37 protein-coding genes and 2 pseudogenes are annotated in these 44,388 nt (G+C 63.7%); 14 read left to right on the top strand and 25 right to left on the bottom strand.

What is annotated here, in order from left to right; genetic code table 11:
- Window positions 1-82: 82 nt before the first annotated feature.
- From IE243_RS15265 to IE243_RS15275, 3 genes are all read left to right on the top strand, one after another.
- Window positions 83-943 (top strand): DMT family transporter, encoded by an 861-nt coding sequence (locus IE243_RS15265; protein WP_191320256.1) that lies wholly within the window; start codon window positions 83-85, stop codon window positions 941-943.
- A 485-nt stretch (window positions 944-1,428) separates the two neighbouring features.
- Window positions 1,429-1,935: a hypothetical protein gene (locus IE243_RS15270; protein ID WP_191320257.1), complete on the top strand. Its 507-nt coding sequence runs from the start codon at window positions 1,429-1,431 to the stop codon at window positions 1,933-1,935.
- 157 nt (window positions 1,936-2,092) lie between these two features.
- Window positions 2,093-3,172: a patatin-like phospholipase family protein gene (locus IE243_RS15275; RefSeq protein WP_191320258.1), complete on the top strand. Its 1,080-nt coding sequence runs from the start codon at window positions 2,093-2,095 to the stop codon at window positions 3,170-3,172.
- 165 nt (window positions 3,173-3,337) lie between these two features.
- Here the strand turns inward: IE243_RS15275 and IE243_RS15280 are convergent, their stop codons facing one another.
- Complete coding sequence (locus IE243_RS15280; RefSeq protein ID WP_191320259.1) at window positions 3,338-4,291, bottom strand: quinone oxidoreductase family protein; 954 nt, start codon at window positions 4,289-4,291, stop codon at window positions 3,338-3,340.
- A 58-nt stretch (window positions 4,292-4,349) separates the two neighbouring features.
- Between IE243_RS15280 and IE243_RS15285 the strand changes: the two genes are divergently transcribed.
- Both IE243_RS15285 and IE243_RS15290 read left to right on the top strand, forming a co-directional pair.
- Complete coding sequence (locus IE243_RS15285; RefSeq protein WP_191320260.1) at window positions 4,350-4,886, top strand: MarR family winged helix-turn-helix transcriptional regulator; 537 nt, start codon at window positions 4,350-4,352, stop codon at window positions 4,884-4,886.
- A gap of 233 nt (window positions 4,887-5,119) precedes the next feature.
- Window positions 5,120-5,581 carry an ion channel gene (locus tag IE243_RS15290; RefSeq protein WP_191320261.1) on the top strand — a complete coding sequence of 154 codons (462 nt, stop codon included), beginning with the start codon at window positions 5,120-5,122 and terminating at the stop codon, window positions 5,579-5,581.
- A 204-nt stretch (window positions 5,582-5,785) separates the two neighbouring features.
- On the opposite strand, the gene IE243_RS15295 is transcribed toward IE243_RS15290, so the two are convergent.
- The 4 genes from IE243_RS15295 to IE243_RS15310 all read right to left on the bottom strand — a co-directional run bounded on the left by IE243_RS15295 (window position 5,786) and on the right by IE243_RS15310 (window position 9,308).
- Entirely contained in the window at window positions 5,786-6,133 is a 348-nt protein-coding gene (locus IE243_RS15295; RefSeq protein WP_191320262.1) for a DUF779 domain-containing protein, read from the bottom strand.
- 61 nt (window positions 6,134-6,194) lie between these two features.
- Complete coding sequence (adhP, locus tag IE243_RS15300) at window positions 6,195-7,229, bottom strand: alcohol dehydrogenase AdhP (RefSeq protein WP_191320263.1); 1,035 nt, start codon at window positions 7,227-7,229, stop codon at window positions 6,195-6,197.
- Window positions 7,230-7,351: 122 nt separating this feature from the next.
- On the bottom strand, window positions 7,352-8,869 hold the full coding sequence (gene adh, locus IE243_RS15305) for an aldehyde dehydrogenase (protein WP_191320264.1): 1,518 nt from the start codon (window positions 8,867-8,869) through the stop codon (window positions 7,352-7,354).
- 301 nt (window positions 8,870-9,170) lie between these two features.
- Window positions 9,171-9,308 carry a hypothetical protein gene (locus IE243_RS15310; protein ID WP_191320265.1) on the bottom strand — a complete coding sequence of 46 codons (138 nt, stop codon included), beginning with the start codon at window positions 9,306-9,308 and terminating at the stop codon, window positions 9,171-9,173.
- An 88-nt stretch (window positions 9,309-9,396) separates the two neighbouring features.
- Between IE243_RS15310 and IE243_RS15315 the strand changes: the two genes are divergently transcribed.
- The gene (locus IE243_RS15315) at window positions 9,397-10,017 is read left to right on the top strand and encodes a hypothetical protein (protein ID WP_191320266.1); all 621 of its coding nucleotides are present in this window, start codon (window positions 9,397-9,399) and stop codon (window positions 10,015-10,017) included.
- A 408-nt stretch (window positions 10,018-10,425) separates the two neighbouring features.
- Here IE243_RS15315 and IE243_RS15320 read toward each other — a convergent pair whose 3' ends face one another.
- Window positions 10,426-11,688 (bottom strand): SulP family inorganic anion transporter, encoded by a 1,263-nt coding sequence (locus tag IE243_RS15320; protein ID WP_191320267.1) that lies wholly within the window; start codon window positions 11,686-11,688, stop codon window positions 10,426-10,428.
- Window positions 11,689-12,207: 519 nt separating this feature from the next.
- Here IE243_RS15320 and IE243_RS15325 point away from each other — a divergent pair.
- On the top strand, window positions 12,208-12,486 hold the full coding sequence (locus IE243_RS15325; protein WP_191320268.1) for a metal/formaldehyde-sensitive transcriptional repressor: 279 nt from the start codon (window positions 12,208-12,210) through the stop codon (window positions 12,484-12,486).
- Window positions 12,487-12,499: 13 nt separating this feature from the next.
- A pseudogene (locus IE243_RS15330) lies at window positions 12,500-13,600 on the top strand (nickel/cobalt efflux transporter); the annotation flags it as partial.
- A gap of 170 nt (window positions 13,601-13,770) precedes the next feature.
- Here IE243_RS15330 and IE243_RS15335 read toward each other — a convergent pair.
- Window positions 13,771-14,628, bottom strand: a complete 858-nt coding sequence (locus tag IE243_RS15335) for a LysR family transcriptional regulator (protein ID WP_191320270.1) — start codon at window positions 14,626-14,628, stop codon at window positions 13,771-13,773.
- Window positions 14,629-14,790: 162 nt separating this feature from the next.
- Between IE243_RS15335 and IE243_RS15340 the strand changes: the two genes are divergently transcribed.
- From IE243_RS15340 to IE243_RS15360, 5 genes are all read left to right on the top strand, one after another.
- Window positions 14,791-16,704 (top strand): assimilatory sulfite reductase (NADPH) flavoprotein subunit, encoded by a 1,914-nt coding sequence (locus tag IE243_RS15340; RefSeq protein ID WP_191320271.1) that lies wholly within the window; start codon window positions 14,791-14,793, stop codon window positions 16,702-16,704.
- A gap of 10 nt (window positions 16,705-16,714) precedes the next feature.
- Window positions 16,715-18,478 (top strand): NADPH-dependent assimilatory sulfite reductase hemoprotein subunit, encoded by a 1,764-nt coding sequence (locus tag IE243_RS15345; RefSeq protein ID WP_191320272.1) that lies wholly within the window; start codon window positions 16,715-16,717, stop codon window positions 18,476-18,478.
- Window positions 18,479-18,753: 275 nt separating this feature from the next.
- Window positions 18,754-19,389, top strand: a complete 636-nt coding sequence (locus IE243_RS15350; protein WP_191320273.1) for a peroxiredoxin — start codon at window positions 18,754-18,756, stop codon at window positions 19,387-19,389.
- Window positions 19,390-19,403: 14 nt separating this feature from the next.
- Window positions 19,404-20,573, top strand: coding sequence for a cystathionine gamma-synthase (metB, locus tag IE243_RS15355; RefSeq protein WP_191320274.1), 1,170 nt, complete (start codon window positions 19,404-19,406; stop codon window positions 20,571-20,573).
- Between the two features lie 34 nt (window positions 20,574-20,607).
- A complete protein-coding gene (locus tag IE243_RS15360) occupies window positions 20,608-21,063 on the top strand; it encodes a PAS domain-containing protein (protein WP_191320275.1) in 456 nt (151 codons plus the stop codon).
- A gap of 149 nt (window positions 21,064-21,212) precedes the next feature.
- On the opposite strand, the pseudogene IE243_RS15365 reads toward IE243_RS15360, so the two are convergent.
- The 13 genes and pseudogenes from IE243_RS15365 to IE243_RS15425 all read right to left on the bottom strand — a co-directional run bounded on the left by IE243_RS15365 (window position 21,213) and on the right by IE243_RS15425 (window position 37,598).
- Window positions 21,213-21,906: pseudogene (locus IE243_RS15365) on the bottom strand (RNA polymerase sigma factor).
- A gap of 87 nt (window positions 21,907-21,993) precedes the next feature.
- The gene (locus IE243_RS15370) at window positions 21,994-22,713 is read right to left on the bottom strand and encodes a carbonic anhydrase (protein WP_191320277.1); all 720 of its coding nucleotides are present in this window, start codon (window positions 22,711-22,713) and stop codon (window positions 21,994-21,996) included.
- 358 nt (window positions 22,714-23,071) lie between these two features.
- Window positions 23,072-24,280, bottom strand: coding sequence for an ABC transporter substrate-binding protein (locus tag IE243_RS15375; RefSeq protein WP_191320278.1), 1,209 nt, complete (start codon window positions 24,278-24,280; stop codon window positions 23,072-23,074).
- 301 nt (window positions 24,281-24,581) lie between these two features.
- A complete protein-coding gene (locus tag IE243_RS15380) occupies window positions 24,582-25,841 on the bottom strand; it encodes an ABC transporter substrate-binding protein (RefSeq protein WP_191320279.1) in 1,260 nt (419 codons plus the stop codon).
- Window positions 25,828-27,489 carry an AMP-binding protein gene (locus tag IE243_RS15385; RefSeq protein WP_191320280.1) on the bottom strand — a complete coding sequence of 554 codons (1,662 nt, stop codon included), beginning with the start codon at window positions 27,487-27,489 and terminating at the stop codon, window positions 25,828-25,830. The genes IE243_RS15380 and IE243_RS15385 overlap by 14 nt, the downstream gene beginning before the upstream one ends.
- A gap of 34 nt (window positions 27,490-27,523) precedes the next feature.
- Window positions 27,524-29,086: an acyl-CoA carboxylase subunit beta gene (locus IE243_RS15390; protein WP_191320281.1), complete on the bottom strand. Its 1,563-nt coding sequence runs from the start codon at window positions 29,084-29,086 to the stop codon at window positions 27,524-27,526.
- Window positions 29,087-29,344: 258 nt separating this feature from the next.
- Complete coding sequence (locus IE243_RS15395; RefSeq protein WP_191320282.1) at window positions 29,345-30,025, bottom strand: DUF3617 domain-containing protein; 681 nt, start codon at window positions 30,023-30,025, stop codon at window positions 29,345-29,347.
- 25 nt (window positions 30,026-30,050) lie between these two features.
- Window positions 30,051-30,665 carry a TetR/AcrR family transcriptional regulator gene (locus tag IE243_RS15400; protein WP_191320283.1) on the bottom strand — a complete coding sequence of 205 codons (615 nt, stop codon included), beginning with the start codon at window positions 30,663-30,665 and terminating at the stop codon, window positions 30,051-30,053.
- A gap of 209 nt (window positions 30,666-30,874) precedes the next feature.
- A complete protein-coding gene (locus IE243_RS15405) occupies window positions 30,875-31,099 on the bottom strand; it encodes an acyl-CoA carboxylase biotin carboxyl carrier protein subunit (RefSeq protein WP_191320284.1) in 225 nt (74 codons plus the stop codon).
- 33 nt (window positions 31,100-31,132) lie between these two features.
- Window positions 31,133-32,665 carry an acyl-CoA carboxylase subunit beta gene (locus IE243_RS15410; RefSeq protein WP_191320285.1) on the bottom strand — a complete coding sequence of 511 codons (1,533 nt, stop codon included), beginning with the start codon at window positions 32,663-32,665 and terminating at the stop codon, window positions 31,133-31,135.
- Window positions 32,652-34,289, bottom strand: coding sequence for an AMP-binding protein (locus tag IE243_RS15415; RefSeq protein ID WP_191320286.1), 1,638 nt, complete (start codon window positions 34,287-34,289; stop codon window positions 32,652-32,654). Before IE243_RS15415 ends, IE243_RS15410 begins: the two co-directional genes overlap by 14 nt.
- A 28-nt stretch (window positions 34,290-34,317) precedes the next feature.
- On the bottom strand, window positions 34,318-35,886 hold the full coding sequence (locus tag IE243_RS15420) for an ABC transporter substrate-binding protein (protein ID WP_191320287.1): 1,569 nt from the start codon (window positions 35,884-35,886) through the stop codon (window positions 34,318-34,320).
- Window positions 35,887-35,942: 56 nt separating this feature from the next.
- Window positions 35,943-37,598, bottom strand: a complete 1,656-nt coding sequence (locus IE243_RS15425) for an acyl-CoA carboxylase subunit beta (protein ID WP_191320288.1) — start codon at window positions 37,596-37,598, stop codon at window positions 35,943-35,945.
- A gap of 481 nt (window positions 37,599-38,079) precedes the next feature.
- Between IE243_RS15425 and IE243_RS15430 the strand changes: the two genes are divergently transcribed.
- Entirely contained in the window at window positions 38,080-38,460 is a 381-nt protein-coding gene (locus tag IE243_RS15430) for a hypothetical protein (RefSeq protein ID WP_191320298.1), read from the top strand.
- 104 nt (window positions 38,461-38,564) lie between these two features.
- Here the strand turns inward: IE243_RS15430 and IE243_RS15435 are convergent, their stop codons facing one another.
- The 5 genes from IE243_RS15435 to IE243_RS15455 all read right to left on the bottom strand — a co-directional run.
- The gene (locus IE243_RS15435) at window positions 38,565-38,909 is read right to left on the bottom strand and encodes a DUF2322 family protein (RefSeq protein WP_244643206.1); all 345 of its coding nucleotides are present in this window, start codon (window positions 38,907-38,909) and stop codon (window positions 38,565-38,567) included.
- A gap of 193 nt (window positions 38,910-39,102) precedes the next feature.
- Complete coding sequence (locus tag IE243_RS15440) at window positions 39,103-40,254, bottom strand: GGDEF domain-containing protein (protein ID WP_191320289.1); 1,152 nt, start codon at window positions 40,252-40,254, stop codon at window positions 39,103-39,105.
- A 265-nt stretch (window positions 40,255-40,519) separates the two neighbouring features.
- On the bottom strand, window positions 40,520-41,719 hold the full coding sequence (locus IE243_RS15445; RefSeq protein WP_191320290.1) for a GGDEF domain-containing protein: 1,200 nt from the start codon (window positions 41,717-41,719) through the stop codon (window positions 40,520-40,522).
- Between the two features lie 610 nt (window positions 41,720-42,329).
- A complete protein-coding gene (locus IE243_RS15450) occupies window positions 42,330-43,550 on the bottom strand; it encodes an ABC transporter substrate-binding protein (RefSeq protein ID WP_244643207.1) in 1,221 nt (406 codons plus the stop codon).
- A 29-nt stretch (window positions 43,551-43,579) separates the two neighbouring features.
- A partial coding sequence (locus IE243_RS15455) for an alpha/beta hydrolase fold domain-containing protein (protein ID WP_191320291.1) occupies window positions 43,580-44,388 on the bottom strand: 809 nt, incomplete at its 5' end.

Below are 44,388 nucleotides of genomic sequence, written 5' to 3' on the forward strand. Positions count from 1 at the left end.
ATTATTCAAACTGTACTGAACTGTCCCTGTCCACGCCAGATCCGGACTGTTATTGCCTGGCCCGGAAAAGCGGGGAACAGTCATGGAACGCGGGACTGTGGGTTGGGGCAACGGCCTCCTGGGAGTCATCATTTTTAGCGGATCACTGCCTGCGACCCGGGTCGCGGTGGCAGATTTTTCGCCGATGTTCCTGACATCGGCCCGTGCGGTGATCGCCGCGTTGCTGGGGGCGGTTTGCCTGTTTGCGCTCCGTCAGGCCCTGCCGGAACGTCGCGACATCCTCCCATTGGCGCTGGTTGCATCCGGCGTCGTGTTGGGCTTTCCACTGCTGACCGCCCTGGCGCTGCAGCATGGCACCGCGGCGCATTCCCTCGTCTTTATCGGGTTGCTACCGCTGGCCACCGCCATTTTCGGCGTGCTGCGCGGAGGCGAGCGGCCGACGCCGGCCTTCTGGGTCTTCGCGGCGGCAGGCGCAGGCGCGGTTGCCGGGTTTGCCCTTCATGGCGACGATGGCGGGACGCCTGTCGGCGATTTGCTGATGACCGGCGCCATTGTGATCTGTGGCCTCGGCTATGCCGAGGGGGCAACGCTCTCGCGCCGGCTCGGCGGCTGGCAGGTGATCTCATGGGCGCTATTGCTGTCCCTGCCGGTCATGACGTTGATCACCCTGTTCACTTTGCCGGACACATGGTCCGCGATCTCCATGCCCGCCTGGATTGGCCTCGCCTATGTCTCGGTTTTCAGCATGATGGTGGGCTTCATCTTCTGGTATCGCGGTCTCGCGCTTGGCGGCATTGCCGGCGTTGGACAGTTGCAGCTCCTGCAGCCGTTCTTCGGCCTCCTGCTGGCCGGGATCTTTCTGGGAGAGCCAATCGCCTGGACCATGATCGCATCCGCCCTCGTCGTCGTGCTGTGCGTCGCTGGCGCCCGGCGTTTCGCCTGATCCTTGCCAGATCTCTTCGCCCTTTGCCACGCCATGGCGCGGCCGCCGCGCCATTTGCCGCCATCCCCAACAAGAGGCGCGCGATCCAACCGGGTTCCGTTCGGGCGGCTCGCCTGCCGCGCTGATGCTGCATGACAGAACAGTGCGAAGCAGAAGGGAAGATGTTCATTTACACGCTGAAATACTCACCAGAATTCAAGCCAGTTCAGCAAAATACGCCGTCTGGCATGGAATACAGCCCTTCTCTTGGGTAAATCGGGGGACTTGGGGAAAGCAAACCGGAAATAGCTCGACGGACAGTCGTGCGCATGACCGCATGCCCCATGTCGATATCGTCCGCGCCAACAGGGCCGCCGGACGGGGGCAGTTTGCGTTTTTAGCATTCGGAGAAAATTTTTCTGATAATATGTGAATTCTATTTCAAACTTAATGTAAACAGGCAGCTGCAGCGGGCGTAATGCGGAGCATATCTCCAGCAAAATCCGTTGACGCCCCCCACGGCTATGATAACTGTTTCTCACAGCCTCGGGTGGCTGCCCAGTGGAGATGCCATGCGTCGTCGACTGACAAGATTTGCAGGCGCCGGGCTCGCTTTGCCCATCGCACTGGCCCTCCCCATCCAGCAAGCTCCGGCCTGTACATCCTCCCTGCCAAAATCCGCGGATGGTCGGTTCGTTTACGGGCGTACGCTGGAGTTCAGCCTTCCCCTCGATTCCGAAATGCTGGTGACGCCACGCAACTTTCCCCATGCCGGCATCGGGCCTGACGGCCAGGCGGGCGGCGGCGTGTCGGGAACCGAGATCACCGAATGGACTTCGGCGATCGATCTCAGGGCGCGTCGCTCCTACATTCGCACCTATGAAAACAGCCAGACCCAGATTTTGGATCTGGCCACGGCGCCGCTGGATGGCAAGATCATCAAAACGTTTCCCCTCACCCGGCCGGCGTCAAGTGCGCATGGTCGATTGAGCCAGGCGCCGGCCGCCATCTGACCTCGTCCATTCTGCCGGGATCATGCAGGCGCGGATACGGCCGCGCGCGTTGATCCTCATCATGCCCGGGGATCGACCTGTCCGTCCCTGGATCGTTAGCCCGAACCAATGAACCTGGCTCATCCCGGGTTCATCAACCTGAAACAACGGCAAAACCATGCTTTCTCGCCGACATCTCTTCCATACGGCGGCCGGCGTCGCAGCGTCCGCCATGCTCGCCGGAGCTGTCACTGGCGCCCGCGCCGCCGGGACCAGCGCAGGACAGGCGGCCCTATCGCCCTCCAGCAGACTCTTCGACGGCGATGGTCTCGTCCGGCCATTGCCCGACAAACCAACCGTTTCCGATCTTGCCCGCGGCCTTGACCGGACCCTGGTGCTGGGAGGCGGCGGTGAATATTACGTTGCCTGGTATTGCGGTTTCTTTCATGGGCTCCTCGAGCAGGGGGTTGACCCATCCATCGCCGAGATGGTTGTCGGCACCTCCGCGGGCTCCTATGCGGGCGCGTCCCTGCTCTCTGGCCGCTTCTGGCAACTCCGCTCCGAATTCGATTTCTTCAGCCACTTCCCGGCGCTCTTCGCCAAACTCGCTCCCGTATCGGCCCCCAACGCCAGCCAGCAGCGGGCCCGGGAAATCAATTTCGCCGCCAGGGACGGCAGTCCTGAGACCATTCGGGCAATTGGACATGCATCCCTCGCCGCCGCCAACCATCTGGACGGCGACGGCGTGAGCCGCCTTGCATGGCTGCTGACCGGAGCCAGCCGGACTGACTGGCCCGTGGAGAAAATGTTCACGACGGCAAATGACTGTTACACGGGCGAGCGTCTCGTCGTGCACCAGGCGGTCGCGCGAAAGAACGCCATCCCGCTCGCACATGCGGCCGCGGCCAGTTCGTCGCTCCCTGGCGTCATGGGACCAACCCAGCTGGGACAGCGCTTCTGCATGGACGGCGGCATCTCCAGAAGCTGGGCGCACACCGATCTGGTCGCCGGATCGAAGCGGGCCATCGTCATCACCCTCACCAACGGGTATGAGGGCTCCCTGCTCAGTGGAATTCCCCATAATATCTACAATGAGATCTCGGCGCTGGAGGCCACCGGCACCAAAGCGATGCTCATTATCGCCGGCACGCCGCCTGATGTGAATCTTCTCGATCCCAAACAGATCGCACCGGCCCTGAAGGCCGGATATGACAGGTCAAAAATCGAGGCGCCGAAGATCAAAAACTTCTGGGCATGACCCCCGACGCCTGACGCGCGGGTCGGGAGATCAGGATCAATGGTCTTCCATTGGCCCGATCAATTGCGCCTTGCGTCGACGGCGCCGGGTGCAAAGCCGTCTTGCGCCGGTGGGCGTCATCAAAAGGTTTACCTTTTGCGCGCCTGCCGCCCGCAGGACTGCGGCTCAAATTTGCAAAACCAGTCTCTGGTTTCCCGTATCGCGCGCCCAGGCCCGGGCAACGTCGGCAAGTGGCGCGGTCTGTGTCCCGATCTGGTAGCGGCCATCGGGCGCGGAGGCCAGAACCTCGCCGAGCGCCGCCATGAGACGTTCGCTGGAGACGCTTCCCAGGCCGCTGCCCATCAGGGCGGTGGCGCGTGAACGCAGCAAGGCGGCGGGCAACTGGATCTCTTCCCCGCTCATCGAACCGATGTTGACGAAGCGCAGGGGACGCGCGGCGTCTGTCATCATGGCGCTGCTCGCCAGCAGCAGACCCGCCGTCTTTCCCCAGAGGTAATCAAGAACGACATCAACGCCCGCGGCGAACACCGCGTTGAAGCGTTCACGCAGTTCCTTTTCATCCTGCGTCAGGGAGATTGCCTCATCTGCGCCAAGTGTCTGCAGTTGCTCAAGCATCGCGGGGTTCCGACCCGTGACGATAATGCGCCCTGCCCCAAGATACCGTGCGATCTGGACCGCCATCCGCCCCGAGCTGCCCGTCGCGCCATTGATCAGCACCACCTCACCGCGACGGAAGCCAGCCCGCTCACGCAAAGCCATCCAGCCGGACATGCCGGGATTTCCCAGCGCCGCGGCGGTCACATCGTCAACGCCCTCGGGTACGGGCACACAGCCTGACAGGTCAATCGCCACCCGTTCAGCCATCGCTCCAAATGGCGCGGCCGGGAAGGCGAAGAAAACGCGGCGACCATCAGCGAGAACGCCGACGCCATCAACCCCGGCGACAAACGGGTATTGCCCATTGAAGCTGTAGTGTTGGCCGGACGCCCGCGCCCGCGTCAGGCGGCTGATGGCCGAAGCCGTAACTTTGACCAAAACCTGGCCAGGCTGAGGTTGCGGCTCTTCAAAATCAGCGAAAACGGGCGTCTGACCGGCAGCCCGGACGATAGCGGCTTTCATGATAATTCCCTTGTGACGCGGGAAAATATGTGCGTTTTACACGTAAAAAGGACGGGCCATGACGTCAAGCGAAAACGTGCAAAATACACACGATGGCCACACGCTGACATCCGGGCGGCTACGCCAGCTTCATGAAGCTGTTCTGGATATTGTGGCGGTCATGAACCGGCCGCAACGCGACGCATTCATGGTGCGGACCGCCGGCATTGCCCTCGACCGCGCGCTGTTTCCCCTCCTGGTCCTGGTTGGAAAGTTTGGCCCGATCGGGGTCGTTGAGCTTGCTGACCGGAATGGCCGTGATCACACAACCGTTTCGAGGCAGGTCGGCCGCCTTGTCGAACTCGGCCTTGTCGAACGGCAGGTGAATGAGCACGACCGGCGCATTCGGGAGGTCATCCTCACGGACAGGGGGCGCGCCATGACGGACCGTATCGATGAAGCCCGCGAAAGTCTGATGCGCGCGGCTCTTGGCGACTGGAGCGACGAAGAACTCGGCCAGCTTGCGACGTTCATGCGCCGCTATGCCGACGCGATCCTTGGCATTCCGGACCATCATAACGCCGGGGATCAACAAAACCGCCAGTTCACACGATGAGCCTGGTCGCATATCCCGGCCATCTGGCTGCGACCGAGCCCTTGTCCGGCAATGCCCCAACAAATCACGGCTCGTCACGGCGTCTCCCAGCGGAGAGCTGCGCATCAATAGCTTCCTGCAATAGCCTCCTGCCGGTCATGACCGCACGAAATGGATTTGGCTTGGAACGGCGCCAGTACTCCGCTAGACCCTGGACCGGTCGGCGGATTTCAGTTGCGAACGGATTGTCAGCGATGATGCAGGATTTTTTGATAGGCTCGTTCGTAAGCATCCTGGTCATGCTGGCGCATCTGGCTGGAACTTTATTGATCGTTTCCAGCGTCGAGCGGATCAGAAAAAGATTTACCGAACCAAATCCTTTATCAACTTTCATCACGTTAACGGTCGTATATATCATATTGTCATGTATGCTGTTTGCGAGCGTAGGAATTTGGGCGACGTTATATATCGGACTCAACCTGGTAGACGGTTGGGGGAACGCATTCTATTCGGCGCTTGTGAACTATACCACGCTCGGCTTCGGTGACCTTGTTCAGGCAAGCCGCACGCGCATCTACGGACCGATGGCGGCCGCAAGCGGCATCCTCATGTTCAGCTGGGCGGCGGCAATTCTTGTGTATGTCCTTCAGGCGCACTTGCCCGCGATGATCCGGATGGCCGCTCACAGTTCATCGAAAAAGGGGCCCACACATTGACCTCCGGCGAACCGGATCGTGACGATCCGGGCGGGAGCGGCGGGCGGCGGCGGTCATTGTCATTTCCCCTGTCCGCAGGTCAACTGGACCTATGGGCCCGGGTTTCCGGGATAACGCCGGGCTTTGGCGCCACAAGGCTCCCGCGCGGCGCCGACTCTCACCAGGTCGGGATCCAGACGCCTGGATTCTGAACTGAAACTGCTCTTAAACAGAACACAGCCTGGACCGGGTGAGAAAGCGCTTCTCACGCCCGTTATCGAGGGAGAACATGCCGCCGCGACCCGGCACCACGTCAATGATCAGCGCCGTATGTTTCCAGGCCTCGTATTGCGGGCCGCTGATATAGAAGGGCGCTCCGCCAATCTCCCCCAGTTTCACGTCATTGTCGCCAAGCAGGAAATCGCCCTGCCTGTAACACATGGGCGAAGAGCCGTCGCAGCAACCTCCCGACTGGTGGAACATCACCGGTCCATATTCAGCCTGCAACTCCGCCAGCAGTTCGAGCGCCGCATCCGTCGCCGTGACCTGCCCCTCCCCGACTGGCTGCGTCATGCTGGCCTCCTGTATTTACGCGCCGCGCGGCGCCGGTAACCGATGCCCGCGCCGCCGCCTGTCATTGCGTCAGGTCCATCACCACGCGACCCTCGATCTGGCCCTTCCGCATGTCGTCCAGGATCGCGTTGATATTGTCGAGCCTGTCGACGCGGACGGTCGCCTTCACCTTGCCGTCCGCCGCGAAATCCAGCGCTTCCTGCAGGTCGAGGCGCGTGCCAACGATGGAGCCGCGCAAGGTTATGCCGTTCAGCACCATGTCGAAGATCGACAAGGGGAACGAACCCGCCGGCAACCCGTTGAGCGCAACCACGCCGCCGCGCGCCACCATGCCCAGCGCCTGTTCGAACGCCTTGGGCGATACGGCGGTCACCAGCACGCCCTGCGCGCCGCCATCCGTCTCTTTTTTGATGAGCGCCGCGGGATCACTTTGCGTCCGGGCATTAACGGTGACGGTAGCGCCGAGCTTGCGGGCAAGATCGAGTTTTCCGTCATCGATATCGACCGCGGCGACATTCAACCCCATGGCCCGGGCGTATTGCACGGCCATGTGTCCAAGCCCGCCTATTCCGGAAATAACCACCCAGTCGCCTGGCTTGGTGTCGGTGACTTTCAGCCCCTTGTAGACGGTGACGCCGGCGCACAGCACGGGCGCAATCTCATTGAACGAAATGCCTTTCGGCAGATGGCCAACGAAGTTGGGATCGGCAACGACATATTCGCCAAAGCCGCCATTGACGGAATAGCCCGTGTTGAGTTGCTCCTCGCACAGGGTTTCCCAGCCGCCGAGACAATGCACGCAATGACCGCAGGCCGTATAGAGCCACGGCACGCCGACCCGGTCACCCTCCTTGACGTGCTTGACCCCCCTGCCAACCGCCGAGACATAGCCAACGCCTTCATGCCCCGGAATGAATGGTGGATTTGGCTTTACCGGCCAGTCGCCTTCAGCAGCGTGCAGGTCGGTGTGGCAGACGCCCGACGCCTGAACCGCAACCTGGATTTGCCCGTCGCCCGGCTCCGGGACGGGCACTTCATCAATGGTCAGCGGCTTCCCGAACACCCGCACCACGGCGGCCTTCATCGTTTTCGCCATAGCAACCTCCATATCGACATCCGGGGTCGCCCTCCCGTCGCCCCGGCATGCTCCATCTGCTGTCCATATCGACGGCCCCATCAGTCACTGGAGCCGCCACACCCCTTTGCGCACCGGAAGGATCAGAAGAAACCGAGCTTCTTCGGGCTGTAGCTCACCAACATGTTCTTGGTTTGCTGGTAATGGTCGAGCATGCGCAGGTGGTTTTCGCGGCCGAAACCGGATTGCTTGTAGCCGCCGAACGCTGCATGAGCCGGATAGGCGTGATAGCAGTTGGTCCAGACCCGCCCAGCCTGAATGGCGCGGCCAAAACGATAGGCGCGCGCGCCGTCACGCGTCCATATGCCAGCCCCGAGGCCGTAAAGGGTGTCGTTGGCGATTTGCAGCGCCTCCGCGTCATCCTTGAAGGTGGTGACGGACACGACAGGGCCGAAGATCTCCTCCTGGAAAATGCGCATCCTGTTATGGCCGCGAAACACGGTGGGCTTGACGTAATAGCCGCCGGCCAGATCGCCAGGCAGCACATTGCGTTCCCCCCCAATCAGCAATTCCGCGCCTTCCTGCCGGCCGATGTCCATGTAGCTCAGGATCTTTTCCAGTTGCTCACTGGACGCCTGGGCGCCAATCATCGTCGCCGGATCCAGCGGGTCGCCCTGCACGATGGCCGCGACCCGCTTCAGCGCCCTTTCCATGAACCGGTCGTAGATTTTTTCATGGATCAGCGCGCGGCTCGGGCAGGTGCACACTTCACCCTGATTGAGCGCAAACAGCACAAAACCCTCGATGGCCTTGTCGAAAAAGTCGTCATCCTCGCCCGTTACGTCGGAGAAGAAGATATTCGGCGACTTTCCGCCGAGTTCGAGCGTCACCGGAATGAGGTTCTGGCTGGCGTATTGCATGATGAGGCGGCCCGTCGTCGTCTCGCCGGTGAAGGCGATCTTCGCGATGCGGGGGCTTGAAGCCAGCGGCTTGCCAGCTTCCAGGCCGAATCCATTCACCACATTGACGACGCCATCCGGCAGAAGGTCGGCGATCAGCTCCATCAGGACGAGGATGGAGGCCGGAGTCTGTTCAGCGGGTTTCACCACCACGCAGTTGCCAGCGGCAAGCGCGGGAGCGAGCTTCCACACCGCCATCAATAGCGGGAAGTTCCACGGAATGATCTGGCCGACAACGCCAAGCGGCTCATGGAAATGATAGGCGACCGTATCGTGGTCGATCTCAGAAATTCCGCCCTCCTGCGCGCGGATGGCGCCGGCGAAATAGCGGAAATGATCAATGGCCAGCGGCAGGTCAGCATAAGTGGTTTCACGGATCGGCTTGCCGTTGTCCCACGTTTCAGCCGCGGCAAGTTGCGGAAGGTTTTCTTCCATGCGATCGGCGATACGGTTGAGGATCAGAGCGCGTTCGGCCGGGCTTGTTTTTCCCCAGGCGTCCTTCGCCGCATGGGCGGCGTCCAACGCAGCTTCCACATCAGCCGCGTCCGAGCGGGCGATCCTGCATAAAACCTGGCCGTTTACCGGAGATGTGTTGTCGAAATAACGGCCCGACTTGGGCTCAACCCATTTGCCGCCGATAAAGTTCTCGTATTTGCTGGCGAACTGCGGCTTCCTGGTGCGATTGAATTCAATCTTGTTCATCAAAGCCTCCCCAAATGCTCCGCTCCCAGAGCCGGTCGATACGGGCCTGGGCCACGACTGGTCATACAGTCGATGCGTTGGCGGGCGGGTTTCAGTGTGGCGGGAGCCAGGCTACGCAGCACCCCGGCGCCGCCCGCTCCAGCCCTTGGCGGATCCGCGAAGCGCCGCCATGGCTCCACAACAGCAGAGCGGGCGTGGGTTGCGATCGCGGCATGAATTCGCCGGGCGTGCTCCGCTTCCTGTGGCAAGCCCATTATTTCCTCCCGGAAGCAGCCCGCCATATGGGATGATCCCTTAAATTTCAGCGGGTTGCAATTAGCCTTCCGTTGAAATGGGCGAACGCGACGTTGACCGGATGACCATGGCCGCCAGCATCGGAACAGCCAGCGCTCATGGTCATTTTGCTGTCCATCGCCGCAAATCCCATTCCCGCGCTCAAGGCCAATTGTCCTTGGAGATGGAGGCGAGTAGCGTCTGAGGCGACGCAGCGTCTCATTTAGGGAGGCTGGCATACATGGAGGGGTTCCGTGGCCGGAGCAGAGCAGAACGACAATGTGTCCTATCAAGAGCGAGAGGCAGTCGCCGTTTTTGATTCAGAGCAGGCGCTGCGGTCTGCAGTTGACGCCCTGATGCAAATTGGCCTGCGTCAGGACGATCTGAGCCTGCTCGGCGACGTCTCGCTCCTTCACAACCTTGGCAATGTCAAACAGATCGAAGATGCGGGGGATGTAAAGCACGCGGCATACGTCTCGTCCGATGAGCGGACGGAAGGCCTCTCGGCCATCGTTGGCGCTCCCGCTTACGTCATTGGGGCCGGCGCGGCGGCAATTGTCGCCACAGGCGGCGCCGCGCTCATCCCAACCATCGCGGTGACGGCTGGCGGCGCCGCCGTGGGCGGCGCTCTCGGCCTGCTCCTCGCCCGTGCTTTCGGACGAAAGCACGCCGACCGCGTTGGAAGCCAGATCGCGGCTGGCGGATTGCTATTGTGGGTGCATGCGCCCGATCCAGAAAAGGACGCAGCCATTATCGCCGCCCTCTCCCGCAACGGCGGCCGTGACGTCCACATTCATGTTGTTGAGCGGAGCTGGGGGCCGGCGGACGCCCCACTGCATGATTTTAACCCGGACCCATTGCTTGAGAAGTCGTGACGCATTTTCGCACGCACTGACGCTCGTGAAGCCCGCTGACGCCACCGCCGTCAGCGGGCTTCCCCAACAGGAGCGTGTTGCCATCTGGAAATGGCTTGTTAGATCCGGGCAGATGGGCTTGACGCCCTCGTCTGTCTGACGCCCCGGCTCGTTCTCTCTGCAAGCATCACAGGGCCGCGCCAGGTTCGCGCAAACCGGCAAGGAGACTTTTCCGGTCCCGCCGGCCTGCAATGAAATCATGAATGGCGACCGCGCCCCGCCCGCCGCGCCCTTCCCCCTGCCAGTCCCCGGCCAGCCCGCCAGGCGGACTGTCGTCAGCCGCCCGGCGCCCGTGCGTGGATCCCCGTCGGGAAACGCTGACGCGTCCCAGGCAACACAGGTTTTTCTCGTCCGGCCTGGCGGGATCGCTTATCTTTCCGGAGGCTTCCAGTCTGACGGTGGAACAGATCGCCGTTGCAGCCGAATGGCCAGGCCGATTGCGACGCCGACGCCGATTGCGACGGTCAGATCCGCCACCACGGTCAGCACGAGAGTCAGCAGAAGAAGAAACTGGTCCGCGCGTCGCTCGCGCAAATAGCCTGGCCAGCGATGCGGCTCGCTCATGTTCCATGCCGTCAGGATCAGCAGGCCTGCGAGCGCTGGCATGGCCAGATAGCCTGCCAGGGGCGCGGCGACCAACATCACAATCAGGATTGCGCCGGCATGCACGATCCCCGCCACCGGCGTTTTGCCGCCGGCCCGGACGTTGGTGGCGGTCCGGGCGATGGCGCCGGTCGCAGGCAACCCGCCAAACAGCGCCGACCCGAGGTTAGCGGCTCCCTGGGCAATCAACTCGGCGTTGGACCGATGTTGCCCGGCGATCATCCGGTCAGCAACCATCGCTGACAACAGGGATTCAACCCCGGCGAGGAAAGCAATGATGCAGGCTGAGGGCAGCAACTCCATCATCCGCGCCAGGGACAAAGCGGGCATTTCCGGCATTGGCAGGCTGCGCGGCAGGTCGCCAAAACGGGAATGAATTGTGTCAACCGGCAAGGTGAAGAACGCAACGATCGCTGACGTGACGGCGACGGCGACAATCAGGCCAGGCCAGCGCGGAGCCACGCGCCTCAGTCCGACGATCAGGACCATTGTGAGCAACCCGGTGGCCAGCGCCGGAACGTTCAGGCTGCCTCTTGCGCTCCAGAGGGCCTCCAGCTTGGCGAAGAATTCTGCGGGTGGCTGTGCGATGGACAGACCAAAGAGGTCTTTGAGCTGGCTGGCGGCGATGATGGTGGCGATGCCGATGGTGAAGCCATTGATGACCGGCTCGGGCACAAGCTGGATCAATCGTCCGGCGCGCAGAAAGCCCGCGGCGAGCAGAATAACGCCAGCCATGAACGTCGCCATGATCAGACCGTCATAACCGTGATCTGCGATGACCTTGAAAACGACAACAATAAAAGCCCCCGTCGGCCCGCCAATCTGGACCCGGCTGCCGCCCAGCAGGGAGATCAGGAATCCGGCGACGATCGCCGTGACAAGTCCTTTGGCCGGATCGGCCCCGGAGGCGATCGCGATGGCGAGGCTTAGCGGCAGGGCGACCATGGCGACGGTGACGCCCGCGACGAAATCCGCCCAGAACTGTCGCCTGTCATAGGTCTGGAGCGTGGTCAGTATTTTCGGTTTCATGTCCCCCGACGCCCGTCGCGCCAGAGCAGGAGGCCGGTTCGGCATGAAGCCGGTTCCTGCTCATGCATTTCACGTCAACGCGCTTTCGTCGCATGACGCGATGTCCGCGCCACGGAAAAACGCCTGCAAACAATCCTATGGGAAAGGCTCCCGCTCCGCCTCATCTTTAACCGGTCCGCTTGTGCTTTCAGCTCGGGAAACGCGCGCGGAAGCGGACCAGAACATTGGCCGCCGCGAACCTCGACTCCCCCTCAGCACCCAACGCCAAACCGCTGAAGTTCACATCGCGCGGACCCTGTGGGCGGATGCCGGCGAACAGCGCACTTGCGGCGCGCCATGAATTCCTTGCTCACGCAATCAATCAAACGCCCCGCCGTCCGTCCTTTCACGGTCAATGCGCGTTGACATCATCGCCTGGTGAACGCCGCCTCCCTCCTGCTTGCGCCGCCACCCGGTTTGCCAACCTGCCTGGTTCAAATATAGGATACCCCCCTATCTTATATGAACACAGGACATGGCGTGGCGCACACGATCAGGGACAAAGCCAGGCTGCTGGCGCGCGTGCGCCGGCTGAAAGGACAGGCGGAGGCCGTCGAGCGGGCGCTGGAGGAAGAGCGCGGCTGCGCCGATGTGCTGATGCTGGTCGCCTCGATGCGCGGCGCCATCAATGGCCTGACCGTTGAATTGATGGAGGACCATATCCGCCATCACATCGTAAATCCGGACAATGAACAGGACGCGGCTCGCGCCAGCGGGGCAAAAGAGCTGATCGAAGTCCTTCGGACCTATCTCAAATAAGAAAGCCGGTCCCGTGACTTCCTTCACCGATCTCCTCGCGCAGGGCGCGGCCCATGCTTGGCTTTTCATCCCGACCGCCATTCTCCTTGGCGCATTACACGGTCTTGAGCCGGGGCATTCCAAGACGATGATGGCAGCCTTCATCATCGCCATTCGGGGCACCGTCACGCAGGCGGTGCTGCTTGGTCTTGCGGCGACGCTGTCACACACGGCGGTGATCTGGATGATCGCACTTGGTGGACAGTATTTCGGTCGGCAATGGGGTGGCGAGGCCAGTGAACCGTATTTCCAGTTCGCGTCGGCGATCATCATCACCGGCATCGCAATCTGGATGGCATGGCGGACGTGGCGGGAGCAAAACGCCGACAACCATCACCACCACCATGATGAGATCCGGCATGTCGCAACGCGCGCCGGGTCGCTGACGCTGGAAGTTTTCGAAGACGGCGCGCCGCCGCGCTGGCGCATCCGCGCCGGGCAGGACCAATTGCCGGCGGCGGGCAGCCTCGGTATTGAAACGGTGCGCGAGGATGGCGCGCGCCAGTCGTTTGCTTTCGTCACGAAGGGCGATTTCCTCGAAAGCGTGGACGAGATCCCCGAACCGCACGCCTTCACGGCGCGATTGCGGATTGATGGCGCGGCTGGTCCGGAAATCCATGACATCGTGTTCGAGGAGCATGATCACAGCCACATGAACCCCGGCGACGGGGACGATGCTCACGCTCGCGCGCACGCGGCGGATATCCGGCGTCGGTTCAGCGGAGGGCCGGTCACCACTGGACAGATCATTCTTTTCGGCCTGACGGGCGGCCTGATTCCATGTCCGGCCGCGATCACGGTCCTGTTGCTCTGCATCCAGCTCAAGCAACTCAGCCTCGGTTTCGTGCTGGTTGTCTGCTTCAGCATCGGACTCGCGCTAACGATGGTGTCGGCGGGTGTTCTTGCGGCGCTTGGCGTCAGGCACGTCTCAAGCCGCTGGTCGGGATTTGGCGCCTTTGCAAGGCGCATGCCCTATGCGTCCGCGCTCGTGATCGTGCTTGTCGGTCTCTACACCGGCTGGCTCGGCTGGCAGGGGATCCAGCACACGGGCCGGCGGCAGGCAGCGGCGACAGTCATCATCGGCGCAAACTTCCTGCAGCAGGCTGGCGGCCCCTGTATGAATGGCCGGGATGATATTCGCGGGCAATCATGCCAGAGCTGCGCGCGGGCGGTTCCCGCAGGAACACGCGCAACTGCTTTGAACCTGGCTGATCGCGGATGCGTCAGCATCCTTGCAAGCTGGCGTCAGAGCATCGGCGCGGCGCCCGTGCTGGCCGCTTGCCGTAGCGCCTGTAGCGCCAGTCGCAGCACGTCATTGTCGGAGCGGGCTGGATAAATGGCGAAGGCCGAGTGCGAGAATTCCGGCGCGTTGCTGACGCGGCGCAGCCGTCCTTCGTCGATAAATGGTTGGGCGGCGCCCAGCCGGAAATAACCGCAACCGCCGGCTGTCAACAGATAGGTCAGCGCCAGCGGCCCGAGGGAGATGGATACCGGCGGCGCGCCAAATTCCGGAAAGGCGGCCTGAAAATTGGCGGCGAAAGCCGCTCCCCAGTCCACCTGCACATACTCGTCGGGCATGAAGGCGCCGCCAGGATCAGTGGTGACCAGCACCAGCTTCTCCTCCTGCAGCAGTTCCGACACCAGATTTGGCCACGCCGGCGGATGATAGAGCACCGCCAGATCGAGCGCGCCGTCCTGGACGCGGACGAGCAGGTTTGTCGGGTTGTCGACGTCGGCCCGCAGGGCGATGTCGGGATGTTGCCGGTGCATCAGCACCAGCCAGTCGGCCAGCAGCGGTCGCCACAGACTTAACTCGCCGCCGATGATGACGCCCTCCCGGCGGCCTGGAGGCAGGGCGACCTGCTGCCGCGCCCGCTCCCACGCCTGCACCATGACGCGGGCATGCCGCACCAGCCGCTCGCCCGCTGGCGTCAGCCGGGCCCCCGCCTTGTTGCGAACGAACAACCGTCGCCCCAGCAAGGCTTCGAGCGTGCGGATGCGGGCGCTAACGGCCGTCTGGGTGATGTGCAGGCTGTCGGCTGCGGCAATGAAGCTGCCGCTACGGGCAATCTCAAGGAATGTGCGGGCTTGCTGAACGTCCATGACGTTCACATTAAAATCTTTGCATTTAAACGCAATCAAATGAATTTGTGACGCGCAATTCAAAATGCCAATCTGACGGTGGAATTGAAATAAATAGCAATTTCAAACGTAAATAGCGGGCGACCCTGAAACGGACCGCCGCTCGCGGGGCGCCAGGAAGCCATGGGCATATCGGAATTTCGCAAACCGGCCGCATCTCCCAGCGGGGTTGATGTCGCCGCGCGTGAAGGGACCACCTCACCTCAACAGGACGGAGCCGCATTCGGCGCCAGTCTGGTCGCCTTCGGTTCGGGCCTTTCGGCCGGGCAATGGGACCAGCTCCGGCAGCTGGCGCAATCGCTGGACGACAGACAACTGCTCTGGGCCAGCGGCTTTCTCGCCGGCGTCGGGCACCAGCGCAGCGCCTCCGGCCTCCAGCCGGCAAGCCCCCCGGTCGCCGCCGCGACGGCCCCGGCGCGTGGCCTCACCGTGCTTTACGGCAGCGAGACCGGCAACAGCGCCGCGCTGGCCGCCGATCTGGCGGGCAAATTCGCCGCCAGCGGCCGCGAGGCCCAGGTCGCCGACATGGCGGCCTACAAAACGCGTGGGTTGAAGGACGAACAGGACCTGCTGTTCATCGTCTCCACCCACGGCGAGGGCGATCCTCCGGCCTCGGCCGCCGGCTTCTTCGAATTCGTCGAAGGACGTCGCGCGCCCCGTCTCGCGGACGTTCGTTATGCGGTTCTGGCGCTGGGCGATTCCTCTTATGAGTTCTTTTGCGGCGCCGGCCGGCGACTGGACTCGCGACTGGAGGAGCTGGGCGCCGCGCGGCTGCGCGAACGCGTGGACTGCGACATCGACTATGATGAACCGGCGGCGGCCTGGATGGCGGAAATTGTCGCCCGCTTTGCCCCAGCGGACGAAGGCCAGGCTGTCGGCTCCACTTCGCGCCCTGAGCCCGCCGGCGTCCCTGTCAGCGCCTTCGACAAGCGCAACCCGTTTCGCGCGGCGGTGATCGACAACATCGTCCTGACTGGTCGTGGCTCCAGCAAGGAGATCCGCCATCTGGAGCTGTCGCTTGATGGGTCCGGGCTGGTCTACGAACCTGGCGACGCGCTCGGTCTGACGCCGCGCAACGACCCGGATCTGATCACCGCTGTTCTGCAGGCCATTGACCTGTCGCCCGACGCCGAGGTGCAATTGCGCGGCGGCGCCATCCCCTTGGGCGAGGCCTTGCGCGACCGGCTGGAAATCACCACGGCGACGCCACGCTTTCTTGAGCACTGGACCGCGCTGTCCCAGGCGGACGACCTCGCGCGGCTGGCGCGCCCGGACGCCTCGGACGCCCGCGGCGCGTTGCTGCGCGGCAATCATGTGCTTGATCTGCTGCGCGCCTATCCGGTCCGTGGCGTCGACGCCCAGGCGTTTGTCGCCGGCCTGCGGCCATTGCAGCCGCGGCTGTATTCGATCGCATCCAGTCTGGCCTTTGCTCCCGATGAAGCCCATCTGGCCATCCGCACGGTCCGCTATCAACTCAACGGCGTTGATCGCGCCGGCGTGGCCTCCGGTCATGTGGCCGAACGCTGCCCCGACGGCGCCGCGCTGGGGGTTTATGTCCAGCCAAACCCGCATTTCCGTCTGCCAGGCGATGACGTCCCCATCATCATGATCGGCGCCGGCACGGGCGTAGCCCCCTACCGGGCGTTCATGCAGGAGCGTGAGGCGCGCGGCGCGGGCGGGCCGTCATGGCTGTTCTTCGGCGATCGCAACTTCGACAGCGACTTCCTTTACCAGACCGAATGGCAGGGGTACCTGCGCGACGGCGTCCTGTCGCGGATGAACGTCGCCTTCTCCCGCGATGGCGCGACAAAAACCTATGTCCAGCATCGTCTGGCGGAGCACGGCCGGGATGTTTTCGACTGGCTGGAGAATGGCGCGCATCTTTATGTCTGCGGCGACGCCAGCCGCCTTGCCCCCGACGTGCAGGCGACCCTGCTCGGTATTGTGCAGCAGCATGGCGGCAAGGGCGTCGCCGCGGCGCATGACTACCTCGCCGCCCTGCAGGCCAGCCACCGTTACCAGATCGATGTCTACTGAAAGCACAGTCATGACCGACGCCGTCATCGACCGGAGCCGCGATATTTCCCAGCCGCTGGATCGGCTCGGCCCCGACGAAACCATGAAAGCCAATAGCCGGCAGCTCCGTGGCTCCATCGCCGCCGGACTGGAGGCGGAGCTGACCGCCGCAGTTCCAGGCGACGACATCAAGCTGATGAAGTTTCACGGGCTTTACCAGCAGGACAACCGCGACATCCGGGATGAGCGCCGGCGCCGCAAGATGGAGCCCGCCTACCGTTTCATGGCGAGGGTGCGCCTGCCTGGCGGCGTGCTGACGCCGGCGCAATGGTTGAAACTGGACGAACTGGCGCGACGTCACGCCGGTGAATCCCTGCGCCTGACGACGCGACAAACATTCCAGTTGCACCATGTGCGCAAGCAGGCCCTGCGCCCGGTGATCCAGGGCCTGCGCGACGTGCTGCTCGATACACGCGCGGCCTGTGGCGACGACACCCGCGGCGTCATGGCCTCGATCAATCCGGAGCTGTCCGTCCTGCACGCCGAAGTGCTCGCCCTGGCGGTGAAGGCGAGCAATCACGCCGCGCCCAAAACCGGGGCCTATGACGAAATCTGGTATGGCGCGGAGCACAGGACGCCAGACGGCAAGGCGTCGGGCACTGGAGGGAAACCGGAAGCAGGCCCGGAGGAGCCGCTGTACGGAGCCACCTATCTGCCGCGCAAGTTCAAGATCGGCTTCGTCATTCCCCCCATCAACGACATCGATGTCTACGCCCAGGATCTGGGCTTCATCGCCATCACGGACGGCGGCGAGCTGAAGGGCTTCAACGTCGCCATCGGCGGCGGCATGGGCCGGACCGACAATACGCCAGCCACCTATCCCCGTCTCGCCAGCGTCATCGGCTTTATCCCGAAAGACCAGGTCATCGCCGTCTGCGACGCGGTGATCGCGGTGCAGCGCGACTATGGCGATCGCGTCGACCGCAGCCGGGCCCGCTTCAAATACACCATTGACGACAAGGGTCTGGACGTCATCCGCGCGCTGGTCGAGGCGCGGCTGGGCTATGCTTTCGAGCCCGCGCGGCCCTACGCCTTCACGTCCAATGGCGATGCGCTGGGCTGGCGGCAGGGCGAGGACGGGCGCTGGCATTTCACCCTGCGCGTGCAGAACGGCCGCATCAGCAATTTCAGCGATCTGGCCCTGCTCGACGCCCTGCGCGCCGTGGCGCGGCGCCACACCGGCCGTTTTCGGGTCACACCGAACCAGAACCTCGTGATCGCCGACATTGAAGCCGCCGACCGCCCGGCCATGACGGCGCTGCTGCGGGAACGTGGTCTTGACGCCCTGAACGCCGGCAGCGGCCTGCGCCGGAATTCCATGGCCTGCGTCGCCTTTCCAACCTGCGGCCTCGCCATGGCCGAGAGCGAGCGCTACCTGCCCGCGCTGGTCGACAAGATCGACGCCATCCTCGGTCGCCATGGCCTCGAAAACGAACCGGTCACCATCCGCATGACCGGCTGCCCCAACGGCTGCGCCCGACCCTACATCGCCGAGATCGGCCTCACCGGACGGGCGCCCGGCAAATACAATCTCTATCTGGGCGGCGGCTTCCATGGCCAGCGCCTCAACAAAATGGCGCTCGAGAACGTCGGCGAACAAGCGATCCTTGACTATCTCGACGGCGCGCTCGGCCGCTACGCCGGCGAGCGCGTCCCCGGCGAACATTTCGGCGATTTCGCCATCCGCATCGGCCTGGTTCCGGAGGTGCGGGAAGGCCGGCGTTTCAATGACTGAGGCGCTTCCCGGCGGGCGCGGCGCTCCGTCGGAAAGCGCCGGGAGGCTGCGCGCGGGAACCGGGCAGGTGGGCGCCGCGCGCAAATCGCCCGCCAAAACTCGCTCATCTCAGGTGGATGACCGGAGCAAATCCGACGATGCCGCAAGGGAAACTGGAGGCGCGGCGAGGCTGGATGTCCTGAGGACCAGGAAGACCACTGAATCGGGAAGATAAGGCAAATCCTGTTTCACCTGGCGTGAACGGATTTGCGCCCAACAAGACAAGGAGCACAACCATGTCGCTGCAGCTTGGACAGACGGCGCCGGACTTCGAACAGCAGAGCACCGAGGGGCCGATCCGTTTCCACGAATGGCTTGGATCGTCCTGGGGCGTACTGTTCAGTCATCCGAAAAACTTCACGCCGGTGTGCACGACCGAGCTTGGCGAAGTGGCGCGCCTCAAACCTGAATGGGACCGGCGCGGCGTCAAGGTGATCGGCCTGTCGGTCGATCCGCTGGACGCGCATGAACGCTGGGGCGAGGACATCGCCGAGACCCAGAACCACGCGCTGAACTTTCCGCTGCTTGCCGATGACGACGGCAAGGTCGCCAATCTTTACGGCATGATCCATCCGGAGGCGGACCCCACGGTGACGGTGCGCGCCGTCTATGTAATCGACAACAAACGCAAAATCCGCCTGGTCCTGACCTATCCACCAAGCGCCGGGCGTAATTTTTCTGAAATCCTGCGGGTAATCGACAGCCTGCAGCTCACCGACAACGAAAAGGTGTCCACGCCGGTCAACTGGACGCCGGGCGAGCCGGTCATCATTTCCCCTGCCCTGTCCACCGAACAGGCGCGGGAGCGTTTCCCCCAGGGCTGGACCGAGTTGCGCCCCTACCTCAGACTTGTCCAGCTCGCCGACGCCTGAGCGGGAGACTTTCCATGGACGGGAAACCAGATCATCCCCGCACCGTGGCGGCGGCCAACGGAGTCGCCGACGGCGACCGCTTTGGCGCGGTGGCGCCGCCGCTGTATCTCACCAGCACCTTTGCTTTCCTGGCCTATGGGACGACCACCGGCTACGACTATTCACGCACCGCCAACCCCACGCGCGACCTTCTGGCCGACACCCTGGCCAGGCTGGAGGGCGGCGCGGGCGCCGTCGTCACCTGCTCGGGCATGGCGGCGATTGATCTGGTGCTGGCGCGCCTGCCGCAGGACGCCTTCGTCGTGGCGCCGCACGATTGCTACGCCGGAACCCGCCGCCTGTTGCTGGCGCGCAGCGCGCGGGGTAGTTTTGAAACGGCGTTCATTGATCAGGGCGACGCCGGCGCCATAAGCCGCGCACTGGAGCGCGCGCCCTCGCTGGTGCTGGTCGAAACGCCCAGCAATCCGCTGATGCGCATTGTCGATATCCAGGCGATCGCCGCGCAGGCCAGATCAGCCGGCGCGCGGGTGGCGGTCGACAACACCTTCCTGTCGCCGGCCCTGCAGCAGCCAATCCGGCTTGGCGCCGACTACGTCATTCACTCGACAACGAAATATCTCAACGGTCATTCCGACGTGGTGGGCGGGGCGGTGATCGCCGCCGACGCCGCCGAGGCGGAGGCGCTGGCGCACTGGGCCAATGTCACCGGCGTCATTGGCGCGCCGTTTGACGCTTACATGACCCTGCGCGGGGTGCGCAGCCTGTTTCCCCGGGTGGCGCAACAGCAGGCCAACGCCATGGCCGTCGCCCGCTTCCTGCGCGCTCAGCCACAGGTGGCGGCGGTGTATTATCCCGGTCTGCCCGAGCATCCCGGCCACGACCTGGCCGCACGCCAGCAGCAGGGCTTTGGCGCCATGCTGAGCTTCGAGCTGCGCGGCGGGACCTCCGTCGTACGGCGCTTTGTCGAAGCCACGCGGATATTCACCCTGGCCGAGTCACTGGGCGGCGTCGAAAGCCTGATCGCCCACCCCGTCACCATGACCCACGCCAGCATGGACGCCGATGCGCTGCGGCGCGCCGGCATTGGCGAAGGGCTGCTACGCCTGTCGGTGGGCCTGGAGGCGGAAGGAGATCTGATCGCCGATCTCACCAGAGCCCTGGCGGCCAGCGGCCAGACAGGCTGACCAAACGCTATCTGGCCAAAGGGGGAAAAGAACCATGACGACAAAGCCACCGCCGGACTTCACCGACGCCATTGCCCGGGCGCTGCTCGACACCGTGTCCGACGCCATCCTCGCCACCGATCGCGACGGAACCATCCGCTTCTGGAACCCTGGCGCCGCGCGGATTTTCGGCTTCACCCGCGAACAGGCGCTGGGATGCTCGCTCGACATCATCATTCCGGCGAACCTGCGGAACCGCCACTGGGATGGCTGGAATCACGCCCTGACGCAGGGGCAGTCGCGCTATGGAGCCGGCGACCTGCTGTCCGTTCCCGCCATGACCGCCGACGGCCACCGCATCTCGGTGGAGTTCACCATTGTGTTCATGCGCGCGTCGGGCGGCGAAATCACCGGGGTGATCAGCATTCTGCGCGACGTCAGCGCCCGTTTCGCCGAACTGCGCGCCTTGCGCAGTCGACTTGCGGCGCAGGCTTCGCCTGCTTCAGCCTGACAGGAATGCGGATTGCGGATTCATTGCCGCCAGAGTGACGCGCCAGATCTCAAGCTGGAGGCAGATTTTGACGTGCATAATCAGAACCACAGGCGACCCGGACCCCAAAAACATTGGATGCCCCCGACCCAAAAAGGGTTTCCAAATAATCAGACATGAAGACCAGGACGTTGCGCGACCGCAGCGGTTAGCCTTTCACAGCGCTTGCCCGCAAACGGGAATGCATCGGGAAGAACCGGGCCGATTTTCGCCTCAAGCGCCTGACGCGCAAGACTGCGGGCGCTGTGCAGGCGAGTCTTGACAATCCCGGGCGGGACGCCAGGCAACTCCGCCGTTTCGCTGACGCTCAGGCCTTCGATCACCCTGGCGATGAAGACCGTCCGGTAGACGACCGGAAGATTGTCTGTCGCCTGCTCAACAAGCCGCAGAATTTGTCGCTGCGCCATCGCGCGCTCCGGATCGACCTGATCAGCATTGCGCGGAAACTCTATGATTTCGGCGTCGGCGTTATGCTCGCCAGTTTGCAGGCGCTCCATGGCAACCCGCTTCTTGCGCAAACGGCCGAGCGCCTCATTGATGACGATGCGGGACAGCCAGGTGGCAAGCGATGATTGTCCGCGAAAACCATCGAGATGCGCGAAGGCATCGACATAGGCTTCCTGAACGATGTCCTCAGCCTCACTGTCATTTGGGATGATACTACGGGCGATGCGGTAAAGCCTCTGGTTATAGCCCTGCATGATCAGGGCGGAATGCCTGAACGCCATGCGCGGTCGCCCGGTGGACGAGTTCGTCGTCCCCGGGCGCGCCCGTGCTGCCAACAGCCTTTCTGTCTTGCGCCATAACCATCGCTCCATAACTCTGGATTGGATGGCTCAGGACGGGAAAGGTTCCAGAAAATTTGCAGAAAACTGGCGTAGCGGAGCGGGGCTACGCCAGGGACACCTTGCCGGTCGCCAGATCATAGACGCCGCCAACCACACGCAATTGCTGTTTGGCGATGAGATCGGCCAGAATGGGGCTGGCCTTCTGCAGGCGCGCCACATTGTAGGCGACGTTGGCAACGGTTGCCCGCGCGATCAGGTCAGCGCCGCCTGCCTTGACGACAGGTTCAATGCCCGGCTTCATTGCGGTCGCCAGCCCGGCGATATGTCCTGGCAGCTGATTGCCGGCCTGTATCGCGTCAACTGTGGCGGTCACCGCGCCACATCCGGTGTGGCCCAACACCATGATCAGTCTGGTCCCAAGCACGGCCGCGCCGAATTCCAGACTGCCCAGCCCATCATCTGTCAAGAAATTGCCGGCAACCCGGACGACAAAGAGATCGCCCGGTTTCTGGTCAAACGCCAGCTCCGGCGCAACGCGTGAATCGGCGCAGCCCAAAATCGCAGCAAATGGCTTTTGCCCCTGGGAGGTGGCCGCCCGCCTCGCGGTCAGGTCCCGTTCACGCGGTTTGTCAGCGACATAACGCGCATTGCCTTCCAACAACATCGCCAGAGCTGCATCGGGCGTGTCGGCGGCGCGCGCAGGCTGCGCCCTGGCCTGCCCGCCGGCAAAAGCGCCGCCGAGCAAGGCCGCCCCCGCCATCACGGCCCCGCCCCTCAGCAATCCGCGCCGACCGATCGATGTACTGACACAAGATTCACACATATGCCTGACCCCACGATTGCCGCCGGTGAACGCACGCCGTCTGCCCCGGGCGGACTTGCGAACTCTAGGCCAGGCTGACGCCTCTAACAATATTCTAACGACCAGTGCTGGCCAAATGAGTATTATCTTGAAATCACTTTGGGTTGAATAACATAAACTCCGCCAGTCCAGACATTTCTTCCAACTTCACCCCCAAGGTTGCGCCTTCCGATCCCCGCCGCCGCGCCAGGCGCGGGGCGGCGGCGCCGCGTTCGCAACAAGCCCCGGCCAGCGGGACCCTGGAGCGCTTTCCGATCAGAATTCGCTTAGAACAAAGAGAACTGGAACAGTTTGCGATCCAGATTGATCGAAAACTGCTCTAATGGGTGGAGATCGGCTCGCCGATCTCGCGCCAGGTGGCGCCGTCAAATTCCTGAAGCTGCAGCTTGTTGTAAATATTATAGCTGTCAGGGGTGATGGTGATGCTGATGCCGGGCAGCAGCATCGGCGGGCGGTAGTCGCGCACCTGCTTGGCCGTGGCCATCAAGCGTTCCTGGGTGACGTTCTTGCCGGTTTTTTCGATGATGTGGCGCACAAGATCGCCGATCATATAGCCAGCAGCGTTGCTACCGTTGGCTTTGTCGCCACGGGGATAGTATTTGTCCATCCAGGCGAGCCAGGCGACGACATCGGGGTCGTTCTTCCAGCGTGGATCCGTCGGATCCTTCCGCACGGTGGCGGTGATGACGCCCTTGGCGTTCGCCAGCCCTGCGTTCATGAAGGTGGGGCTGACGGACGCGCCAATGTAGCTCATGTAGATCTTGGGTTTCCAACCCATGGCCGCCATCTTCTGCAAAGCCTGGCTCGCCTGCTTGGAATAGACGCCCATCACCAGGGTGTCGGCTCCGCTGGATTTGAGCGCCAGGATCTTGGAATCCACCGTGGGATCGGTCAGTTCGTAGCTTTCCTTCGCCACGATCATGCTGTCGGCCTTGTCGCCCAGGCCGGCCTGAACGCCCTTGAGGTAGTCCTTCCCGAAGTCGTCGTTCTGATAAAATACGCCAACTTTGGCGTCTGGATTATTCTTCAGGATGACCTTCGCATAGATGCGGGCTTCACTGTCATAGGTCGGCAGGCCAGGCATGCTGAGGGGCGCGTTTTTCGGCTCCTGAAAGACGTGCGACCCGGACATGACGAACAGTTGCGGGATTTTTTTGGAATGCAGATATTTCTGCACGGCGATGCCGCCTGAGGTGCCGCTCTGGCCGAACAGCGCGAAGATGTCGTCCTGCTCCACCAGCTTGCGGGTCTGCTCCACGGTCTTGGGCGGGCTGAGCGCGTCATCGCGAAGCAACAGCCGGATTTTGCGACCGTTGATGCCACCTTCATCGTTCACCTTGGCAAAATAACCCTCAAAAGCATAGCCGAGGACGCCATAGGCGGACGCCGGGCCGCTCAACGGCTGCAGGGTTCCCAATCTGATTTCAGTGTCCGATACGCCTGGAACACTGGCGGCGATGGCCATGCTTCCGGACAAGGCCACGGAGATGCAAATGGCGCCCGCACAGAATCTACGCGTAAATTTCATCGTGTTTCCTCACCTTGCCGGCTGTTATTTTACGGTATGCGCCGACTTTGATGAGGTTAGACAAATGCCCGCCTGACCGTCAAACAGGATAAAAGCACAAATGGCGCTCTGCGCGTGCAACCGCATGGTGGATGTGGCCCTGACAGGAAGCATCGCGTGCTGCCTGTTCCGATACTTGCGCTTGCCGTCGGGCAGATTGGTCCTGGAAATATTCAGGTCAGATATGTCAAAGCAGGCGTCCTCGCGACGCCTGCTTTGAAGCACCACTGTCCTGCAGAGGCTGAGGTGAACCCCGTCTGTTTCAGGGCGCACGCTCGCGGAAGATGCCCATGGCCCTCGGGTCTTTGGCTGACGTGATCGAAGCCATCGCCAGATCGCCCACCCCGATGCCCCTGTGATTGTCTGGCGTGAAGTTCACCGTGCCCAGCATGGCGGGGTAATTGCTCACCCTGTCCATGCCGGCCTTGATGTTCGCCGTCTCGAAGCTTTTTTCCTGTTCAATCACCTGCTTCAGCAGATGCAGGAAATCGTAATACGGCGCGCCGGCGGCGTTGACCTCCGCTCCCTTTGCGTCCGGGTGCGCCATGATCTTGCGCGCATAGGCTTTCTGGCGCTCACCTGGCTCCTGGGGGCCGGACCAGCTCAGGTTCTTGTACCACGTGCCGTAGACGTTCTTCACTGCCTCGGCCGGGACAAGATCAAGCAGGCTTTCAAGAAACAGCGCCGTATGGCCGGTCATCGGCGGATACCATTTCATGCTGTGCAGCGCGTGAAACGCCATGGCCGAGTTGGGCAAGGTCGACATCCACATCAGCACCGCTTCGGCGCCCGACTTGCGCAGCGCCTGCATGTAGCTGCCCAGGTCCGGCGCCGTGATCGGAAATACCTGAATATCGGTGGGCGTCAGGCCCCGCTTCTTCAGCTGGGCGACAGACGCCGGCGTAATGCTCTCGCCATATGCCGTGCTTTCCTGAAGAATGCCGATTTTCTTGACGCCCAACCTGTCGGCGAGATAGGCGACGCAGGCCTCCGCCTGCATGTCGGAATTGAGAATGAACTGGTAATGGTAGGGATATTTCTTGCCGTCGCCCATATCCGACAACAGCGCGTAGGTGGTCTGAACCATCTTGCGCGCGGTCGTGGTCGCCGCCGATGACAAGGCCTGCGATGAGCCAGTCGGGCCCGCGACGACATTGATGCGGGCGGAGCTGTATTTGAGAACGACGCCCGGCTCTTTTGACGGCAGGGCCTCATCATCCTGCTCGTCACGGACGATCTGCCGCCCCAGAATGCCGCCTGCGGCGTTGATTTCGTCAATCGCGATCAACCCGCCCGCGTATAGCGGGGCGAAGCTGGAGACCAGACGGCCGGTCGTCGGGCGGACCCAGCCAATCCGGAAGGGGTCGGCGGCCAGCGCCCGGGAGGGAAGCGCCAGGCCGCCCAAGCCCGCCGCGGCGCCCAGCATGCCGGCGGCCCGCAACAGGCCGCGTCTTGAAATGTCACCGTCCCTGCGGACAAGCCCCGGAAGCAGCGCCGGGTCATGATCATCATGTTGGCCCATGTGGTTCCCCTTTGATTTCCGCCGGCGTTACCCAGACGCCGATCTTTTCCCGCCGGATGCGGATGCCCGCAGCTTCCCGGTCCCACGTGTCGCTGGTGATCCCTTCAGCGCGCAGCAGATGTTTCTGGACTTTTTGCGTCGGCGTCCGCGGCAGATCCGGCAGGATCCGCACAAACCGCGGGATCATGAAATGGGCGAGACGCGGGCCGAGAAAGGTCAGCAGTTCGGCTGGATCGAGCCTGGCGCCCGCGGCCACCGAAACCGCGACCAGCACCTCGTCTTCTGCGAACTCCGACGGCACGGCGACCACCGCCGCCTCCTTCACCGCCGGATGGGCGCAAATCTCCGTTTCGACTTCATAGGACGAGATGTTCTCACCGCGCCGGCGGATGGTGTCCTTGAGGCGGTCCACGAAGAAATAATCGCCAGCGGCGTCCTTCCGGAAAGCGTCGCCAGTATGGAACCAGCCGTTACGCCAGGCGGCCGCCGTGGCCTCAGGGTTCTTGTAATAACCGTGGTTCATGGCCCACGGCCTGTCCGTCCGCAGGATCAGTTCGCCGACCTCATCCACCCCGACCTCGCAGTCATTGCCGTCGACGATGCGAACCTCAACGCCAGGCCGCGGCTGGCCACAGCTGGACAGCGCCGCCGGATTGCGGTCCGAGACGAGGGGGCATGACGTTTCGGTCATGTTGAAGGTGGTGTAGACCTCGACGCCGAAGCGCTCGGAAAACGCCTTCGCATCTTCACACAACGGCACCATGGTGACGGTGCGGAGTGGATGCTGGCGATCCCGCGGCGACGGCGGCAGCTTGACGATAAAGGTCGCCATCACGCCGAGCAGGGTCACCGACGTGACGTCATGGCGGCGGATCTCGTTCCAGAACTCCGCGGTATTGAAGCTGTCGACGATAACCACGGAGGCGCCCCGCAGCAGCGAGCGATAGACGGCGCCCGTGCCGCCAGCGTGAAACAGCGGCAGATTGCACATGCCCCGGTCGTCAGGACCGAAATACGGCCAGGGTTCGCCGGCCATCGAAGCCAGATGCAGATAGCTTGACAAAACGCCCTTGGAAGGCCCGGTCGTGCCGGAGGTATAGATGATGGACTGGGTGTCCCACGGGGCGATGGGCCGTTGCAGCGCGGGCAATTCCGGCGCGCCTTCGGTGAGGACGCTGGCGGGCAGCAGTTCCAGACCCGTATCGGGATCCACGCGGACATCGCCGACAATGATGGCGGCGCAAAGCTGGCCCCTGTCGATATCGGCGAGGCGCGACGCCAGATCGACATGGCAAACGATCAGGCGCGCATCGGAATTGGCGATCACATGCGCCAGCAGATTGCCGCGATAGGCCAGGTTGATCGGCACATAGACCGCGCCCAGATAGTTCAGCCCGAACCACACGCGCACGGCGTCCGGGCCGTTGGGCAGCCAGGAGACAACATGATCGCCCTGGTCAACGCCAGCGTCGCGCAGGCCGTTGGCGGCGCGGATCGCCTGACGGCGCGTTTCGGCCCAGGTCCATTCGGCGCCGTCAGCGAAACGCACGCAAATCTTTTCCGGTTGCGATGCGGCGAATTTTTCAAGCAGATCGCGGAGAACACATGCGTCTGCCGGCAGGATGCGAGGATCAGCGGTTGTGGTCATCGACGCCTCCCGGCGCTTCGTCTGGCGGGCCTGTTCAAATGGGAGCAATGCTGCGGTATTTCGGCGGCAGGGGATTGGCGCGACGCGCCGGCGCCTGGGCGAGCAGCGTGATCAGTTCAGCGCGTGTCCGGCGGGGATCAATGACGGCGTCCACGCCAAACCCGCCAGCAGCTTCCAGCACATTGATGTCCGCGCGCATGGCGTCGATCAGCTCCTGACGACGGCGCTGCGGCTCCGGGTGGCTCTCATAGTCCTTGCGATAGGCGACATCGACCGAGCCCTCCACCGACATGGCGCAGATCTCCGCCGTCGGCCAGGCGAGGCTGGCGTCGGAATCGAAGCTGCGCCCGCCGCACATGGCGAAATAACCAAGACCATAGCCCTTGCGCAGCACCACGGAGATGCGCGGAACGGTGGCGTGCCCGAGTTCATGGATCATCTTGGCGCTGTGGCGCCCCAGAACCGTGCGCTCCGCCGCCGGCCCAATCGAGAATCCGGGCACGTCAACCAGATAGACGAGCGGCAGGCCGAATGCGTCGCAGACAGCGATGAAATGCGCAGCCTTGTCGCAGGCATCCGACGTCAGCATGCCGCCAAGCCGTTTTGGCTGATTGGCGATAAATCCCACCGGCCGGCCATCCAGTCGGGCAAAACTTGTGACGATGTTGCCGGCGAAGGTTGGCTTGATCTCAAACACACTGCCGGCGTCCGCGACAATGTCGATCACCTTGCGCACGTCATAGGCCCGGCGCGTGTTGGCGGGAACGATATCCAGCAGCGCCTCCCCCAGCCGGTCCGCCGGATCTGTGGCGGCGACGAGCGGCGCCGGCTCGCGGGCGTTGCCCGGCAGAAACGACAGGAAGCGGCGGACGGCGTCGAGCGCCTCGATCTCCGAGCCCACGCCAAGGTCCGCGAGGCCATGCCGGTCCACCTGGACCTCGGCGCCGCCCAGTTCCTGAACCGTCACGTCCTCGCCGGTGCCCGCCTTGACCAGGGCTGGCCCAGCAAGGCCCATCGTCGACTGGCCGCGCACCATCACAACGAAATCAGCCATGCCGGCATAATTGGTTGGGCCGGCAAAGCCGGCGCCAAGCATGGCGGCGACCATCGGAACCCAGCCCGACATCCGGGCCAGCTCGTGGAAGAACGGCCCCGCCTTGGCAAAGTGACGGGAGTTCTGGCCGCCCTGGATGCGATGACCACCACCATCCAGCAGCATCACCAGGGGCAGGCCGCGAACGCTGGCCATATGTGCGAGGCGGCTGGTCTTGGCGCTGCCGAGCTCTCCGATCGAGCCGCCAAAAACGCTGAAGTCCTGGGACAGCACGGCGCACCAGCGCCCGTCGATCTTCGCGGTCCCGGCAATGACGCCATCGGCAGGCGCATCCCTGTCCGGCCCGCCGCGGGGGCGAACCAGCGCGCCCAGTTCCTGAAAGGAGCCAGGTTCGCACAGATACGCAATGCGCTCCCGGGCGGTAAGCGCGGCGCGTTGCCGATGCCGGGCCAACTGCTCCGTCCGCGCTGGGTCATCTATGGCGCGATGGGCGTCATTGACGATCGCCAGCAAGGCGCTCGCGTCCGCTGAGGCAGCCTCCACAGGGCGTCTCCCTTCCCGATATATTTATGTGGTCAGCAGCAGTTAGCGCTGCCCTTGCGCGAAACGTAGCAGAGGGCCGGGGGACGGGTCATCAAAAACTTGCTAATCAGCAAGTAAGTGATGCAGTCATGGTCACGCCAGGCGCCTGACCAGCGTCAGGCGCGCCGCGCCCGGGGACGATCGACGCCATCGCCAGCCCCGCCTTCACCGTCGTTGGCCGGTTTCAGGAAGATACGGGGCCCGGCCACGAGGTCCCGCCTACCGGGGAGCCGAACGCGCGCCGTACGCGATGCGGGCTTTGCGACCGGCAAGTTCGCGCTCAATCGTTGAACGTTGCCTGGCCTTCAGCGTTTCCTGATCGCCAAGCGTCCAGTGCATGAGCAGCAACGCGCCAGGCTTCATGTCAGGGGGACAGGTCCCGGTTCGCTTCATGGTCGTGACGACCTGACCGGCCGATTGCGCGCCATGATCGTGGAGGACGGAGACCCGCGAACGCGTTTCCTCCGGGCTGACGAATGTCGTGATCCGTCGAACCTGGATCCCGGCGGTCCCGGGCGGCTGCGCGATGCAGCGCAGCGTTGCGGACAGGGTGTCGCCAGACAATTCATGGGCCGGCTCCCCGCAGATTGCGGACATCCTGGCGAGACTGGCCTGGACGTCCCGGAGTTGCAGCTCATGGAATGCGCGATCGGTTCGCCGACCGAGGCAGACGCTCCAGATTTTCCGCGTATCGGCTGCGACCTTCCCACCGGCGATCTCGCCTTTCTGTTCGACGACCCACAACCCCGCGCGACGCGCTGGCGTATCGGGCGGCAGATCGAAAGCAACCGACGCCTGAGAGGCGAACAGCGCGCAGGCCGCGACCATGGCGAACATGAGCCGATGGGCGCGCGGCAGGTCCCGCTTCGCCGCCACGCCCGGTTTGCAAGCATTGGCCACGGCGATGCTCCTCCCACAGACCGGCTCAGAGCGGCCGCAATGAGCGGCGCACCAGATCAGCGTACCGGTCAGCGAGCCCCTTGCCATCCTGCACCTGCCAAAGCTGGCTCAGGCGGGGAATGCCGAGTGGTGGGCTCAGGATCCAGCTGGCCGCGACGCGGGCATTGTCCGTCTGGATGCTGCCGTCCTTACATCCTTCCTCGATCAGCTTCACCAGGCGCCGGCCAAAAGCGCGCTGGCGTTTGCGAACCGCGGCGAGGTCGTCCGCGTTCAGGGAATTCAGCTCGGTGAGAACCGCGCAGGCCCCCATTTCCGAGGTAATGCCGGTCACATAGGCGTGCATGAAACAGGCCGCCTTCTCCAGGCCGCAGGCGTCGAGCGCCTCGGCCCGGTCCAGCGCCGTTTCGGCAAGCTCGAAGCCGATCTCCACGCAGTTTTGCAGCAGGTGGTTCTTGTCGCGGAAATAGTAGTAGAAAACAGTCTTCGAAATGCCGAGGCGCGCCGCCAGCTCATCCAGCGACACATTGTGAAAGCCGCGTTCGGTGAACGCCGCGCCGGCCTCCCGCAACAACAGGCGCCGTTTGATCGCCTGCTGCTCCTCGGACGTTTCGAATTCGCCATTCCATCGTTTGCGGGCCACGGCGTTTTCCTGTTCGCGTTGGTCACACTCGCGCACGGGACGTCGCCAGACGCCTTGTTCGCTGCGATCTCCGCTGGCGCAGCTGGCGCGCTGGCAAGAGGCCGTCCCGTCCTGCGCCCGAGCAGAACCACGGCGCGGTCCGGTTGGCAACACGCGGCGCCGGATTGCCGGGCCGGACGCCGGCTTGCGGCCCCTGCCCCTTGCGTCGCTCAGACAGCCTCAAGAATGGCGACTACCTGCCCTTCCGCGATGCTGTCCTCATTGCCGACAAGGATCTGCTTCACCACGCCGTTGCAGGGCGCGCCGACGGCAATCTCCATTTTCATGGCTTCGAGGATCATCACCGGATCATCCTCCGCAAGCCGGTCGCCCGGGCGGGCGACTATCTCGAACACCCGGCCGGATATCTCACTTTTCACGTCAATGGCGCTCATGCCGCTTCTCCAGAATGCGCAGGACAACAGCCGTCAGAGGCTGGTGGGCCAGGTGGCGAGACGATGCCTGCCAACGCCCGCCGACGGCCGGCGCGCATACACCTCAAGCATGTTGGCGACCCACTCACGGGTCTCGGCAGGCTGAATCACCGAATGGGCGGCAAAAATCCCGGCCAGGGCATAGGGAGAGTTGCTGGCGACCATATCCTGCATCAGTTCGGCATAGGCCGGATCATCCGGCGCCGGGCGCCGGTTGTGCACCACGCTGACAGCGACCGAGGGATCGACGAAACCAACCTCCCCTGTCGTCATCACCGCAAGGGCGTCCGCGCCAGCGCCGCCCAGATTGAGATAGGCCTGGCCATAGCTCTTGCGCACCACGACGGCGATCTTGGGCACGCTGGCCAGATGCAGGGCGCGCAGATTGTTCATGATCTTGCCGGCGACCGCTTCATGTTCGGCCTGCAGGCCCACGAGGAAGCCTGGCGTGTCGGCGAGCAGGAGCATCGGAATATTGAAGCTGTCGCAGAGCACGATGAATTCCGTCATCTTGTCGCACGACTTGCCGTCGATGGCGCCGCCCTTGCGCATGGGGTTGCTGGCAACAATGCCGACGCTGCGCCCGTTGATGCGCGCGAGCGCGGTCTCCAGCGTCCGGCCAAACCGCGTGCGCCACGGCAGAACGGAGCCAACATCGGCGACAAGCTCCACCAGTTTGCGGCCGTCATACACCTTGCTGCGGGCTTGCGGGATCAGCGCCGCGATCCTGGCGCCATCGTGCGCCTCCACTGGCTCGCGCCCCAGGGGCGGCGCCTCCTGGGCATGCGACGGCAGATATGACAGAAAGCGTCTGAGCGCCGCGATGCACTCCGCGTCCGTCTCACCCACGTGGTCAGCGAAGCCGGTAATTTCCGCATGCACATCGGCGCCGCCGAGTTCCTCCGGCGACACTTCCTGGCTCAGCGCAACGGAAACGACCTTGGGGCTCGATACAGAAAACGCCGCGTCCCTGCGGACGCTGGTGAAGTCCGACTGCACCGCGTACCAGGTCCCCATGCCGTAACAGGGGCCGAGCACAGCGCTGACCCAGGGCGTGTCGCGGTCGCGATTGTTGCTGTTGAGCAGACCAATGCGCCCCATGCCCGCCGCGCCCTGGATGTCGGGCATGCGGGCGCCCGCCGACTCGATGAGAAAAGCGCACGGAGCGCCGGCCCGGGAGGCGCTTTCCTTCAGGAAGCCGAGCTTGCGGATATTGTTCTGCGCCGAGGAAGCGCCGAGCACGGTCAGGTCAAAAGACGCAACGGCGACAACCCGCCCCTCCACCTTGCCGAACCCCGTGACAATGCCGTCCGCTGGCGTCCTGGCGGCGTCCTCCAGGCGGACCGAATGGGCGAATTCGCCGATTTCCGTGAAGCTGCCGGCGTCGCACAGCGCGTCGATGCGCTCCCGGGCGTTCATGACGCCCGCGTCCCGCCGCGCCTTGAGCTTGACGGCGCCGCCCATGGCGCGCACGTGCGCGCGCCGTTCCCCGAACGTCACGTCCGCGTTGATCTCACCGGATTGCATGAGCCTGCTCCCTCTCGCCGGCGCCAAGACGCTCTTTCTTCAAAACAATGCCCGCCTGTTCGCGGTCCCAGGCGTCGCCGGTGACGCCATCGGCGCGCAGCAGGTGCTTCTGCACCTTTTCCGTCGGCGTGCGCGGCAGGTCGTCCATGATGCGGAAATAGCGGGGCACCATGAAATGGGCGAGGCGCGGCGTCAGGAACGCCACCAGATCCGGAAGATCAATGGCGCGACCCGGCGCCGGCGCCACAACCGCCATCACCTCGTCCTCGCCAAACTCGCTTGGCACAGCGACGACCGCCGCATCGCGCACGTCGGGATGGGCGACAATCTCCTTCTCGACCTCGAAGGACGAGATGTTCTCCCCGCGGCGGCGGATGGCGTCCTTCATGCGATCGACGAAGAAGAAATTGCCGGCCTCATCGCGCCGGAAGGCGTCGCCCGTATGGAACCAGCCGTTACGCCACGCTTTCGCCGTTGCCTCCGGATTGCGGTGATAGCCGTGGTTGAGCGCCCACGGCATATCGGCCCGGATGATCAGTTCGCCGGTTTCGCCGTGCGCCACTTCGCAGTCGTTTTCATCGACGATGCGCAACTCAACGCCCGGGCGCGGGCGGCCGCAGGTGCCGCGAACCGGCGGATCAACGACAAACAGCGGCGAGGACGTCTCAGTCATGTTAAAGCTGGTCATGACCGTGACGCCAAACCTGTCGGCGAATTCGCGTTGCTGGTCAGACAGCGGCACCATCACCACCTTCTTCAGGGAATGGTTGCGGTCGTCAGGCGATGGCGGTTCTTTCAGGAGGAAGGGCGTCATGGCGCCGAGCAGAATGGTGTGCGTCACCTCAAAGCGGCGCACCACGCTCCAGAAATCCTGGGTGCGGAAGGATTCAACCAGCGCAAATGAGCCGCCGCGCATCAGCGACGCCCAGATGGGACCGGCGCCGCCCATATGGAACATGGGCAGGGTGACCAGCGTCCGGTCCGACGGCAGCATGGAGCTGTTCGGAATGAAGGTGGACCACACCTGCAACGCCGACGACAGCACCCCTTTGGATGGCCCCGTGGTGCCTGACGTATAAATGACCGACAACGTATCCCAGGGCGCGATCTCCCGCTCCGGGTCGCTCAGGCGGGCGCCGTCGCCCTGTAACGCCTCGGCCGGCAGGAAATTGAGCCCGGCCGCCGTTTTGACCGGCGCGCCGCCCACCGTCACCACGTCCCGCAACGCCGCCGTATCCACGTCGGCGAGGCGGTCGGCGAGCCGGGCGTCGGCGACCATGAGCCGGGCGCCGGAATTCTCGATGACATGCGCCAGCAGGCCGCCGCGATAGCCGGTGTTGATGGGCACATAGACCGCGCCCAGATAGTTCAGCGCGAACATGACGCGGACGCAGTCGCGCCCGTTCGACAGCCAGCTCAGAACGAAATCGCCCTGTCTGACGCCAAGCGCCTGCAGGGCCGCCGCACAATTGCGCACTTCGTCGCGCAGGCGGCCGAATGTCCATGCCTCGCCATCGGCGTAAACAACGAACACGTCGCCGCCAATCTCCCTGGCGTGTCGGTCGATCAGGTCGCGCGCCACGCAGACGTCACGCGGCGGCATACGGGGATCTGCACGGGTCATGCCGGACCTCCTCTTGTTGCGACGGCTTTCAGCCGATGGACACATTCTCGAAGCGGGGACGGCCGAGGAGGTTCGGGGTAAAGCCCTGCACCTTTTTGTTCATGGCGACCACGTTGGGGTCGAAGGCCAAAGGCACATAGACGGCGTGTTCAGCGGCGATGCGCTGCACCTTCGCCAGCGCGGTCTGACGCGCCTCCCGGGTGGCGCCGACGCGCGATGCGGCCAGCGCCGCCTCCATGCCCGGAATTTCCTGGCGGCCGCCGTTATAGGGCGAGGTTTTGCCGAAGATGGTATAGGGGACCATCGACGGGTCAGGCCGCGACGTAATGGCGGCGATGAAGCTGTCGACGGCGCGCTGGAAGAAGAAAGCGTTGGACGCTTCTGCGACGGTGGCCGCGCGCAGTTTGGCGTTGATCCCCACCTTTCGCCACATCTCCATCAGCACTTCCTGGCGTTGCACCGCCGCCTGATCGGCATAGCCAATGGCGGTGAACTCCACTTGCGGCGAGCCGGCCTGCTTCAGCAGGAAGCGCGCCTTGTCGGGGTCGTAGGCCAGCAGATCAGCAGCGGCCCTGTCGAAGGGCCAGTATTTCTGCGGATAACAGGTGGAGGCCGGCTCACCGAGCCCGGCCAGGGTCGCCTTGTTGAAAAGCTCCCGGTTGACGGCAAGATTCATGGCCTGGCGCACGCGCAGTTCATTGAACGGTGGCCTGGAGAAATCCATGTAGACCATATGCAGGTACAGCGAGGGTTCGCTGGAAACCTCCAGCTTGCCGCCCTTTTGCAGCACCACCCGCTGCATTGGCGGCACATTGAGCACCATGTCGTTTTCGCCAGCGATGACCGAACGCACGCCGGTCGCCACCTCGGTGATGACGCGCAGGTTCAGGCGCGCCACCTTCGGCTGTTCGCGGTTCCAGTAATCGGGATTGCGTTCGTAAGCCACGAGCGCGTTGTTCTCCCATTTGACGAATTTCCATGGACCGGCGCCGACCGGGTTCCGGTCAACAGCGCCGCCGCCGGCCTGGATGGCTTTCGGGGACACCATCATGCCGGCGCGATCGGTCAGCACCAGCGGCAGCGACCTGTCAGGCGATTTCAGCTTCAGGATAATGGTCGTGGGGCCGCTGGTCTCAACACTGGCCACGGAGGCCAGATCCACCTTGATGTTGGATTTCTCGTCGGAGCGGCTCCGGTCGAGATTGAACTTCACCGCCTCCGCGTCGAGCGGCGTCCCGTCGTGAAATTTGAGCCCGGGACGCAATTGCAGCGCCAGGGTGAGTTCGTCGCGATATTCCCAGGAGCTGGCCAGCCCGGGTTTCGGCTCCAGGGTCGCCGACTCCCACTGGACCAGCGTGTCATACACCGGAAACAGAAACTGGTGATCGCCGCCGCTCCGGCCGGTGACCGGGTCCAGCGTCGAGGGATTGACGTTGATGGAAACCCGCAACGCATCAGCCTGCTGGGCTGCGGCCGGACGGGCGCCTGGCAAATGAAAGGCCAGGGTCGCGGCCGTCGCCGCGCCAAGGCCAAGCAGTCCGCGGCGGTTGAGTTCGGGGCCGGCGGCCCGTCCATCGGGAATACGCTGATCGCTCATGTTTTCCTCCCCGGACGGCTGTTTCGCCGCCTCGATTTCTGGTTTCTCGCCTGGCGTCAGATGGGCGAGATGTCGTGGAACTTCGGCGGCGCCGACGATGCGCTGCGGCGCGGCGCCGTGCGGGCCAGCGCCTCGATCAGGACCGGCCGGGTGTCGCGCGGATCGATGATATCGTCGACGCCGAAGCCTTCAGCCGCGGCAAGCGGGCTGACCCGGCTGCGGAATTTTCCGATCAGCTCGGCGCGTCGGGCGCCGGGGTTTTCCGCGGCGTCGATGTCCTTGCGGAAAGCCACGTCGACGGCGCCTTCGATCGACATGGCGCAAATCTCGGCGGTCGGCCACGCCACGGTGAGGTCAGCGCCAAACGTCCGGCCGCCATTCATGGCGATGAAGCCAAGGCCGTAACCCTTGCGCAGGATCACCGAAAGACGCGGCACCGTCGCCCGGCCAAGCTCGTAGATAATGCGGGCGCTGCGCAAGGCGAGGCCGGAGCGCTCCGCCGGGGAGCCCACATGAAATCCCGGAATGTCGACGAAAAACACCAGCGGCAACCCGAAGGCGTCGCAAACGGAAATGAAATGGGCGACCTTTTCACAGGCCGGACTGTCGAGCGTGCCGGCGAAATGCTTTGGCTGGTTGGCGATAATCCCGACAGGCCGTCCATCCAGCCGGGCGAGCGCCGTCACCACATTGCGCGCATAGCCTGGCTTCAGTTCGAAGATGCTGCCGCGATCGGCCACCGCCTCCATCACCTTGCGGACGTCATAGGCCCGGCGTGAATTGGGCGGAACCATCTCCAGCAGCGCCGCGTCGCGCCGGTCAACCGGATCGTCGCAGGGGTGAACCGGCAACGGCGCGCGGGCGTTGGACGGGAAATAGCTGAGATAACGCCGGATGGCCGCGAGCGCTTCGACATCGGAGTCCACCGCCAGATCAGCGATGCCATACCGGTCGACCTGCGCCGAGGCGCCGCCAAGCTCTTCCTTGTCCAGGTCCTCGCCGGTCGCCGCTTTGACCAGCGCCGGCCCGGCGATGCCCATGGTCGAGGTTCCGCGCACCATGACCACGAAATCGGCCAGGGCGGCGAAGTTCGACGGACCGGCGAAGCCCGGCCCCATCATGGCGGCGCAGATGGGCGTCCAGCCGGACAGATCAACCATTTTCTTGAAGGGCGTCGACACGCCGGCGAAGTGGCGACTGTCCAGCCCTTCCTGGATGCGATGACCGCCGCCGTCCATCAGCGACACATAAGGCAAACCGTGATCGATGGCATACTGGATGGCGCGCGCGCTTTTCAGGCCGCCGGCCTTGCCGCTGCTGCCGCCCATGACGGAGAAATCGGTGGCGGACACCACCACGGGGCGACCGTCAACCCGCACATCTCCGGTGATGACGCCGTCGGCCGGCGCGTCCGGCGTTTCGCCATGTTCCGGCAGCGGCCGCACCAGAGCGCCCGCTTCGCGGAAACTTCCGGGATCGCCAAATGCGGCGATGCGCTCGCGCGCCGAAAGTTTGCCAAGGGCATGTTGACGCACGACGGCCTGACGACGCGCCTCATCGCCGCCCGTTGCCCGCGCCTGTTCAATGCGCGCCAGAATGTCAGCTACGGCGAGATCCGCGCCAGGTCCCGCCGCCAGCGGCGCCCCGGCGTCGACCGCCCCCGGGCGGGGTTGCGCCACGCGTGAACGTCCCGCCGTCTCTGGCGTTTCCATGTTCCCCTCCCTGATCCGTCGTCGCAGGTCTTGTCCGCGCGCTGCTTCCCTGCCCGCACTCCCCGGCCCGGCGTCCGGCCGGCTTGCCCCTGGCCGGGGCTCGCAGAGAACTAACCATAACGTTTGTTATCTTACTTCAACGTAAGTTACAATACGAGATCGTCACAAGCAGCCGGGATCTGGGGGAATGTGTCACGGCAAGCGATCCGGAGCATGGGGACGGCCGGCGGCGGCATGGGCGACTGCCGGCGGCGGCATGAACGACTGCCGGCGGCGCCTGGCGCCCCGACGCGGGCGATGGCGTCAGCCGCCGCTTCACGGCGGTTCGCCGGATATGGGGCAACCTCGCCATCGATCGGCAGAGCCTGCAACGGCGCCTGGGCAATCACGCAGAGCCGGCCAGCGATATCGCTTTGTTCATGGCGGATGTGGACCGGGCGCCCGACGTCGCTCCCGACACACGCACCATGTATGCCGTGAATTGCCCGGCGCCCTGCACGCCGGGAGCCAAATCGCCCGGCTCAACGCCGCGATCACCGAAGAAGCGCTGTTGCGGCTGCACGACGCGCGCCATGCGCCAATATCGCTACAGCCACTCCAGGGCTGCAAGGGACGGATTGGCTGGAGCGCGGCCGCCGCCGCGTTTGAACCTGCCCGCTGCGCCGGCAAACGCATCGCCGTCAACGCTGGCCTGCTGAGCCATGGCGTCGCCGAGCCGCAACCGGGTCTGATGGCCTGGCGCAGCGCTGTCATCGCCAATGCGCTGGCGCGGCGGAAGGCGTTCGACGCGGAGCGGCCGGAAGCCGTGGTCCAGTGGCCCGACAGCACGCCGCAAGGCGCCGAAGCCGGCGGCAAGGCCTGAACGCGCTGCGGGAAACGCCACGACGGACGGCCGCCTGTCAGCAAGCCGTCGCAGGAGGGCACAACCTGTCGCCGACGCCCGCCAGGACACGCCTTGCAACCCGATCAACCGCCGGTGGCGATGACGCGGATCTTCAGCGGCGCGCCGCCAGCGGCAATCGCCAGCAGAAGGTCGATATTCGGGTGTGCGCCTGGACGGTTGCGCGCATCCGCGGTGTGCTCGGCGAACACCGCAAGGCCATGTTCCGCCGCCTTCACTTCGAGCGCGCCAAAGGTCTGCCCGAGGTATTGGTAGACAGCCAGTGAGCCTTGCTTGCCTGGCACATTGCCAATGCTGGCGATCACGGCGTCATTGCCGTCCAGGAGGTCGATGCGCTGCACGCCATCGATCGGCGGCAATAGCTGCAGATTATCCCTGAACGTCGCGCCCGGCTGAATCATCGCCTGCATTCCCCAAACTCCCGAGTTGATGGCCCGCGGGGATGTAACATCTTGTCTGGATGCCTGCCATTGCAAGGCAGCGGGCCGCTCGCGTCCACGGGCCGGGTGGCGCGCCGCACAGATTTACGATGGACCTGGGGGCGGTTCGATGCGTCCCGCGAACCAGTTCCAGACAAAACCCTGCAGAGTCTGCGACGGCGCTTTATGCGGCTCGCTTCATCGGCCTGCGATCACTGTGCCGGTAGGCGCGGCTCAACGCCGGATGGTAAGGGACTACGGAGCGGCGGGATGCCCGGGCGCTTTGCATCGCCATGTCCGCCGCCTGGAGAACGCCGCGCAGATCAGGACCCATTTGGGTCGAGCTGGCGACGCCGGAGCAAGCTTCGGCCTGTTCGTCGCCCAATTTCGCCAAAAGCCTGCCGGCGAACACGGTGGCTTCATCAAGCGTGACATTGACGAGCAGGCAGGCAATTTCATGGGCGCGCATGCGCGCCAGCATATCCGTGGGCTTCAACATTCCTGCGGCTTCACGCGCGAGGGCGAGAAGGGCGGCGTCCCGGTGCGGATCATGCGCCACGCTGACCAGGACCAGGCAGATCTGTTGCCCATTCCGATAGCGGCTGACCACGACGCGGCCGCCCTGGCTCATGAAAGTTCCACGCCGGAGGGCGCCCGTCGCGGAATCCGCCAGCGCCATTTGAAGGCGTTTTGCCTGGCTTCTTTCGTGTGAAAGACCAAAGGCAAAGAAGGCCGCCACCAGCAGGACCGGCGATGCGAAGAGTATCAGCAGGTCAGGCACGCTGCCCGCGCTCAATGTCAGCATCAAGCGCAGCCCCGTCAGATCCTGCCCCCAGAATGCGCACAAAGAGAAAATGCCGGAAAACAGAAGCCCTGTAATGGTTAGCGGCCAGCGCGCGGCGCCTGAGGGATCAGCGCGCCAACATTCGATCGCGGACAGGAGGAAGGACCCGGCCATCATGCCGCACAAGGCCAGGATGCGCGCGCCAGCATCCTGAAACGGCGGCCAGAACGCGACGGACGCCAGCCAGATTGACGGGACGGCCACCGCAAAAGCAAGAGGTGTCCGGCGTCGCGACAGCCGCCGTGCAGCGCTGATAAACAACAGTCCGGAGAGACACATGAGGGCGCCGCCAACGGCGCTGTCGACAAGCGGCGAAAACAGACGCAGCCCGCCCGCCAGCACAATTCCGGCGCCGAAGCAGATCACCGCAGCGGCGCAATGAGCCAGCAATCTGGCGCCCCTGTCACGACGCCACAACGCCAGCAGCAGCAGTCCCTGCACGATGGCCGTGCAGCCAAGGGCAATGATAACCGAGGGTATGTCGATCGTCACGGACGCCCCACCTCAAACATCCCCACCAAGGTAAAAACCCGGCCGGCCGGACCTCGCTTTTGCGTCATCGTCTGGACATGCTCACCATTCGACCGCGGAACAGATACAATTTACAATATGGAAAGGATACCCATGCCCGTCGCGTCCTGATGACGCTGCGGCAGTGCCCTCTGCACCATCAATGGTGATGGCGCGACTGGGAAGCATGCGCAGGCGCGACGTCGGCTGCCCCGGCGTTGTCGCGAAGCGTTTCTTCAGGAACGCCCTATCGTCCAGCCGCCGATCTGGCAGGGGCTGGCCCCTCCGCCTCCAGAGATTGGCTCCCGACCGCATAGCCGTCGCGACCAGTCTGCTTGACCCTGTAGAGCGCGACATCCGCGCTATTCAGGAGTTCTTCCGGCCCGACGCCACAGCGGCCGGAATGGGCGGCGATACCGATGCTCACCGTCATGGGCATGCGCCGCCCCCCGGAAACCAGCGGCGCGCGTCTGACAAGAGCGATGAGATCCTGTGCGGCTTCAGTCGCGGCCGCTTCGTCCATCCCCGGAAGCAGGACGGTGAATTCGTCGCCGCCAGTTCGGGCCAGAAGGGCGGGCGCCTTCAGGATAGCACTGGCGACATCAGCAAAATGCAGCAAAGCCTGGTCGCCGGCGGCATGCCCGTGCTCGTCATTGAGGCGTTTGAAATTGTCGATATCGATGAGCATCAGGGCATAGGGGTCGTCGCTGGCGGCGGAGCGCCGCCCTGCCAGCTGCAGCTGGTTCATGAAATGGCGGCGGTTTGGCAAACCGGTGAGTTCATCAATTTCCGCCATCCGCACCATTTCGCTGTGCTGCCGGTTCATGGCGAGGACGATGAAGCCGAAATTCCAGACGACGCCACTGTAAATGACGCAAACCAGCGCATAGCTCTCGAAGGCGCTGTAAAGCGTCTGGTCAAACCCGCCAAACCAGGCGAGGACGTTCAACGTTGTCTCGATGGCGTGGCCGGCGACGCCAAGCGCAAGCGCCGCCACGGCGATGGCGCCCCCAAGACCAATGCGCTTTTGCCCCAGCACGTAAATCGCGATCATGGCCATGGGAATGGACTGGCCCACCGCATAGACGATATTTCGCGCTTCCCAGCTTGCATATGACGCGGCCATGCAGCTGAAGCTGCCCAGCGCGATCGCCAGGGACGTTTTCCAGCCGCCGCTCTCCCCGTAAAAATAGCGCGCGCCGACCCAGGACAGGCAAAAGCCGTAGATGATGACCGTGTTGCCAATGACCGCGGGCCAGAACGCCCCTTCATTGCCTTGCAATGAGAGGATGATTCCTCCAGCGAGCACGAAAAGCGTGGAGCCGAGCCAGATGCGCGGCGGCCGGTATGTCCGGTAAGACAGGGCGACTGCGGCCCAGATGATGCAAACCGTCAATGAATTCAGAAAGATAACGATGTACAACGTCAAAAAATCGAGCTTTGGCATATCGTTGCCGCCCCCTTCCGCGCGCATCTACATGGCACAGATCCACGGGTAAAGGCTGCAAACTGGACCAAATATCTGTCCGCCTGGCTCTCGCCGTGATCGTCCGACATGCGCGCCGCCGCCGGCCAGCGGCGTCAGACTGCTGGTCGCGCTTGCCCGGACGGCGGGCAAGGGACCGCAATCGCCCGACCGCGCGGGCTCCTGTTCGCCAGATGGCCCCCCTGAATTTTGCGTGAAAAAGCATGCCTGGATCAGCCTGCGTCCGGGACCCTTACAAGGGCTTCCGGGACAATGGCGCGGGCGCCTCAAGCGAAATGGTTGGGTTTCCCAGCCATAGCTCGCAATCAGTCAACGCGCTTGACCTGCCCGTCCAAGGCTTCGGGAGACCCATCAGAGTCAGCGCCAATCGCGCTTCATCCTCAACCCGAATGGCCGGGACTTAAGCGAACCTGCCGCAAAGTAATGGTGGGAGGTCTGGCCAAACGCGCCCGACCTTCGTCACGGGGCCAACACAAGCCCGGCATCTGTCCCCCCCCTCACCTTTTCTGGCGCTTGCCTTTCATCCCGAAGCCCCGGGGAGGATGCGCGCATCCTCCCCGGGAATACGCTGTTACCTCTTGACCAGCTTGCAGCGCGACTCGGCGAGCGGCTGAAACGCTTCATCGCCGGGTATAACCTCCTTGATTGTATAGTAATCCCAGGCTTCTGATATTTCAGACGGCTTTTTCACTTCGACAATATTCAGATCATACACCATGCGCCCATCTTCCCGGATGCGTCCGTTGCGGGCATAGATGTCGTTGATGGGATGGGACTTCAGATATTTCATGACCGCTGCTGGATCGTCAGCGCCCACCGCCTTCACCGCCTTCAGATAATTCATCGTCGCGGAGTAAGCCCCCGCCTGGACAAAATTCGGCATTTTGCCCGTCACTTCCTTGTATCGTTTGCTCCACGTGCGTGAAGCTTCCGACTGGTTCCAGTAAAAAGGCTCGAGCAACAGCATGCCTTGCGTTGCCTTTGGCCCAAGTGCGTGAACTTCTGTGATGGTGCCGATAATGGGAACCAGGCGTTGACCTGGCGACACCGCAAAATCATTGGCGGCCTTGATAGAGTTAAGCAGGTCTCCTCCTGCGTTGGCCAGGGCGACGACCTTCGCCTTTGAGGCCTGGGCCTGCAGGATGAACGATGAGAAATCGGAGGCGGCGATCGGATGATAGACCACGCCAGCGATCTTGCCCCCGGTCGCTTTCAATGCGGCTGTGGCCTCGTTGACCAGCGATTTACCCAGGGCGTAGTCGACGGCGACAAAATACCAGCTGTCGAGATCCTGCCCCTTTACCAGACGCGCCGTGCCTTTCGCATACGCATACGTGTCCCACGTATAGCTAATCGTATTTGGCGTGCACTGCTCATTGGTCAGCGAGGTCGTTCCCGAACCCGTCACGATCAACATCTTGTTCTGTGCTCGCGCCACATTCGAAACCGCGAGCGCAACGCCGGAATTGATGGCGTCGACGATCACATCAACGCCATCGCTATCATACCATTTTCTGGCCGTTGACGCTGCAATGTCGATTTTGTTCTGGTGATCAGCTGAGATCATCTCAACCTTGAAAGACGGCTTCGCGGTCGCAACGAAGTCATCGACCGCCATTTTGACCGCGGCAATTGAGCCTTTACCCGCAAGGTCAGAAAAGGGGCCGCTCATATCGGTCAGAACGCCGACCTTCACGACCCCGCCTGAAATGCCCGCTCCCTCTGCAAGAGCAGACGTCATGAACGTTGCTGCGACCACACCGGCCAGCAGCCCCATGGATGTGCGCACCATACCCGTTTCCTCCGGAAAATTGCTGGCGATCAGGCGACGCGGCTGGCGGAAGCGCTGGCGTTTCCGTGTGCGGCGGTGACCTGCCCCACCCATTCGGCGACTTCACCCAGCATCGCCGCCGTCTCCGGCAGGAACGGAAAGATTGGGTATACGTGTACGGAATCCTCGATGATCCTGGCCGTGACGCTCACCCCCTGGCGACGCGCCTTTTCGACAAATCGTTTGGCGTCATCGACAAGCGCCTCGCCCTCACTCGCGGTGATGTAGACTGGAGGCAGCCCTGAGAGATCGCCGTAGAGGGGCGAAACCATGGGATCGGTCGGCTCGTGAGCCTGGAAGTAGGACGCCCCCATGAAGGTCAACGTATCCCGGTTCGCCGCGGGGTCCTCCTGGCTGAACTTCCGGACGCTGGGACCCGACAGGGTCAGGTCAAGGAATGGCGCCGCCGCGATAATGCCCCTGGGCATGGGATCGCCGGCGGTTTTGAGCGCCAGCGCCAGGGCCATGGCGAGCCCGCCGCCCGCTGACTCTCCAGAAAGAAAGATTGTGGCGGGGTCGACGCCTGTCCGCAGCAGGGCGCGGTACGCGGCCATCGCATCATCAATCGCCGCAGGGTAAGGGTGCTCCGGCGCGAGACGATAGTCGACGGTGTAACAGGTCCCTCCCACCGTGTTGGCCAGGCGATAGGCGTACTCAAGCGATCCATGCGCCGAGCCAATCAGATATCCGCCGCCATGGAAGTGCAGGATGGTCCTGCCGCCGCCGGCGGTTTCTGGCGAGTGCGGATTCCACGGATGATGGGCATCGATTCCACGCGATCGTGGGCATGGATTCCACG

Source organism: Camelimonas fluminis (genome assembly GCF_014656355.1).
Taxonomy (GTDB): domain Bacteria; phylum Pseudomonadota; class Alphaproteobacteria; order Rhizobiales; family Beijerinckiaceae; genus Camelimonas; species Camelimonas fluminis.

Coding starts and splice junctions, on each gene's coding strand:
- IE243_RS15265 (WP_191320256.1), top strand. CDS start 83: ATGGAACGCGGGACTGTGGGTTGGGGCAACGGCCTCCTGGGAGTCATC.
- IE243_RS15275 (WP_191320258.1), top strand. CDS start 2,093: ATGCTTTCTCGCCGACATCTCTTCCATACGGCGGCCGGCGTCGCAGCG.
- IE243_RS15280 (WP_191320259.1), bottom strand. CDS start 4,291: ATGAAAGCCGCTATCGTCCGGGCTGCCGGTCAGACGCCCGTTTTCGCT.
- IE243_RS15285 (WP_191320260.1), top strand. CDS start 4,350: ATGACGTCAAGCGAAAACGTGCAAAATACACACGATGGCCACACGCTG.
- IE243_RS15290 (WP_191320261.1), top strand. CDS start 5,120: ATGATGCAGGATTTTTTGATAGGCTCGTTCGTAAGCATCCTGGTCATG.
- IE243_RS15295 (WP_191320262.1), bottom strand. CDS start 6,133: ATGACGCAGCCAGTCGGGGAGGGGCAGGTCACGGCGACGGATGCGGCG.
- adhP (WP_191320263.1), bottom strand. CDS start 7,229: ATGGCGAAAACGATGAAGGCCGCCGTGGTGCGGGTGTTCGGGAAGCCG.
- adh (WP_191320264.1), bottom strand. CDS start 8,869: ATGAACAAGATTGAATTCAATCGCACCAGGAAGCCGCAGTTCGCCAGC.
- IE243_RS15320 (WP_191320267.1), bottom strand. CDS start 11,688: ATGAAACCGAAAATACTGACCACGCTCCAGACCTATGACAGGCGACAG.
- IE243_RS15335 (WP_191320270.1), bottom strand. CDS start 14,628: ATGGACGTTCAGCAAGCCCGCACATTCCTTGAGATTGCCCGTAGCGGC.
- IE243_RS15340 (WP_191320271.1), top strand. CDS start 14,791: ATGGGCATATCGGAATTTCGCAAACCGGCCGCATCTCCCAGCGGGGTT.
- IE243_RS15345 (WP_191320272.1), top strand. CDS start 16,715: ATGACCGACGCCGTCATCGACCGGAGCCGCGATATTTCCCAGCCGCTG.
- IE243_RS15350 (WP_191320273.1), top strand. CDS start 18,754: ATGTCGCTGCAGCTTGGACAGACGGCGCCGGACTTCGAACAGCAGAGC.
- metB (WP_191320274.1), top strand. CDS start 19,404: ATGGACGGGAAACCAGATCATCCCCGCACCGTGGCGGCGGCCAACGGA.
- IE243_RS15360 (WP_191320275.1), top strand. CDS start 20,608: ATGACGACAAAGCCACCGCCGGACTTCACCGACGCCATTGCCCGGGCG.
- IE243_RS15370 (WP_191320277.1), bottom strand. CDS start 22,713: ATGTGTGAATCTTGTGTCAGTACATCGATCGGTCGGCGCGGATTGCTG.
- IE243_RS15375 (WP_191320278.1), bottom strand. CDS start 24,280: ATGAAATTTACGCGTAGATTCTGTGCGGGCGCCATTTGCATCTCCGTG.
- IE243_RS15380 (WP_191320279.1), bottom strand. CDS start 25,841: ATGGGCCAACATGATGATCATGACCCGGCGCTGCTTCCGGGGCTTGTC.
- IE243_RS15385 (WP_191320280.1), bottom strand. CDS start 27,489: ATGACCACAACCGCTGATCCTCGCATCCTGCCGGCAGACGCATGTGTT.
- IE243_RS15405 (WP_191320284.1), bottom strand. CDS start 31,099: ATGAGCGCCATTGACGTGAAAAGTGAGATATCCGGCCGGGTGTTCGAG.
- IE243_RS15410 (WP_191320285.1), bottom strand. CDS start 32,665: ATGCAATCCGGTGAGATCAACGCGGACGTGACGTTCGGGGAACGGCGC.
- IE243_RS15415 (WP_191320286.1), bottom strand. CDS start 34,289: ATGACCCGTGCAGATCCCCGTATGCCGCCGCGTGACGTCTGCGTGGCG.
- IE243_RS15420 (WP_191320287.1), bottom strand. CDS start 35,886: ATGAGCGATCAGCGTATTCCCGATGGACGGGCCGCCGGCCCCGAACTC.
- IE243_RS15425 (WP_191320288.1), bottom strand. CDS start 37,598: ATGGAAACGCCAGAGACGGCGGGACGTTCACGCGTGGCGCAACCCCGC.
- IE243_RS15435 (WP_244643206.1), bottom strand. CDS start 38,909: ATGCAGGCGATGATTCAGCCGGGCGCGACGTTCAGGGATAATCTGCAG.
- IE243_RS15445 (WP_191320290.1), bottom strand. CDS start 41,719: ATGCCAAAGCTCGATTTTTTGACGTTGTACATCGTTATCTTTCTGAAT.
- IE243_RS15450 (WP_244643207.1), bottom strand. CDS start 43,550: ATGGTGCGCACATCCATGGGGCTGCTGGCCGGTGTGGTCGCAGCAACG.